We start from the raw sequence: 57,671 nt of genomic DNA on the forward strand, positions 1-57,671 counted from the left end.
AAAACCAGCTAAACCTTCATTGTTATTGTCAAGAGTACCATAATTAGTTAAATCAGTATGAAAACCAATGCTAGCATTAGTATGCATTTTTACATTACCAAAATTGTGAAATGCAGTTTGAGCACCTACAGAATATGTAAATAATAATACGGCTATTTTAGTTATTGTTTTCATAATTATTGATTTAAAATGGTTGTTGTTATGTAAATGTTTCTTTGTATTTACACTTCAAAGATGCTTCAAATCAATAAGGATTAATGGAGGTTTTAGTTGAACTGTGTTTTTCTACCGATTAGCGAATTTGGCTAGAAAAATCATGGTCAAAAAAATACCATTTAACGTACGTTAAATGGCATTCATATAAGTTTTAAATATTTTAAAATTATGTTGAAGTTGTTCTATCTCTGAATATAAACCCAACCTTTTTGTTTTTTACTTAATTTATCTTGGCCAAACTTTAAAGTATAGAAATAAGTTCCAACTGGTAAATCATCATTAGAGTTTATTGTTGCTCTTCCCGAAGACTTTCCATTCCAATCGTTTTTATAATCAGATGTTTTATAAACAAGGTTTCCCCATCTGTTATAAATCTCTAATTCGTTTCTATTGTATTGTTCTAATCCTTCAAATACTAAAGTTTCGTTAGTGCTATCTCCATTAGGAGAAAAGATAATATTTACGTCGTCTAATTCACCGTCAGGAACACCAGCACCTATAGTGATGATTTCATAATCATTAGGGATAAACTCGTTTGAAGTTACTTGACCAGAAGTTAAGTCTCCAGACACATTACTACTTCCAAGATCCATCCATTTGTTTTCAGTCTTGCTCCAACCAACAACTTTTAATTCTGCAACATTGTTAGCTATAGCAGGAATATCACTTTGGTTATCCCAAGTTAATGTAACTGTTGTTTTATTTGCTCCATTTAAATCCCAAAACTCAAGTTGACTAATGTTTTCTATAAAAACTTGCTTTTGGTTTGTTAAAAAGGTTTGAGTAAATGTAGTTGGTGAATTAGGGTCTTCGTTAAAATAAGCTCCTTTAAAGGTAGAATTTTGATTTTGAGTAGGAATAATCATTGGTCTTAGTCTATTGTCATCACCAATAGGGAAAACAAATTCTTCAGTTCCAGAAACAGAAGCATAACCATCAACATGTCTGTTGTCATCTTCACCAGCATAAAAATCATGTTGAATAAAATCTAAGGATATACTAGTATCCGATTTTGGAGTGATAACTTTTCCATTTATAAAGCTTAACTCATTAGTTATTCCTAAAGAGTTTCTAAGCTCTAAATCATTATTAGTATCTATTTCTACGTTATAAAAGATAGCTTTATTATTTCCAGATACTATTCTTGTTTCATTATTACTATAAAAACCAACTAATCCAACATTGTCATCATCAAGAGTACCATCATTAATTAAATTAGTATGAAACCCAATACTAGCATTAGTATGCATTTTTACATTACCAAAATTGTGAAATGCAGTTTGAGCACCTACAGAATATGTAAATAATAATATTGTTATTTTAATTATCGTCTTCATAATACCACTGTATTAAATCTTCATTTAGTTAAAAACCACATGGTTGTCGTTTTATAACTGTCCTCATTACACTGTGATGCATAATTCCTACTTACACTTCAAAATTGCCATGAATCAATTAAGTTTGATACATAGATTAGTTGAAGTATATCTTTCTTCTGGCTAGTGGATTCGTCTTTTGAATAAGGTTTTACTGTTTTTTAACGTATGTTAAAAGATGTTTCAGTTAGATTTCAACTGAATTTAAGTTAACACAAAGCATATAAAATAATTATGATAACACCCGCATATTATTATAGTTGTTCTATATACTTTCAGACGAAAATATTTTAATAGTTAGATAAACTATTATTGAAGTAGTAGTAGGTTTCTGTGCATTAAATGTTATAATTTTTTTAAGAGGATTAAACTTTTAATTTTGAAGCTGCAAAAGTAATGTGTTTTTTTGAGACTCTTACGCTTTTATTTGTTAAAATTTTGTTTAACTAATAGATTATTAATTAGTTAAGTTTGTGTATTGTGTAATTGATGCTAAAAAATATGTTTATTTGTAAGCTGTATAAATCACTAATAAACTTTCGTTTAAAACATCATTTCTCCTTGCAGTAGATCCTATTGTTCCCAAAGAATAGGCTACATTAAGTCTGAATCCATTAGATAAAAAAGTATTTAAAGAAGCAGTAATCTTCCCTAAATCATCACCGTTTTGACTTCCATATCTAATTCCTATACAATTTGAATTAGAAGCATAACGAGAAATGTCATTTATCGAATTTCCGTGTCCCCCAACATAGATAACTTGTTGTGTAAAAGGCGCCCCAGTGTCTCTTACAAAACCATTCATTGTCCCGAATGAATTATTAATCCATGCATTGTTGTTTCCAACCCCATTATCATTATCAATATTAGCTGACTCAATATTTGCGTGAGCTGTAAATGTTATTTGTGAAGGTTGAAAAGGTAGTCCTGTTATATCTTGTGTAAATGTAGCTGAACCTCCGCCAGGACCGTTAATAATAAATGAACCGACAAAAACAGTAGGGCCTAAATAAACACCTCCGTTTGCTCCTGTGGTTATTTGATTATCGGTTTCAGCTGCAATTAATTCTTTCTTTTCAACAACACCAGTTGCTGTTGCTGTTAAAATATTATTATTAGTGGTAACTGTAGAGATGTCCCTTACTCTAAGTTTACCATTAACATCTAAACGCTCAGTAGGTGCGTCAGTATTTAAACCAACATGTCCGTTGTTGTTTAAAATGTTGAATGTTTCATCATGCCATGTACCATCATTTCTAGTGATGTAAAAGGCATCAGTATTTCTTCTACCAAAGGCAAATTTTGCTACTCCGGCGTTTTCAAAAGTAAAGGTGTTAAACCCACCATCTGTATCATTGAAATTAATATCGGGTTCTGTCCCTTGAACACGAATAATTCCAACACCATCAGCTAAGTCTCTACTAATATGAAGAGGGCTAGTTGCTCCTGCTATTCCTAAGCCGACATATTGGTTTGTTTGGTTTATTCTCATAGCCTCTATATTATTTGTTCTAAGTGCTAAATCTTGTGTATCACTGGTTCCTAGGAAGTTAGTCGTAGAATTTGTTCCAGCATTACCAGTTAATGACCAAAAATTATTAGCTAATGATAACCAAGTTGTTCCATCCCATACTTTTATGGTGTTTGGTGTTGTGCTTGTATCGAACCAAATATCATTTTCTACTGCAACTGGTGTAGGGGTGTTTGGGTCTGTTGCAGAGGTATAAACATTATTGTTATTTACTGTGTTTATTGTTCCTTTTTTATCAACTACATTGATTTCTTGAGATTGTGTTGAAATGGTAAATGTTAACAATAAAATTGTAACTATAAACTTTAGTATGTTACTAGAGTGGATCATAAATTTTTAAACAATGTTTACTTTAATGATTATATTAATTTAAATGCCCCAAAATGTAATTGCATTTTGTTCTATTTCTTGTATTTGAGTTGTTGAAATGTCTCTATTGTACATTATAAATTCTGTAAAACTAGTTCTTGCATGATTTCCTGTTTGATTACCATTGGCCCATCCAATTGTAAAATCTTCTGTCCGGGTACATCTACCATTATTGTAAACTCCATTAAATCGCTGTGTTCCCCCAGAACGAGCAATTGTATTGGTATTTGTTTTCATAAAAGTATATATTTCCCAAACATTATTGTTTGAATTATTGATAAAAGAACGTGTGGCATTACAACAAACACCAGGATCAAAATAAAGCCTTCCATTACCCCAATTTATGTGAGTGGCCCATCTATTGGCGTTAGTTAATACACCAAAAGAGTGTTGATAATTATTTGTAGCCCTTGCTATTGTAATTACAGTTCCTTCATCTCCAGCATTGGTAACATCTTGAATTCCGTTTGGTGTATCAATGACTAAGTGATCATTAGAACCATCTCCTTGAAAATAAGGATTATTTGTGTCTGGGTAAAATCGAGGCTGTCGATTTCTTGTTGTTTGAATAGCGTCTCTGCCTAATCCACTTTGATCGTACCATGTGTGGATAAAAACATTGCTTCCGCCTCGCCAAGCATTTATGGCTGCTATGTCTACAATATCATTATCTCCCCATGTAAAGTCTTGCTCAGCATTATCTCCAGCTCTTCTTAGTCTAACTAAAGGACCATTATAGTCGCTTTCAATAACTCTCATTGAAAAAGCAAAACTGATATTTCCTAAATTTTCATCAAGTATATGATGAGGCTTCATTGTAGGAAAGTTATTGTATTTTACTATTTGGCTGTAAGTAAAGGAGTAAATACAACAAAAAAACAATAAAATAATTTTTTGTTTAATCATAATATTTGATTTATCTCCTTAGGTCTCCTGTTAAATGAAAAGTATTGGTACTTGTTGCTACTAATCCAGCACCTGCATCTCTGCCAGCTGTAATAAACCTTGAAAGTCTATTTAAAATGGTAACTCCTCCAGCTCCACTTATAGTAACTCTTCCATTACCAGTTTGATAGATGCTTATGTTGTATCCAATAGGTAAACCTGTAGGTACTGTAAGTGTAACGTTTGAAGCACTATTAAAAGTAATTACTTTTCCGTTGTCTGAAGCAACTAATGTGTAATTTGAGGTTTTATTGTCTACTGAAGCTAAATTTAAATCTACCCAGTCTGTTGCAGTACCTGTAGAAGATAAAACTTGACCAGATGTTCCTTCATCTCCATCTTTATCTTTAAAAGTTCCATCTAATTGCATGTTGTTAGTAATATGCAAACTCTCATTGGGTGTATTGTTGCCAATTCCTAATCGGTTGTTGGTATTGTCCCAAAATAGATTAGTATTGTTTTCAGTAAGTTTATTATCTGTTCCCGCAAAAAATATAGAACCTGTTGTGCCGGTATGTGCTATGTCTACCCAAGTTGTCCCGTTCCATATATTTATTGAATTTGGACTAGTACTAGTGTTAATCCAAATATCATTTTCTACGGCTACAACTGTAGGTGTATTAGGGTCTGTTGTAGCTGTAAATACATTGTTGTTGTTAATAGTTTTTATAGTTCCTTTATTGTCAACTACACTAACTTCTTGAGCATTGATTTTTAAAGAGAAAAAAATCAATGCTAAAGTTAGAGTCAATTTTAGAAAACTACTATTAACCATTAAAAATTATTATTTAATGTATTGTATTTCAATAACATCTCCGTTGTACATAGGTAATTCGGTAGCGCTGAAGTTTATTGTAACAATACCAGCAGCAACTGAAAAGTCAGTTCCAAATCTTAATTTCACACCATTTCTATATACAAATAATTTAGCAGCAGTAGTTGCAGCTGTTAAAGTTGGTAAACCAGTAACTGCAACGTCAACATTAGCAGTAGCATTTCCAGCTCCATCAGGAGTACCAGAACCAGCAGCACTCTGAGTGTACTCAACTCTAATACCGTCAACTTTTAATAAGTCAGATAATTGCATTTTTTGAACTGCACCTGAAGCTTCATCTCTAATTAACACAGTAAAACCTGTACCAATATTACCATGAGCCTCACGATCTACAGCATTAGTAGAAGCTGTAGCAGCATTAGTGACTAACTGTAAACCATCTAAAGCAAATTCTTTAGCAGCGTCAGCAGTAATATAAGTGTTATCAGTTAACACACCTCCTAATTGCCAAGTAGTAACTACACCACCAGAAGGAGTTGTATTTGTAAATGAAGTTAAACCATTTACAGCTTGTAAATACTTAATAGTACCTTTATTGTCTACTAATTTTACCGCAGTATTTGATGAGTTTAACGTAGCATTAGCTTGCTTAGTGATATCACCTGTAGTTGTCTGTGCATTCACAGTACCAATAGCTAATAAACCAATGGCGGCTAATGCTAATTTAAATTTGTTTGTAATTGTCTTCATAATTGTTTTAAGATTTATATATAGGGTTTAATAAAATTGAACTATTCTTATTTGATCACCCTGATAGCAAACTGCTTCAGGTTCTATTTCTATAGTTGTATTGTTTACAACAGTAAAATCTATTCTTACACCGTTTCTATAAACATTTACTTTTTTAGAATCACTTATAAGTATAGAAGGGGTAAATTGCAATTGTCCGTCTGTGGCAACTATTTCAGTAACTTCTTCTCTAAAGAAACCTGAAGAAGGTACTTTTCTTAATTGCCCTGTGGTTTTATTAACAGTTACTATGTCATCTTGAGTTGTGTCACCGTCTTGTAAACCTATGATTGAAAGTGTATTTACAGCAGATGCTTCTATAATTGTTGGTTTGATTAAAACGCCACCTAGTTCTATTGTTGTACCAGAACCATTTGTTGTAGCAGCTAATCCGTTATTTGCATTAATATTTAAACTTGTACCAGAACCACTACCTGCCGCTACCCAATTAGTTCCATTGTATGCATAAATTCTACCATTACTTTGGTCTACGTATACATCACCTGCTATAGGTGTTAAAGAAGGATTGAAAAGAGGAGGTCCATTACCTCTTGTTGGGTTAGAATCTATTCTAATCCATGTGGTTCCATTCCAGATACTAACCGCATTGTTTTTTGAACTGTCAATCCAAAAGTCACCTGTGTTATTACTAGTAGGAGCTGTTCCAGAAGTTGTTACATTTATTCCAGTACTAGTTCCGTTATTACACAAGTTTTCCCAAGTAGTTCCATTGAAAAAGAAAACACACTTCACATCGGTATTATATACTAATGCACCTTCAAGTGGCGTTATGCTATTCATAACAGAAGTACTAACTCTACTAATTACTAAAACTTTATCTGGACTTTCTAATTCTAATACAGAACTTGGATGTATAACTGAAGGATTGTCCCCAATTTTTACTTGAGCGTAAAAAGGGATTTGAATGATAAGGAGAAGTATTAAAGAGATTTTTACCTTCATACTTTTGGGGGTTAGTATTACAATAATAACTAAATTTTTTGTTAAAAAAAAATAAATTTAACCAGAAAAACCTTGTTTTATTCTTTTGACACAGAGTTTTTTAAAAGGTCACAAAGGTACATTAACTTTTGTTTAATTTAGCAATATATTTAGTATAATTGACTAGTTTTTTAACGTCTTTAAGTAAACCTATTGTTGTTCTGTATGGTACGTTTTTTTGATCGTGATTATATCTTGCTATTTTGTTTAATTCTGTCCAATGTTTTCTAATTTCTTTTAATGCTTGAAAGTAATTAATGTTCTCTGAATCATAGATATGAGTGGGTTCTGCTAAAATTCCATTTAGTTCAAGGATTTTAAATTTTCCATTTTCTACATCACTAAAAGAATTGTATTTAAGGTCTAACCTTCCATAAAACCAATCGTTAGATTGATTATTTAATTTATTGAAAGTAGCCTCAAGTTTTTCTGAAATAAGATGATTTCCGTTGATAAAACGAGTTCCTTTCGAATGATTTCCAATAGATGATAATTTTATCTTTTCACCTTTTGAAATGATTTTTTGTAAATCTATATTCTTTGAATTTTCTTTAACTAATTCTAAATAAATTTTAGCTCTATTATCTTTTTTTATGAGTTCTTCGATAGTAGATGTTCCATCACCAATAACATGTAAAAATTCTTTTAAAGTAATAGAGGTAATTTTACCTTTTTTCTCATTAGGTAATCGGTGATAAAAGATTCCACATTCATTTTCTTCAGTTAAAAATTCTTGAATTAAAATGTCTATTGGGTACTTTTCTAAATAGCTAATTAAATTGTCTTTATTCTCAATTTTCTTAACTAATAAGCCTCTAAAACCAATATCTGGTTTAGCTATTAAAGGATATGTTATTTTGCTATTATTAACTGCTTTTAAAGTGTCTTCTATATTTGAATTAGCCTTATGAAATATCGTTTTTGGTAAATATTCCTGAGGTAATAATTGAAGTGTTTTGTATTTAGATTCTGTTCCAATTCCAGAATTTTCAATACCAGGGTTGGTTGCTGTGTAGAAAACTAAACTACCAGCTTTTACTCCATGATAAAAAGCAAAAGGGATGTTGGGAATATAGAACATGTAAGAAGGCCAATGTTCCCAATTTAAGAGCTTTGTTAATTTGATATTTGACTTCAATTTATTTTTGAAATAGATTGTCTAAGAAAGCTTTTATAGTTTTAAATCCATAGTAAACAGTAAATAAAATTAAAAAAGCACCTAGTGTTAGTAGTGTGTAGGCTATATAATTTTTAGGGCTCTCAGTAAAAATCCGTAAAGCTTTGAATCCAATACTTAAAACTATTGGAGATACAATTAATAATCCAAGTAGAATTAAGAATCGTTTTACTACTTTATCAAAAGTTGTAGTTTTAGTCATTGTCAAAATTTTTAATAGCTTCTTTTACACTTCCGTATTTTTCTAGTAACTGACTTGCTGTTTTTTTGTCGATGTTTAGTTCAGAAACTAACATGTTTTCTCCACGATTTACAAGTTTGTTGTTAGACAATTGCATGTTAACCATTTTATTGCCTTTTACTTTTCCAAGTTGAATCATGGTAGCAGTTGAAAGCATGTTTAAAACTAATTTTTGAGCTGTTCCTGCTTTCATTCTAGAGCTTCCGGTAACAAATTCTGGTCCTACAACAACTTCTACAGGAAATTTAACTGTTAATGCTAAAGGGCTTTTTTCGTTACAAGTAATACAGCCTGTTACTATATTGTTTTTATTACATTTTTCTAAGGCAGAAATTACATAAGGAGTGGTTCCAGAAGCAGCGATACCAATTACGATATCTTTTTCTGAAATGTTGTAATCAACTAAATCTAACCATCCTTGTTTTGTAGAATCTTCTGCAAACTCTACAGCTTTTCTAATAGCTGTATCTCCACCAGCAATTAAACCAACTACTAAATCATGAGATACACCAAAAGTTGGAGGACACTCGCTAGCATCAACAATTCCTAAACGACCACTAGTCCCAGCACCTATATAAAATAATCGTCCACCTTCTTTTAACTTTAAAACTACTTGTTCAGTTAGTTTTTCAATTTGTGGTAATGATTTTTCTACAGCTAAAGGTACGGTTTGGTCTTCCTTATTTATGTTGAATAATAATTCAGAAATATTCATTTTTTCTAAATCATTATAATTAGAATCTTGTTCTGTTGTTTTGGTGAATTTCATAATTCAAATTTACTAATTATAAACTTTTGAAAGCTATAAATGTAAAGCTATTTATAGATGTTTAAATAGAAGATAGGATAGAAGGTTAGAAGTATTGTGTTTAAATAAAAAAAGCAGATGAAATCTCATCTGCTTTTTAAATTTGTTTATTGCTGTGTTATTAAATACTAGCTAAAATAGTATTTAATGTTTCACTTGGACGCATAACATCGTCAGCTAAATTATCAGTAGGCTCGTAGTATCCACCAATATTAACTTCTTTACCTTGAACTGAGTTTAATTCATTTACAATTGTATCTACATTTGCAGCTAATTTTTCTGCTACAGGGGTAAATTGAGCTTTCAATTCGGCATCTTTATCTTGAGCAGCTAATGCTTGTGCCCAGTACATACCTAAATAAAAATGAGAACCTCTATTATCTAGTTCACCAGTTCTTCTTGAAGGTCCTTTTTTATTGTCAAGTAATTTATCAGTAGCGTCATCTAGCGCTTCTGCTAATACTTTTGCTTTACTATTATTGTTTGTCTCTCCTAAGTGTTCTAAAGAAACAGCTAAAGCTAAAAATTCACCTAAAGAATCCCAACGTAAGTGGTTTTCTTCAACTAATTGTTGAACGTGTTTAGGAGCAGATCCTCCAGCACCAGTTTCAAATAAACCTCCACCATTCATTAAAGGAACAATAGAAAGCATTTTAGCAGATGTACCTAATTCTAAAATAGGGAATAAATCTGTTAAGTAATCACGTAATACGTTACCAGTAACAGAAATAGTGTCCTTTCCTTCTTTTACTCTTTCTAAAGTATATTTAGTAGCTTCTACTGGAGATAATATTTTTATTTCTAAACCAGTTGTATCGTGGTTTGGTAAATATTTTTCTACTTTTTTAATAATTTCAGCATCATGTGCTCTGTTTTTTCCTAACCAGAAAACAGCAGGTGTTTGAGTAGCTTTAGCTCTTGTTACAGCTAACTTTACCCAATCCTGAATTGGAGCGTCTTTAGTTTGACACATTCTCCAGATATCACCTTCTTCTACATTATGCTCTAATAAAACACCTCCGCTAGCATCAATTACTTGAACCTTACCGTTAGAAGCAATTTGGAAAGTTTTATCGTGAGAACCGTATTCTTCAGCTTTTTGAGCCATTAAACCAACATTAGGAACAGTTCCCATTGTTGTTGGATCAAAAGCACCATTTTTTATGCAGAAGTCGATAGTTTCTTGGTATAATCCAGCATAAGAACTATCAGGGATTACAGCTTTAGTATCTTGTTGTTTACCTTCTTTGTTCCACATTTGTCCTGAAGTACGAATCATAGCTGGCATAGAAGCATCAATAATAACATCAGACGGAACATGTAAGTTAGTAATTCCTTTATCAGAATTAACCATAGCTACATCTGGGTTGTTTGCGTAAACAGCGTCGATGTCAGCTAAGATTTCTGCTTTTTTATCTGCAGGTAATTCTTCAAGATTGCTTAATAGGTTTCCAAATCCATTATTTACATCTACACCAATTTCTTCAAAAGTTTGTCCATGTTTAGCAAATAAATCTTTAAAGAAAACGCGAACAGCGTGACCAAAAATGATAGGATCTGAAACCTTCATCATTGTAGCTTTCATGTGTAAAGAAAATAATAATCCTTTTTCTTTAGTATCTTTTACTTGTTCTTCTAAGAAAGTTAGTAAAGCTTTTTTACTCATTACTGAAGCGTCAATTACTTCTTCTGCTAATAATGAAACTTTCTCTTTTAAAACAGTTTTGTTTCCGTTAGCATCTGTATGAACAATTTGTACATCAGTAGCTGCTGGAACTGTTGTTGATTTTTCACTGTGAGCAAAATCTCCATCAGACATAGTTGCTACGTGAGTTTTAGAGTCTGAGCTCCATGCTCCCATTGAGTGAGGATTCTTTTTTGCGTAATTTTTTACGGCTTTTGGAGCTCTACGGTCAGAGTTTCCTTCACGTAAAACTGGGTTTACAGCAGATCCTTTAACTTTGTTGTAACGTGCTAAAATTGCTTTTTCTTCTTCTGTATTGGCCTCTTCTGGGAAGTCAGGTAAAGCATATCCTAAAGCTTGTAATTCTTTGATAGCAGCTTTTAACTGAGGTACAGAAGCAGAAATATTAGGTAATTTTATAATGTTAGCTTCAGGTTTCTTAGCTAAATCTCCTAAAAAGGCTAAAGCATCTTCTACTTTTTGTTCTTCTGTTAGATAATCTGAAAAGTTAGCAAGAATCCTTCCTGCTAAAGAAATATCTTTAGTTTCTATCTCTATGTTAGATGATTTTGTAAATGCCTTTACAATTGGTAAAAACGAACGTGTAGCTAACGCTGGAGCTTCATCCGTTTTTGTGTACATAATTTTAGCAGTCTTGTTCATATTTATAGATAAAAAATTAAATTAATTTTGAAGTGATGCAAATTTAAGAATTCGCAATGAGTTTTTTGATGCTAAAATGTTATTAATTAGTTTGTTTTATTGCGAATATGATAAAATAAAAAAGAAAGAAGCTGTTTTTGTTATTAAAAACAAAAGCCATATCAAACAATTTCTTGTCTAACATGGCTTTCTTTTGAAATAGTATTTGCACTGACCTGTATTGCTACATCGTCAAATAAAACAGTGTTTATGTTATTTCCTTAGAAATTACTGCTTAACTATATTCAAATCGAAACATAATTTTATAAATATTCATTTATAAATTTTAATGTTTCTTTTGCTTTTAACGAACTCTAAAGTTAAATGTATTAATAATTACTTATAACCAATAATTATAAATTATGAAATAACTTATAATTATTTTCAATTGATATTCTCTACTATATTTAAAGTTTTTAAAAGCTTTATATAAAGAACGTTACTTTATAAGTTTATTTTAAATTATATATAGTAGTAACTATTTGTATTTAAGAATAAACTCTGTTCAAAGATATGATACGATTTTCTTGAAATAAAATATTTAACGTTTTAAATATCAACAAGATATGAACGTGGTTTATTAACATTTGTGAATAAAAAAAAGCACTCTGTTTAAACAGGGTGCTTTTAATTTCTTTTGGAAAGAGAAATTCTTAGTTTCTTCTTTCTTTAATTCTTGCTTTCTTACCAGTAAGACCTCTAAAGTAGTAGATACGAGCTCTACGAACTTTACCTCTCTTATTAACTTCAATTTTTTGAATAGCAGGTAAGTTTACAGGGAAAATACGTTCAACACCTATAGTACCAGACATTTTTCTGATAGTAAATGTTTCAGAAGTACCTGAACCTCTTTTTTGAATTACAACTCCTCTAAAGAACTGAGTACGTACTTTTTCTCCTTCTCTAATTTCGTAATACACCGTAATAGTGTCTCCAGCTGAAAATTCTGGTAATTCGTTTTTTGTTACAAATTCTTCTTGAACAAATTTTACTAAATCCATTTTAATAAATATTTATATGGTTGTATAAAAGCAACATTCACGATTTTCGTCAGAGGTTGATTTTGTGGCTGCAAATTTAAGACTTATTTTCTAATAATTAAGCCCTATTGGTTAATTATTTTTTTGTTAGCATTTTTCAAAGCTGTTTTAATAAAGGGTTGACATAATGTGAATTATGTAATAAATGTTTAAAAATACTTAAAGTTAATTTGATGTTTTACGAATGTCGTAAAGATAGTTTTATATCGATAAGAATAAAGAATTGTTGTAAAGTTTAAATAGAATCAATTTTATTTTGTGATAAGAAAATATAAAAAGGGAATTATTGTGTTTTACCCTAAAATTTTAACCATAAAATAAGTCCGGATTTATGTAGAATAAGTCCTAAAAACCGAAATGACTCCTAAAACATGTTATGGGATTCCTTTGTAAATAAATGCTTTACTGCGCTTTATACTTTTGTTGGTCAATTGTTAAAATAATTTTAGTAAAAGTATTTAGTTTATGAACTACAGTAGTGCTATTTCTTCTAGTGTTGAGTTAAAAAAACAAAAGCATGTCCTAACGGATTTATTCTTATCGGTAAAAAGACAAGTGTTTTTTATTTATGGAGTGTTTTTTTTAAGCTCACTTTTTTTAGTATGCTTGTTTAATAAACTCTCACTTCACTTATATATAAATCAATTTCATACTCCTTTTTTCGATTTCTTTTTTAAATATACAACACATTTAGGTGACGGGGTTATGTTTGGTGTTTTGATCTTAATTTTCCTTTTTATAAAGAAAAGAATGTCTTTGATTTTTTTAACCAGTGGAGTTTTAACACTTGTTGTAACTCACTTTTTTAAAAAAATAATTTTTAAAGGGGTACCAAGACCAGTTGGAGCTTTAGGGGAAGAAAGTTTATATTTGATTAAAGGTGTAAAAATGGCGTATTGGAATACTTTTCCTTCTGGTCATACAATTACTGCCTTTGCTATCTTTACTGTTCTATGTTTATACTTCAAAAAAAGTGTTTTACAATATTTATGGTTAGGACTAGCGCTGATAGCTGGTATATCTAGAGTATATCTTTCTCAGCATTTTTGGATTGATGTTTTTGTAGGGTCAATTATAGGTATATTTATAGGTTTTGTAAGTATGAGATTGTTTTGTTCTAAAAGAAATAAGTTAAGTTAATGAAATGGTCATATAAAAAAGCGACAATAGCGCTTATAGTTTTAGGAACTTTATTAAGGCTTTTTTTAGGAGGAGTTTTGGAGTTTGGAAACGATGAAGTTTATTATTGGTTATATGCAAAATTTCCAGATTTAAGCCATTTTGATCATCCTCCAATGGTTGGTTTTTTTATACAATTTTTTACTGGAAATTTATATTTCGACTCAGAACTCTTCATTCGACTGGCGGCGATTATACCTACAAGTATAAATATGTATGTTGTTTTTTTAATAGGAAGTTATATTAAAAATGAAAAAGTAGGTTTTATCGCTGTACTATTATATCACTTACATATTTATGGTTTTATAATTGCTGGAACATTTATACTTCCTGATTCTCCATTAGTTTTCTTTTGGTTATTGAGTTTCTACTTTTTTATTCAGGTTTTACCTCAAAAATCAAGTAAAGAATTAAATATTAAATTGCTTATAGCATTTTTCTTTGCAGCGTGTGCTATTTATTCTAAATATCAAGCTGTTTTTTTATTGTTTGGTATAGTTTTATATATAATTTTCTTTTCAAGATCTTGGTTGAAAAATATATGGCTGTATGTAGGAATTATTTTTCCTTTGATAGCTGTTGGACTAATCTTTTATTGGAATTATGAGAATGACTTTATTAGTTATAAGTTTCATAATAAAAGAGTTTCATTGTTTAGTTTAGATTTTAATTTCAATTCCTTTATAAGGGAAGTATCTGGACAGCTTGTATATAATAATCCATACATAGTTATTACTTTTATATTGGTGTTGATTTCTTTTTTTAAGAAAAAGTTTGTGTTCAATAAACCGATACAATACTTTTTTTATTTATGTAGTATTCCGTTAATTTTAACTACAATCTATCTTTCACTATATAGAAGTACATTACCGCATTGGTCAGGGGTTGCTTATGTAACATTATTACCAATTATTGCATTGTTTGTAGTAGAAAAAAAGAATATTATAAAGAAATTATCAGTTGGTATCATTGGAATTTCAGTATTGTTAATTGTAGCTTCACAAGTAATAAATAGCGGGATAATGTTACCTATCGATACTACCATGCAAAAGGAAGAGCTAGGAAAAAATGATGTTCTGTTAGACATGTATGGTTGGGAACAAGTTTCTGAAAAATTATCAGTAATTTTTAAAGAGCATGATTTGAACCAAATTCCTATTGTATCGAATAATTGGTATCCAGCCGCACATATAGATTATTATATAGCTAGACCAAATCATATGAGAGTATATGGACTAGGGACTTTAGATAGAATACATAAGTATTATTGGATTAATAAAGAGAATCCAAAATTAGGAAAAGAAGCTTTGTATATAACTGATGGTAGGAATTTCAAAGACCCTAAGGATTTATATGGAGATAAATACCAAAATATTTCAATGATAAAAGCTGTTCCAATAAAGAGGAGAGGAGTAGTTGTTAAGTATCTTTTTTTGTATAAGATGTCTAGGGTTTAGTTTGGTAATTGGTACAGTAGTAGACCCAGAATTTGCGAACCTCCTTGTTATTATAATGAAGTATTATAGGTTTTAGTTCGGTAACAGTATTAAAATATGGGAGGAGTTTTTTAGGTATGTCTCCTTTCATATTTTTATTTTTAAATCGTTTGTCAGAATCTAGAAAAATAGCATTTTTATTATTTAACAATGATAAGTTGTCTCCTAGATAGTCAAAGTGTAAAGCAGGTAAACCAATAATATTTTGGGCATAAACTTTTTCTTCCATAAAAAAGTTCAAAGCAGCTGAGGTCTTATAGCCGTCATCAGCAAAGATAAAAGTATCAGTAGTATAAGCTTTTTGTATATCTTTTGTTTTACTTGCTAATTCACACCAGCCAACCCAAGTATCATCACTTTTAATAGGAACTAAATAAAATAAAACTTGAAGACTTAGTAGTAAGTGTAATCCTATTGAAGAAATTAGTTGGTATTTAACGAGTTTCTTGGAAATAAACATTCCAGCTAAAATAATTCCAGTGATGTATGAAGGCATCATCCAGTTTAATTTAACCCAATAAATTGGTGAGATAGCAAAAAATCCAATAAACGTAGGTATGAAAAAGGCTAGTAAAAATAATATTTCGCTACTAGGTAGTTTGAATTTAATAAATGCTCTTTTTATGTATTTGATAGTAAAAAGAACAATAATTCCAAAAAGAATAGGTAATAGCAATAAAGTTTGATGGCAAATAGCTCCTAAAAAATATTCAGGAGATAAGTTAAATTCGGAAATATCTCCAGTTCTATTAGAGGATTGAAAAACAAATGAAGCAAAATCATGTTGATAATTCCACCACCAAATAGGGAAGGTTATTAATACTGAGATAATTAAGCTAATCCATAGCCAAGGTGTTAAAAATAATTTTCTGTATTTATTAGAAAACAAAACAAAGGCAATCAATCCAAATTGTAATAATAAAGCGGTGTATTTACTATTAAAGCTCAGTCCCATAGCAATACCAGCGTAAACCCAATATAATTTTTGATTCTCAAAAATAGCTTTAAATAAGCATAAAAGACTTAGTGTCCAAAACAACAAAAGAGGAACATCTGGTGTTGAGTTAAAAGATAGTATTGAAATAAACAGCGTAGATGTTATAAGAATTATTGCGTTGTTTAATTTTTGTTTAGAAAGAAATTTAGAAGCAAGTTTATAAAAACAAATAAGAGTAAGTGCTGTAATGGTAAAATCGGCTAATTTTACTACAAAAACAGATTTTCCAAAAAGAAAAGTAAAGCCTCTTAAAATATAGCCTATCATACCAGGGTGATCGAAGTATGATAGGGATAAGTTTTCACCATAAAAATGATAATAAGCATCTTGTGGCATCAATCCCATAAAAGGGAGAAGGATTAGTCGGAATAACTGAAATCCAAGGATAATACTTATTATCGGATATTTTTTGGTGAAATTGATAAGTTTAGTCATCTAAAAGATCTGGTCTAATTAGTTGTGTCCGCTCATATGCTTTTTCGTTTCGCCATTCTTCTATTTTAGGAAAATTACCTGATAATAATATATCTGGAACTTTCATGCCTTCATATTCAGAAGGTCTTGTATACACAGGAGGTGATAGTAAGTTGTCTTGAAAACTATCAGTTAAGGCAGATTGTTCATCTCCAAGTACTCCTGGGATTAATCGAATAACAGCATCACATAAAATTGCAGCAGCTAATTCGCCTCCGGTTAAAACATAATCACCAATAGAAATTTCTTTAGTGATGTATTTATCGCGAACTCGCTGATCTACACCTTTATAGTGTCCTGTTAAGATAATGATATTTTCTTTTAATGACAAAGAATTTGCGGTAGCTTGGTTTAAAGTCTTGGCATCTGGAGTCATGTAGATGATTTCATCGTACGTTCTCTCTGCTTGAAGTTTCTCAATACATTTAGCTATAGGTTCAATCATTAAAACCATACCGGCGCCACCACCAAATTGCATGTCGTCTAGTTTTTTATAGGAACCAATCCCATAATCTCTTAAGTTATGAAAATGTACTTCGGCTAAACCTTTGTCTATTGCTCGTTTCATCATTGAATGTTCAAACGGGCTTCTAAGTAGTTCTGGAGCTACGGTAATAATATCTATGCGCATAGCTGCAAATGTACAAGAATTATAATTTCTTTTTTAAGAAATCATTTATAGAAAGTTTAAATTTTCTCCTTAAAAGGAATCTCTTTTTTAAGCGCCTTCTTTTTAGTATTCCCAGGGAAAGTTAATGTAGTACTTGAGTATAATGTGCCAAAAGTTATGTTAGCATAATATACTTGAGAAATTGCATCTTCAATTTGTTGCGGTGTTAATTCTTTTAATGGATGTGTAAAAACTGACCATAAAATTTCATCTGAAAGTGCATACTTTACATCTAAAGCAGTATGAAAGTTTGCAACTAAAGAATTTAAAATTAATTCTTCAGTAAGTTGTTCTTTTTTGGCTATGGGAGAAATAATTCTCATTCGATTTGCTTTTTTATCAGCAACGCAAATTAATATTCTGTTTTTATAAATAAATCTCCATGTATTATTTTGAGTTAAGAGACTATCAGAGTTTTTAGTTATAATCTCATCTAGTTTTTCTATATTCATATTTTGAGCAGTGATTGTGTAACTAAAGAAAACTAAAAAAAAGTATACTAACTTCATATGAGAACAGTTTTCAATACAGTCGGAAAAAGATTAAAAAACTAACAATTTAGCTTAGAATTTTGGAAATATTTTTTTAAACTTTTTAGGAAGTTCTTTTTTTATATTTATTAACTCATTTGTAAATGGATGTATAAATTCTAATGATGAGGCATGTAAGTACAATCCTTTACCCTTTAAAACCAATTCTTCTATACAATGTTCCTTATCGCCTAGTATAGGGTTTCCTAAGGAAAGTAGGTGTTTTCTTAGTTGATGTTTTCTTCCTGTGGCTGGCTTCAATTCTACTAAATTTAAGTATGTAAAACGTGGTGAAGAAACTGTTTGTATTGTTTTATAATGAGTAAGAGCGTTTTTAGAATCGATAGGAGAATTGATTTCGCCGATAGATTCCATCTTTCCTATACTAATTGCGTGATATGTCTTTTGAATATTCTTTTTTTCAAATAACTGATTTAGTAAAGTAATACTTGAAGTTGTTTTGCCTATCAAAAGAAGTCCGCTGGTAGGATAATCTAAACGGTGAACAGGTCTCGGACGTACAGCATCAAATAAAGTGCTTTTTGTTAGGTTTTGTTCTAAAGAATTATCGATGGTAGCAAAAGAATTTCCACTGACTAAAATCCCTGAAGGTTTATGTATAATGGCTAAATGTTCGTCTTCAAATAAGACTTCTATAGAAAAAATGAATTTCTTAACTGTAGAATTTTGTTCTATTTTAAATAGCTCTATAGTTTCATTGCCTCTAATAAATAAAGCGGTAGAAGCTAGTTTTCCATCAACAAAAACCAACTCTTTTTTTATGGCCTTTTTTATACCAGATTTTGTTGGAATTGTTTTAAATATTCCAACGATGTATTCTTGTAACCGAATTGGAGTTTCCAATAAAGGTACTTTATGAGTTTCTGATAAAGTCATTAAAACCCAACAGCTTTATCATCACCTCTAGGATCTGCTCCTCCTTCTAGTTTTCCGTTATTTAAAACTAAGATTCCTTCAACCTTACCTATAACTGGAGCATCTTCTTCATTTAACGTATATCCAATTTTTTGTAAATCTTGTTTTACTGTAGTATCAAATTTATTGGGTTCCATCATTATTACATCTGGTAACCATTGATGATGAAATCGTGGTTGATTCACTGCTTCTTGCATTCCCATTTTAAATTCATGTACATTTAAAATAGTTTGTAAAACAGAAGTGATAATAGTTGATCCTCCTGGTGTTCCAACAACCATCCATAACTTACCGTTTTTTTCAACAATGGTAGGAGTCATAGAACTTAACATTCTTTTTTCTGGTGCTATTTCATTTGCTTTTGCTCCAATTAAACCAAACATATTAGGAACTCCAGGTTTGCTGCTAAAATCATCCATTTCATTATTTAAAAAGAACCCTAAATCTGAACAGTATAGTTTAGAACCATAAGCTCCATTAATTGTTGTGGTAACCGATACAGCGTTTCCAAATGAATCTACAATTGAGTAGTGTGTTGTTTCGTTACTCTCAACCATTTCAATGCTTCCGTGTGATACATCTTTTGATGATGTTGGTTTTTCAAAAGAAAAATCATTCATTCTATCTTTTGTGTATTCTTTACTAATTAATGTTTTTAAAGGAATTTTTACAAAGTCTGGATCTCCTAAGAAATGACTTCTGTCTGCATAAGCTCTTCTCTCTGCTTCTGTGATTACTTGAATGGTTTTTTTAGAGTTATGTCCATACTTATCTAAATCATAAGGTTCAATAGCATTCATAATTTGTGCTAAACAAATTCCCCCACTTGATGGTGGAGACATTGATATTACTCTTAAATCATCGTATGAAAAAGTGATTGGTGTACGCCATTTAGCTTCGTATTTAGCTAAATCTTCTTCGGTCATAATTCCACCGTTGTCTTGCATAAATTTTACGAGACGTTTAGCAGTTTCTCCTTTGTAAAATTCATCACGTCCATTTTTTAAAATACGTTCAAAAGTTTCTGCTAAAGCTGGATATTTAATAGTGTCGTTCTTTTTCCAGTTTTTATCAAAAATGATTGGTTCTTTGTTAGCCTTTGAAAAATAAGACTGATATTTTTTTATTCTTTTTTCCTGTTTTTCAGTAACAATAACCCCTCGTTTAGCTAAAGCAATTACTGGAGTTAATATTTTAGACATTGGTAAGCTTCCAAATTTTTTATGAGCTTCAAAAACTCCTGCTACTGTACCAGGAATTCCAACTGCCATAGCTCCTAAAGTACTTTTGTTTTTAATAATGTTACCTTCTTCATCTAAAAACATGTCTTTTGATGATGCTAAAGGTGCTTTTTCTCTATAATCTAAAGCGCCAATTTCTCCATCATTTTTACGATACACCATAAAACCACCACCGCCAATGTTTCCCGCATATGGATAAGCTACCGCTAGAGCTAATTCAGTTGCAGCCATTGCGTCGAAAGCATTACCTCCTTGTTTAAGAATGTCTGAACCAATTTTAGAAGCTTCTTCACGAGCAGAAACAACCATAGCTTTGTCGGTAATTAAACCTGTGATTTTTTCTTTTTCTTTAGGTGTTGTTTTACAACTAACAATACTAATTATTGAAAGAGCGATTAGAAATGTTTTTTTCATATGTTTAAGCAGTCTGATTTAGTTTTGAGTTGCAAAAATTGCGTAGTTCTTCAAAAAATAAGGTAAAGTCTTCTTCTAATGTTTGATAATGGATTAATAGGTCTTCAGTAGCTAAATTCATTTTTGATTTACCTTGAGTTCGTCTATTCATTCCGTTTAATACTTCTTGAATTCCTTTGGCAAACTGGTAATTGTACAACCAGTTGTACTTTATCATATAAGGAAGTAGTTCTTGTGTTTTTTCAGGGAGTATGTCAATGTTTTCTTCTAGTAATTTATATACTGAATTAGTATATACATCAAGTGGTATTTCTGAGTACTTTTTCCAGTTTCTAGCTAAAAAGTGGTCGTAAAAAATATCAATAATAACTCCACTGTAATGTCTGTAGCGTTCATGTAATCTCCTTTTACTCTTTCTAACAATTTCGTGATTGTCAGTAAAAGTATCAATTTCTCTATGTAAAATAATGCCTTTTTTTATGCCTTCGGGAAAATGTGAAAATTTATTTCCTTTAATATGATCGGCAATAAAATTTCCAATCATCAACTCAGTATCACTTCCAGATAAGTATAGATGGGCTAAAAAATTCATTTGATAAATGTAAACAAAAAAAATAACTAGAAAATAGCCCTTCTTATTTATTGTACAGAAAAATAACTTTCAATATGTATAGGAGTTCCTTTGTTGTCAAATCCTTGAATTTCAACTTTATAATTTCCAATTATATCTGAGGTGTAAAAAGAAATCTCTTGGTTGTTTAGTTTTACGTTAGGATTCCAAAAAAGTTGTGTTCTGTAATCTGGTATTTTGTTTTGTCTTTTATTATTGCTTTTATATGTTTGAAAGAAATATTTTTTTAAACTTTCTGGTTTTAATATGTTGACTGTTAGTACATTTTTAGATTGTTGAAAATAATCTTTATCAAAAGTTTTAACTTCTATTATGCCTTGGTATAGTTTACCACCATAAACATATTTTTCTTTAGCTATGGAGATTTGTTTTATTTTATTTGTATTAAAGTCAATTAAATCATTATGATTAAAAACAATATAGCCATCAACAATTAAAAGTGTAGGTAGTTCTTTATTCGTTTTTAAGTTTTGATCTCTTACATGAAAGGTGTAATTATTCTTTTCTTTACTTAACCAAACATCATTTAAAATTTCAACAGTAGTTTCTTTTACTGTTTTAAAACGTTTGTAGTCGTCAAGTACATATACCTTTTTTTTAAGTGATGATATAAATTCCTTTTTTTTATTAAAGTAAATAGAGTCTCGTTTTATGACACTATATGAGTTTTCTATTTGCATATAAACTGTTCTTTCGTTTATAGTTTTAACTAAACTATCTGTTAATGATATTTTAGAGTCAAATTTTAAATCTTTATAATTAAAAGGCTTTTTATTAATTTTTATGGTATAGGCTCCCCTGTCTTTGTCAAGAATTTGAAGTAATAACTTGGAATTGTTATTGTTTTTTAAATTAAAATAAAACTCACCATTTTTATTGGTGGTTGTAATTTTAGTAAAAGGATATTCTTCAATAGTAGAAAGGGCTATTTTTTTTCCATGCTTGTTTTGGTTTTTAAAACTTTCTATAGTTCCAGATATAAGGTTCCCTCTTAACTCTGGAATGTAGTTGTAATTATCGTTGACTTTTTCGAAATCATATTTTTGAGAAAAAGTTTTTATACTAGTTTTAGAAGGAATATCGTTAGTGATTTTTCTAACTGAAATAGAATAATTACCTTTTTGTTTAGGATATTTTAGAGTAACTTTTTCTCTCTTAGCATAACTTTTTCTTGTTGAATTATCTAATAAGTTTAGATTTTTAGTTGAAGTTTTTTTGGCTTTTAGTCTGTTGATAAAAGGGTTTACAATGTAAATGAAATCTTCATAGAAAGAATTGTTGTTTCTCATCCAATTTGTATAAGATATTAATTTGTAGGTTCCCGTTTTTAAATTACTTGGAAAGAATATATCTCCATAACCAGTTCCTTTTTCTAATTGTATTTTCTGTTTAAATACACTGTTCTTTTTTTCGTTAATAACTTCAATATAGGCTATCTTACTTAGTTTTGATGGTTGGTTGTTTTCTGTTAGGTTGTATATTTTATAATATAACTTTTCTCCAGATAAAAGAAAGTTAGAGTTATAATGAAGATATATTTTTTCCTGTGGTAATGTATAAGTGTTAGTGTTTTTTTCTTGAGATATACATTTTATTGAAAGTAGTATTAATAGATATATGTTTTTCATAGCTTTAAGTTTAGTCAATCCAAAAAGGAGGTTTTATGTTTGTCCCTAATTCATTACAGTCTCCACAAATTTTCTTTACCAATAAATAAGGTCCTTCTAAATCTTTAATTCCCAAGTCGTTTTCAGCATAATATAGATATCCTTCTTTTAAAGCATTGATTAAGTGTGACTCACCAGACATTGGGTCGATTAATTTAGGTGCAATAAACCTACACTCTTCTACAAAGTTGGGTTCATTATTAGTTATATCTTTACGGTTTATGAATAATCTTTTACTGCTAACAGATGAAACTTCAAAAAAGCCGATTACTTTTTTGTTAGGGTCTGATTCAGAACTTAAATTTCCTTCTAAAAAACCTGTTTGTATTTGAGAAAAAAAGCTTTGATTACTAGTGAAGCTTTTTAACGTATTGTAATAATTGTAAGAATAAAAATTTTGTACATATTGTTTTACTAATATGCTATATCTTTGAGATATTATAAAGTTGGTGTTGGCTATGAACCTTATTGGGAAATTATCTACTCTATCTTCAGATAAGGAAGCGGTTTCAGTGGTTATAACTCCTTTTGAGTATTGGGTTTTATAACAAGTTTTCTTTTTTAAAGAATTAGCAACAGTTTGTACTTCATATGGAGGAGTATCTGAGATTATTTTTAAAGCTAATTCAGACCAGCGCGGAGGGATTATTTTATAGGTTTCTTCATATTCATAACGATAGTACTTGGCATCATTTTTAGGGTTGAAACTATTAACGTTAAAGGTAACTCCCTTTTCTCCAAGTTTATTTTCTTCTAAAATATATGAAATGTTATCAATTTTAGTTTCTGAAGTTAGCTTTTCAGGTGTTGAAGTATATGTCTCGTTATTGGTAGTTTTTATTTTTAAAATATATTCTTTGTTTTTTTCTGCAGCAAAAGCTATTTCAGATTCATATACTCCGTCATTAATTTCTTTAAAATTATAAATCACTTGATTATTGTCTACAATATGAACTGAAGCATTCGTTTCTAATTTAGGTACAGAAGAATCTATTTTAAAAGTTCTTGATAGTTTAATTTGATGTTTCTTAAATTCATTTGTAATAGTTGATTCTATGACTAAATAATCTTGATAGTTAAGAGATTTTACTTGAAAAGGTTCTGTACAAGAAGAAAATAATAAGTAAATAAAAAAAAGATAATATATGTTTTTTGAATAATCCATAAATTAAAATTTAAAGTTATAGGTAATTGTAGGAACTGGAACAGAGAATACAGAGCTTTTATATGCTGATACCCTACCATTTCTTGTTTCGAAAAAAACAGAATAAGGGTTGTTTCTTCCTAAGACATTGTAAATCGAGATATTCCAAAAGCTATGAGCAAACTTTTTTATTTTATGGTTCCCTTCTACATTGAATCCTATATCTAGTCTATAATAGTCTGGTATTCTAAATGTGTTTCGATCACTATATAGTAGATATTCAGTTCCATTTAAAATGTATTTTCCAGATGGATAGGTGACAGGTCTACCTGACTGATAGGAAAAGTTTGAAGACAAGCTAAATCTTTTGGTTAGTTTGTAGTTTAGAATAATGTTAAGATCATGAGGTTTGTCAAAGTTTGTAGGAAAAAAGAGACCGTTATTAACTCTTTCTTCGGGGTGTTTACTATCGAGTTTAATTAAAGATCTTGAGTAGCTATAACTTAACCAACCGTTTAGTTTTCCTGCATTTTTTCTCAATAAAAATTCTATACCATACGATTTTCCTTCTCCTTGTAAGATTTCGGTTTCTATATTTTTATTTAATAGCAAACTAGCACCAACCTTATAGTCAACAATATTATTATACTTTTTATAATATCCATCAAGACTTATTTCGTAGTTGTTTTTTAAATCTTGAAAAAGACCTAAAGATACCTGTGTTCCATCTTGTGGTTTTATATTGAGGTTAGATAGTCTCCATGTGTCAATAGGTGAGGCAGATGTATTGTTACTTAATCGATGAATAAATTGAAATAGTTTGCTAAAACTACCTTTTAATGCTAAGTTTTTATTTAGAAGATATCTTCCTGATAATCGATAGCTTAATCCTTGATAGTTTTTATATATTTCATTGTTTTCATAATTTTTAACAGATTCTAAAGTAGCACCATTTTTAGGAGAGTTTTCCTTGTAGATATTTTGAGTTGAAGCCCCTAAAGCTGAGTATAAAGTATATCTTAAACCGAGGTTTAAAGAAAGTTTCTTTGATATATTGTATTTGTCGGAAAGGAATACAGAGTTCTCCATAGCTTTTTCCTTAGGAATTAAAACTGGTATTACAGAAGAACTGTTTCCTTTTGGGGTTAAGTTTCCAGGAGATATATTATAAAGTTTGGAGGATAATCCATAGTTGAAGCTATGTTTTTTAGAGTGTACGTATTTAAACTTTAGTTTTAAATTAGTTTCGTTTAATTTATAATCTAAATTAAAATTATTGTTGCCGTTACTTTCATAATCTGAGTTAAAACTGTAGGTGCTGTTGGAAAGAATAAGGTTACCAGTGTTTTTATCATTAAATGAATGCTTCCAATTTAAAGAAACAATTGTGTTTTGATAAGAGTTTATAGTGTCAGAAGCTATTTGGTATTTATCTTTACTATGATAACCTGTTATAAATAGCGAGTTTTTTTTATTAAAAAGATGGTCATATTTGGTTATAAAGTCAAAAAAAGAAGCGCTACTTTTAGCAAGTTTTTCTTCTTTTAAACTTTTTAAAACCCAGTCTGAATAGGTGCTCCTAATTCCTACTAGTACACCCGATTTATCTTTTATGATAGGTGTTTGGATGCTTACATTTCCTGTAACAGGGCCAATTGAAACTTCTCCTTTTAGTTTTTGCTTATCTACAACTTTTGTTTGTATATCAAAAACAGAAGAAATCCTTCCTCCAAATTCAGATGGGATATTTCCTTTGTATATTTTAATATTATTTGTAGTAAATGGATTTATAGCGGAGAACAATCCAAGAAAATGAGTAGGGTTGTAGATAACACCATTGTCTAACAAAAATAAATTTTGATCTATTTTACCACCTCTTACATTAATTCCTTCAGCACCTTCGCCTAACGATTTTATTCCTGGCATGGTGGTAGCTACTTTTAAAATGTCTCGTTCCCCTAAAACCAAAGGAATAGTTTTTATCTCTTCCGATTTTAGTTCAGTTATTCCAGAAATTACCTGTTTGGTGTTTTTATTTTTATTCGTGTTTATTGTTACTTCATCTAGTTGTTCACTATTTTCTGATAACTTAAAATTTAAGTTTCCGTTGTTATAAATAATTAATTTTTTCTTTATGTTATTGTACCCAATTAAGAGTGCTTCAATTTTATTTTCTCCATATGGAAGTTTTAAATTGTAAACACCATTTTTATTTGTTGTTGTAGAAATATTTTTGGCTCTCTCAATTAAGATAACACCCTCAATAGGTTTTTTACTTTTCTGATCAACTATGATACCTGTTAGGTTATATGTTGATTGAGGATTTTTTCTTTGTTCTTTTCCAATTTTAATTGGTTTAGTATTTTTGTAAGTATTAGAATTAATTATTACAGGTTCAACAACGTTCTCAGTGGTAATATTAGAATTTTGAGCAATTTGTTCAACTTCATAAATACTTTTTCTAATTAAATTACCTTGTGTTAGTATTATTTTATTGTTATCGTGTATGTAATAGTTTAAGGTTGAGTCTGTGAATATGAAGTCTAAAATTTCATTAATAGTAACATTGTTAAATTTTTTAGATTTTCTAGAATTATCTAGCCAATTATCTAAGTAAAAAAAAGTATAGTTAGTATTATTTTGAATGTGTTCAAGGGCTTCTTTTTTGTTTAGGTTCTTAAAATCAATTGAAATTTTGGTTTCTTTTACTTGAGCATTTACCTTAATGCTCAATAAAAGGAGTATAAAGAGGATTTGCTTTTTCATTTTTACAATTTAGGTGATGCTATAAGTCTAGCTAATTTTATGAAGAATAGATCTTTATTATCTCTGTATATATGAGAGTTCTGTTTATAAAAATGTTTGATTTTTTCTTTAGTGAAGCTTTTGTAGAGTTTCTTTTTGCTTTTAAGATCTATAAATTCTTTTTCATAATAAAAAAATAAATTTTCGTGTTTTTGAAATTTATAATATCGATGAGTGTTGGTTAATCTTTTGTGTTTTTCTTTTGTATGTTTTTTTAAAAGTTTGATTTTATCAGAATCGAATAATATTTCTAAGAATCCATATTTAGAATCATTAATAAATTTATGTTCACCTAATTTGAATTCTTTAATTAAGGAATTACTTAATATGGTAGGATAGTATTTGTATGTTTTTTTGATTTTAACAATCAAATGTTCGTCAGCTAAATCATATTTTAAAAGAACATTAAAAAAATCTTCATTTTGATAATTTACACTGCCTTTTTGAAATTGATTTCTTTTAAAAAAATGATGGTTTCCTTTTTTAGTTTTGTATTTTTCTTCATAAAGAATACCATAATTTAAGTTTGTGTTTTCTTGTCCAATAATGGAATCGAAAGTTATGAGATGCTTTTTGCTTCCTTGTAAATTTTGAGAAAATATGCATATAGGTGCATACAACAATAGCAGAGAGGTAGAGAAGAATTTTTTCAATTAAATAGCGTTTTTTGGTTGGTTAATTTTTTCTTTTTCAGTTTTTTACTGTAAATATATGTGTTTTTTTTAAAAATGATGATTTTGTTTTTAAACTGTATTTTAAGGCAAAAAAAAACTACCCTTAAGGGTAGTTTTTTAATATTTAAATAAATCATTGACTATTTTATAGGAGTGTTCTTTAAAATTTCCAATAAAAACTTCCAATACTTTTGAGTCGAAGAAATTTGAGCACGCTCATCAGGAGAATGTGCTCCTTTAATATTAGGTCCGAAAGAAACCATATCCATGTTAGGATAGTTTTGACCTAATATTCCGCATTCTAATCCAGCATGACAAGCGGCTACATTAGGTTTTTCTCCATGTAAATCTTCATATAATTTTGTAACCGTTTGTAATATTTCTGAATTTACATTTGGCAACCAACCTGGATAAGATCCAGAAAACTCTACGTTAAATCCTGCTAATTCAAAAGCAGCACGCAATGAATTCGCTAAATCCCATTTGTTTGTTTCAGAAGAAGAACGTGTTAAACATCCTATTTTAATGTTTCCTTCTTTAACAATAACACGTGCAATATTGTTAGATGTCTCTACTAATCCTTCAATATCTGGACTCATACGATATACTCCGTTTAAAGCTGTGTATAAAGATTTGATTAAACCTTCTTGAACTCCTAAATCCATTACTTTATTTGGAGTTTCTGTAGGTGTTAATTCAATAGCTAAATTAGGTTCTAAAGTTGCAAATTCAGCTTTAATACTATTGATTAATTCGTGAATTTCAAATAAGAAAGGTTCTTTAGAAATAGAGTCGATTACTACAGTAGCAAAGCTTTCACGTGGAATAGCGTTGCGTAAGCTTCCTCCGTTTATTTCAGAAACACGTAAGCCAAAATTGGTAAAACCATCAAATAATAAACGGTTCATTATTTTGTTGGCATTTCCTAAACCTTTAATGATGTCCATTCCTGAATGACCACCGTTTAATCCAGTAATTGAAATTTGAAAAGCAGTGGTGTTTTCTGGAGTATCTTCTTCGTTGTAAGTTCTAGTAGCTGTAATATCTACACCACCAGCACACCCCATACCAATTTCATCATCTTCTTCGGTGTCTAAATTTAATAAGATTTCACCTCGTAAAATTCCACCTTCAAGTCCCATAGCGCCAGTCATACCAGTTTCTTCATCAATGGTAAATAAAGCTTCAATAGCTGGGTGTACAATATCAGTTGATTCTAAAACCGCCATAATAGAAGCAACTCCTAATCCGTTATCGGCTCCTAAAGTAGTTCCGTCAGCTTTAACCCAATCACCATCTACAAACATTTTGATTCCCTCAGTGTCGAAATCAAAATCAGTATCGGCATTTTTTTGGTGAACCATGTCTAAATGACTTTGCATTACTATCATTTTACGGTCTTCCATACCTGCTGAAGCTGGTTTGCGGATAATTACATTTCCAACTTTGTCAACCATGGTTTCTAAATTTAAGTTATTACCAAAATCAACCATAAATTGAATTACTCTTTCTTCTTTTTTAGAAGGACGAGGTACAGCATTTAAGTCAGCAAAATTTTTCCAAACTGCCTTAGGTTCTAAGTTTTTTATTTCAGAATTCATTGTGAATTGTTAGTTTAGTTTTAAAGTACGAAGATACTTTTTTTAGATGAAATATATTGGTCGTTTCTTAGTTGAAAAATTGTAAATTCGCAGCATGGATTTTTCATCAAAATTATTAGAAAATGCAGTGAATGAAGTAAGTCGATTACCAGGTATTGGTAAGCGAACAGCGCTTCGTTTGGTGTTACATTTATTAAAGCAACCTAAAGAAAATACAAAGTATTTAGCAGAGGCTTTAACCAACTTACGTAATGAGGTGAATTCATGTAAGAAATGTCATAATATTTCAGATACTATTTTATGTGACATTTGCAGTAATCCAAACAGAAATGAAGAAATTGTTTGTGTGGTTGAAGATATCCGTGATGTAATGGCTATTGAAAGTACTGCACAATTTAAAGGTTTGTATCATGTATTGGGAGGTAAAATCTCACCTATTGAAGGTATTGGACCTCAAAATTTAAAAATAGAATCGTTAGTTGAAAAAGTTAAAGAAGGTGAAATTAAAGAGTTGATTTTTGCTTTAAGTTCTACTATGGAAGGTGATACCACAAATTTCTACATATATAAGCAGATTGAAAAATACAATATAACTACTTCTACCATTGCAAGAGGTATTGCTGTAGGAGGGGAATTAGAGTATGCTGATGAGGTTACCTTGGGAAGAAGTATTGTTAATAGGATTCCATTCGAGCAATCAATTAAAGGTAGTTAGTTTTTTTTTAAAGACTGTTATTCATTTTTCATTAATTCCAATCCAAAGTTTTCTATTTGCTCAAGTATTGGTAATACTTTTAATCCTTTATCAGTAAGAGAATATTCAACTCTTGGTGGAATTTCTGGGTAGGCTTTTCTATTTAAGATGTTAGAGGAGGTCATTTTTTTTAATTCTTGAATTAGCATTTTCTCACTAATCTCAGGAATTAATCTTTTTAACTCTCCAAATCTTCGTTTTTCATTTCCTATTTCATATACTATTTGTAAAGTCCATTTTCCACCTAATATTTTTAAAGCAGTGGCTACAGGGCATTTATTTTCATTTTTTTTCATGAGATAAATGTTTGATTATCAGTTTTACATACTTTTTTGTATGTACCGTACTTATTTGTATGTACTTGTCTATTAGTTTGTTAAGGTATAGTTTTGTAGGCGAAAATCAAAAGATTATGAATAGAATAGTAATAGTATTAATTACGAGTTTAGCTTTCACAGCTTGTGTAAAAACAGAAAAAATGAATAATAGAAATGAAATAGCAAAACAGTATTATCAAATTTTAGATAATGGAATAGCGGAAAATATGAATAATCTCCTAAGTGATACTTTGATTGATCATGATGGACATGGAGGAAATGCGGTTAAAGAGATTAAAGGATTGACTTTAGCTTTAAAAAATGGTTTTTCAAATTCTAAACATGAATTTGGGGTTATAGAATTAGTAGGTGATGATAAAGTTTTTGTTCGTTGGCGAATGACAGGAAAACATACTGGAGAATTTTTTGGAGTTCCTGCTACTAACAAAGAAGTGAATTTTGTTGGGCATGATTTAATGAAAATTAAAAATGATAAAATTGTTGAGATATGGCACGTTGAAAATCTTTTGGCTATGTTTGATCAAATGAAATCAGAGTAATAATAAAAAACCTCTCTATGTGTTGTAATAGAGAGGTTTTTATTGTTAAAGCAAGGTAAGTTTTTTTACATAAATGAGTTAGCATCACTATCGAAACCTACAAATAAAATATCACCAAAAGCTTCTCTTAATTCCTTACGTTTTTCAATAGAAAACTTATTAGGTATTACTCTTACTTCTCTCAGTTTTGGAAGAGAAAGTAGTTCTTTGGGTAAATCTTCTAAAGGATTTCCGCCTAGTTCAATGCTTTCAAGTGATGTTAGTTGTAGAAGTTCTTTAGGAACTGAATGGAATGAATTGTTAGAGATTACTAAAGTTTTTAAGTTTTTTAAGTTGGTAATAGATTTTGGGAGTTGTTCTAACTCATTCGAGTTTAAATTAAGCCAAGTAAGACTTTGTGGTAATTCTGAAAATTCTTCTATATTGTTGTTATGAGCGCTTAAAGAGTCTAATTTTGGGAGTTTTTCTAAAGGAGGGAGTTTTGTTAGTTGATTATACTCAATATTTAATCGTTTTAACTCTGCTAACTCAGCTAATTCGTTTGGTAAATGACTTAAATGATTGTTTGATATGTCAAATACGTTTAGGTTTTGTAGTTTGGTAATGTTTTGACTTATACTTTTTAATTTATTATGTGATAGGTCTAAATCTTTTAGTTTGGATAAAGAGAATAATGTATCAGGAAGGTCTTTTAGGTATTCGTTTTTTGCTTTAATTTCCTCTGCATTTTGAAAGAGTCCAATTTCTTCTGGTATAACTCCTTCTTTAGAACCATTGCTTCTAATCCATTTTGTTGAAATGTTATGTTTTTCACCAAAAAAAGCATAATACCCTTTTTCTAGAGCTTCAGGTATTGTTTTTTTGTATTCTTCACGGAGAGATAATTTGTAAACAACAGGCTCTTTAGAATTAAATATCATGTCGTATTCTGAGTCATGCCATAAAGCACTAGATATTAAATAAGTGTCATGTTTTTTAAGTTGTTTAAATTCTTTGGTTTTTATAGAATGAATGGCTGCCGTTTCAACAAGTCCTAAAAACAATTCTTTAAAAAGATCTAATTCAATCTCCATTTCATTGTACCATTTGTCAATACCTCCAAATATTTGGTTTATTATATCTGTTAAATCAATTTCCCAATCTAGCCAATCATCATCGCCCCATTCTTGGTATTCGCTTTCAGAACCAAAATAAAGAGTTACTCCGTTGTTGTAATAATCATCCCAATTTATGGCAATGGTACCTATGTTTTCTTCGAAAAGAATTTTTTTATATGCTGATTGCAAGCGTTGTTCAATTTTTATTAGATCGGTTTTCCAATCCCAGTTTTCAAGTCGCTCAATAATTTCTGGATGGTCTTCTTTTATCCATAAATTTTTAGTTTTTTTTAAATAAATTAAGGCTTCGTGTATATAGCTGCTAATATTTTCTTTGTAATTACTCATTTTCTGTTTTCATATTTAAAAATTCTAACACTCGTAATGCTTTTCAGTTCTATATTTGTTAAGACTCTGTCCTGAAATATTGAATGGAGTTAATGGAAGAATAAGGATTTTAGATTCTTTTTTTAAGCTTTTCTTAGGATGTAGCTAATATACTTAAAAGTAAATTTATTTTTAAAGTGTGTTAGTGTCAAATATCCATTAAAAAATGTATTTAGTTGTGTTTTTTTGTATGATAATTAGGATATAGTTTTTATTATATTCGGCCCCCTGAATAAAATAAACTATAGAAGTTTTTGGTATCTATTTTACTTTTTAAGAGTAAAAAAATCAAAGTATTAAAACTTTATCGAAACATTTTATGGATAGATATGGATTCCCCTTAAGTAATTGATGTTTCTTAGAGTTGTTCTATTATCATAAACTTTCTGAAAACATCAGTAAACTGTTCTCCAGCATATTTGGCTAATTCAGGACTTTTAAAACAAAGATGAGAACCTACGTCTGAAAATGTAACCCAACGACCATGGTCATCATAGCGAAATCCAGAAGAGCTCATTTTAAACCAAGGATAGTATTTGTGTTCATCAGGATTACTCCAATCAGGAACCCATTCTTCATTTAAAGATTTGCATAATAATTCAATGATGTACTGATACTTTAAATGTTTTGGGGTGTTTTCAAACATTTTGTCAAGTCTTTCTTGTGTAATGTTATTATCATCCAAAACATCCTGAATAGTTTTGATGGCTTCCGTTATTTTTTTAGGTATAGCCTCAAGTTCAATTTCACCTGTTTCTTTGTCGAAATTTTTTACGATAAATCCTTTAGGGATTTCAATTTTTAATGTTTCCATAATTTTTGTTTTTAATTAATAATTACTCCTTAGGGAGTTTTTTATGTTCTATTAATTATAATAAAATTGATGTTATGAAGAATTTTAAAAAAAGAAAGCTCTTTGAGTTAGTAGTTAATTGTAGTATTAAGAAGAAGTATGAAAGACAGATTATTAACTAAAGATTGGTTTTGAAAAAGCTTTTGTTGCTTTTTTAATTAATAATACTAACTGCACATGGGAAATTGAGGGAAATCATTATTAGTGCAGTTAGTTGTTGTCTAAGATTGTTTGTTTAATTATTTCTGTAAATGTATAGCAAGTAGAATGTTGTTTTTGTAACAAATGTTACAAATTAAAAGAAAATATTAGTTTAAGATGTTGTTAGTTTTAAAATTAAATTATAATTGTTTTATTGTAGTCGTCCCATTTTTGTAAGAGAAAAGATTCAATACTTGTGATTTCACTTTTTGTTAATAGTTTTTCAAAATGTTGTACATAAGAAATGATGTATTTTTTATAATATTCAAATGAGCCATCTTTTAATCTAAAATGAAAAGACTTCCATTCTTGAAATTCGTTTAAAATACTTTCTAGAAAAATATCTCTACTTCTTTTGTTGTTAAGTGATTTTTCAAGGCCATTTTCTATAAAACGATCAAACTGTTCTTTACCGGCTTGTCCACAGCAGCTAATGTTTCTTGCAATTGCTAGTTTATGGGTCTCAACACACCAACCGTATTTTTTTAAGATAGCTTCGATATCCCATATTTGTTCAATTTCATGTTCTAAATCATTGGTTCTTAAAAATTGAATATAATACGGAATCCATTTTTTATTTTGGTGAACTAATGAAAGTATGGCATGAGTTCCAGCTGGAGGTCCTTGGTCATATTCGTTTCTTATTATTAATCGATTGCCATCTTCACCATTATCGGTGGTTTTGCAATATTCTATAATTAGTGAGGTTAAACTTTCGTGTTTAGCAGCTAATTCAAAAAAAGATGGTTCTTCTAATGTGATAGAAGTGTTAGTATTATCGATAAATTTTATCTCAAATTTTATGCTATCTAATCTATTGCAGTTGTGAGGAGTTATGTTAGTTTGTTCGTCGGGATATAATAGTTTTATTTCTTTAATAGAAGTAATTATGGTTTCAAGTATTTGCTTTAAATCTGTTTCGTTTAAATGATTATCTGAAAGATCTTTAGTTAAAATTTTTTCATGTAGAACTTCTTTTTCTTCATAGTTATCACCGATTAAACCAAAAGCATTTATAAAAATATTTATCTCGTTCATAGATGTAATGGAAGTTAGTATGTAGCGAATATACTTAAAAGAGAATGATGTTTTGTGGTTGGGAAGAATTAAAAAGCTCTCTGAAAAGAGAGCTAGTTTAGTAAATATTTTATCTTTCGTTGAAAGAAAAATTAGTTGGGCTACCATGTCCATGATGTAAACACCAGAAAGTACCACCTTGAACTACTGAGTTCATTGATTCTGCAGTAGCTTCAAATACAGTTCCATCTCCACAAGTAACTGAACCATATCCTCCTCCTTTAATTGATTGTAGTTCTTCTTTGTTTAAAGTTGTACCTAAGTTTGAAATGTTGTTTATCATAATATAAAAATTTAAGTTTCTCAAATAAAGGTAATTAAGACGTGTGATTTAAGGTAACTTCATAAACGTAAGTAAGAAATGTATATGCGATTGATTGTGAGTAAGAAATCAATTTGTATAGTTTTCTTAGGAGAGAAGCAATTTTTTTTGAAATAAAAAAGAAAAGAAGCTGTCCCCCCGGATACTTCTTTTCTAAATTAACTAATCAATCAAACTATTAAAAAAACTTTTAGTTTATACTTCAAAGATAGTAGGAGATGGTAGTTGTTTTATTGAAAATTAGATGAATAGAGTGAAAGTGTAGTTGAGGTGTGGTAATGTGTAATTAAAAGAAAAAAAGATGTTAGTTTACTTAGTTGAATGGTGTTGTAAATGTATTTGTTATGATTTTTTATGTATAAAAATATCTCCAAATTTAGTTGGATAAGATAAAAAATAGAGGATGTAAGAAAAGAGAGGGGATAGGGTTATTTTCTAATTAGAAAAACTTTATGAGTGTCAGCCAGTTTAGAGAAAGAGTTGATAGATTTAAAATACCCCAATCGATTATGTCCTTCAATTAAATGATGATTTTTTTTAGTTTTTATATTGGTGTTGTCTAATTCGGGGAAATCTATAGGTTTTATAATTATTGGAGGTGTAGCCCAGGTTTTATTATTTTTCCAATGATTAAGATCTCTAGGGTTTAAATATGAAAAACTCTCAAAACTTTTGTGTTTTGATTTCATATCTACGTAAGAACTGAATTTGTTAAGTATGGTAAGTTTGTTGATTTGGTTTGTTGTGAGTTCAACTAGACTAAACTTTACCTCATAAAAATTAATCGATGAATAATTTTTAATAGTAAAAGATTGATTAAAATGAGGGTACATCCATTGTTCTAGTACTTCGTCAGGAATATGATTAAAAGCATTGTTTTTTCTAATTCTGATAAGATAGTCTTGAAAAGACTCATTGGTTAAGCGTTTTAGTTCTAAAAAGGAATTTGACATCTCATTCTAATTTAAAAATTTGGGGTAAAATTAGTTTTAGGAATTGACCAAATTGAAAAAATTAGATAAGATGATTGAATCTATAGGTGAATAGAAGGTTTTGTTTATTTGAATAGATGTCAGATTAGGGTTAGAAAATTGATAATTCTGATTTTGTGGTGAATTCTTCAAGAAACTTCATTCCTTTGTAGGAGTTTCCTTTAGCGTTTAATTTAGGGCTCCAAACAGCAATACTGTATTTTCCTGGGTGGATTGCTAAAATTCCACCGCCAACACCACTTTTACCAGGTAATCCCACTTTAAAAGAAAACTCACCAGACTCATCATAAAATCCACAAGTTTGCATTAAAGCATTGATTCTTTTTGATTGACTCTTGGTTAAAACTTGAGAGTTCGTTGTTGTCTTTCCTTCGTTTGCTAAGAATAAAAATACTTCGGAAAGTTCTTTACAGTTCATTTCTAAAGAGCAAAGATCGAAATAGAAATCAAGAACATCATCAGGATTGTTTTTTATATTTCCAAAAGATTTAATAAAGTTGCATAAGGCAATGTTTCTAAACCCAACTTCTTTCTCAGAAGTAGCAATTTTACTAGAATAGTTTAATTTGGGATTGTTGCTTATGTTTCTTACAAAATCTAAAAAGTCATTTTTAGGGTTGTCTAATATGCTTATAAGAATGTCTGAAATAACAATAGCACCAGCATTTATAAATGGATTTCGCGGAATTCCATTGTCAGTTTCAAGTTGAATTAAAGAATTAAAGGCGTTACCAGAGGGTTCAACGCCAAGTCGGTTCCAAATATCTTCTCCAAGAGTTCGGTAAGCTAAACTTAAAGATAAAACTTTGGAAATACTTTGAATAGAAAACTTTTCAGAGTAATCTCCAATACCGAAGCTCAAATTGTCCAATGTAGATATATGAATCCCAAACTTTTTTGAGTCTACTTTTGCTAATTGAGGTATGTAGGTGGCTAATTCACCTTTGTTCTCAATGTTACTAGTTTTTTTGAATACTTCTTTTATTACTTCTGTAAAATCCATTAATGAAGATAATTGAAAGGGTAGTTGAGTTTTAAGAGTTGGAGTTGAAACTTAACTCTTAGTTATTTTAACTGTTTAATTTTTGTCTTCGTCAATAAGTTCTTGTTCGTATTTGTCCCAAGATTTTTTAGCTCTAATTTTTTTGTATAAACGAATTCCCATCATTAGTAAAACGCCAAAAAGAATAATACCTACAACTCCCCATATCCAATTAATAGTATCTTTTAAAACAACTAAAAAAACAACAGCAAATAAAATTATGGTTGGAGCTTCATTGAAAATACGAAGCTTGGTAGAAGTATAACGTATTTTATCATTTTGTAATTCACTATATATTTTATGACAAAAGCCATGGTAAAAATATAAGGCTAAAACAAAAGAAAGTTTAACGTGCATCCATGGCATTTCTAAATAATAAGGATTTTTCCAAAGCATCCAAAAAGCAAAAAAACTAGCTAAAAATAAGGACGGCCAAGTAATTATATACCATAAGCGCTTAGACATTAATTTGTATTGAGTTTGTAAGATAGATTTGGCAGGTTCGTCTTTTTTTTCAGCTTCTACATGGTAAATAAATAAACGGCCAATATAGAATAATCCTGCAAACCAAGTTACTACAAAAATAATGTGTAAAGCTTTTACATAAAAAAAATCCATAATTAGTTTTTGTTAAAATCGTTAATCCATCCAGCTAAAACATTAACCCATTCGTCATTATCATTAATACAAGGAACAGTATAGAATTCTTCACCGCCAGCTTCTAAAAACTCTTCTTTACCTTCCATGGCAATTTCTTCTAGAGTTTCTAAACAATCAGAAACAAAGGCAGGAGTAACAATTGCAAGTTTTTTAATACCGTCTTTTTCGGCTTTATTCACAATAGTTCTATCAGTATATGGTTGTAGCCAAGGGTCTACTCCTAAACGTGATTGGAATGAGGTTGAAACTTTGTTTTCATCTAAATCTAATTCTGATATTACGTTCTTAGTAGTTTGTAAGCACTGATGGCGGTAACAGAATTTATGAGCTTTAGATGGAGTGTTGCAACAACTACCATCTATTTTACAATGACTTTTTGTGATGTCAGATTTGTATATATGACGCTCTGGAACTCCATGGTAAGAGAATAATATATGATCGTAATCTTTGTCAGATAAGTAATCTTTAATACTGTTTGATAAAGCTTTGATATATTCTGGTTTGTTATAAAAAGCAGGCACATCAGTAATCTTCATTTGAGGGAAAAACTCTTTGCGTAATTCCTCAGCTAACACAACGATTGTTTCAGTAGTTGCCATAGCAAATTGAGGGTAGAGTGGGACTAGCATAACTTCGGTAACACCTTTGTCGTGCAATTCTTGTAATCCAGTCTTTAAAGATGGGTTTCCATATCGCATAGCTAATGCTACAGGAAGTTCAGTTTTTGCTTGAACTTTGCTTTGTAGTCTTTCAGATAAAACAATTAGTGGTGAACCTTCTTTCCACCATATTTTTTTATAAGCAGCTGCTGATTTTTTTGGACGAGTATTTAAAATAATACCTTTTACGATAAAAGTGCGTAGCCATAATGGAACATCAATAACGCGTTCATCCATTAAAAATTCACCTAAATATTCTTTTACGTCCTTAGGGTCAGTACTTTTTGGTGAGCCTAAGTTTACAAGTAAAACTCCTTTCATTATATACTTTTCAGTTGGTTTGTGGTTTCATATAGAGCAATAGCTAAACTATGAATTACATTCATAGAAGAGTTGCGCCCAAACATTGGAATAGCAACAGTTGCATCTACTAAATTTATATTTTCAATTCCGTTTCTTTCGCTACCTAATAGCAATACTATTTTTTCTTTAGAAGAAAAATCAAAATCTTGAATGTTTACACTTTCGTCCGTGATTTCAATACCTACAATGGTATTTCCTTCTTCTTTTAATTTATTAATAGTTTCTTCAAAGTTGGTATAGTATTCATAGTCAATTTGATTTAGTGTATTTCTAGCAGTTTTCTTAACAATTCTGTTTTCAACTGTTGGAGAATTTTCATGCAGAAATATTTTTTTGACACCAAAACTTTCAGAAATACGGAAACACATCCCAATATTTTCAGGTGTTCTTATAGCATCACAAACTATGGTGATGGGAAAACTTTTTTGAGTGTTTTGTATGTCGTAATGTGTTAGTTGTTTCATTTATTCTTTTTGTAAGCTCATTACATATTGCTTTGGAGTAGTACCGAACTTCTTTTTAAAAGCAGCTATAAAATGGCTAGAAGTACTATATCCAACTTGAATACCAACTTCATTTACATTAAATTGATTACTTTCTAAAAGTTTACGAGCATGTTCCATTTTATAATCAAATAAAAAACTGTAAACAGTATCTCCATAAATTTGTTTAAAGCCTTCTTTTAACTTCTTTAAGTTTAAACCTACTTCATTAGCTAGTTCTTGTAGGCTAGGAGGTTCACTCATTTTTGAAATAATAATATCCTTTGCTTTTCTAATCTTTAAAACATCTCTATCATCAACTAAAAAAGGGCAGTATTCATCATTGGTGTTTTCACCATTATCAAAATGAAGACTTAAAAGTTCGTATGTTTTACCTTTTATATAGAGGTTACGCATAGAGCTTTGGTTTTTTGCCGTTAGAATTTGTTGAAGCACTATTAAAGCATTTGCTTTTATCTCGGTATTATCGTAATATTTTTTGTTTTTGTTGTCATCACTTAAAAAAGGAATATAACTAGCCTCGTTAGAAAACAACGCGTGAAATTTTTCAATAGATATAATTATTGAAACCAAAGATGTTTTTGGTAGAATTTCTAAATTGATAGGTAAGTTCTGTTGAGGGTTGTATAAGAAAATTGAATGCTTGTCAAGTACATTAAAAGTGTAACTATTGTTGTTAAAATGAAATTTGCAATTTCCTTTAACACAGTAATGTAGTTGAATATAAGAGCTGTCAATATCTCTTTTATATACTTCTGTTTTGTTAGAATTGTTTTGGAATTTTAATACAAAAAAACCTTTTTCTAAAGAAACTTCTCTAAATGTACTTTCTGCGATGTTTTTTGACATAGATCAAAAGATAAATTAAAAATTTTTATTTAGAATGATTCTAATGTAATCCATCCTTAATAGTTGATTTTATTGCAAAAATACACTTTATCTGTGTTTTAGCATTAATTTTACGATAAAAAACAAATAACGACATTAAAAGTTCTTTTAGCGATACTTTTTTATGAGGAAACTTTATATTTTTGACCCACTTTTTATTGACGAAGACTTAATGGTAGAAGAAAAACATAACAAGAATTTATATAACATAGGAGTTAGCTATAAAAAAGCTGACGCAACTATTAGGGGGAAGTTTAGTGTTTCTAAAGAAAACCAAGTAGCACTTTTAGAGGAAGCTAAGAGTAAAGGTATGAAAGGTATTTTTGTACTGTCAACTTGTAATAGAACAGAAATAACTGGTTTTGCAGATCATCCATTTCAATTAATAGGAATGCTTTGTAAGTATTCAAATGGATCTGTAGAAGAATTTGCTCAAGTATCAAATGTATATAAAAACAAAGAGGCGATTAACCACTTGTTTCGAATGGGAACAGGATTGGATAGTCAAATTTTAGGAGATTATGAAATTGTAGGTCAGTTAAGACAAGCTTTTAAATTAGCTAAAGAAGCTGGGACTACCAATGCATATTTTGAGCGATTGCTAAATCATGTAATGCAAGCAAGTAAGCGTGTTAAAAATGAAACTAGGTTAAGTTCAGGAACAACATCCGTTTCTTACGCAGCTGTTCAATACATGATTAAAAACCTAGAAGACTATAATTCAAAAAATGTTTTAGTTTTTGGATTAGGTAAAATGGGAAAACATACTTGTAAAAACTTAGCGGAATACACGCAAAATAAAACAGTAAGTTTAATTAATAGAACAGAAGAAAAAACAATAGCCTTTGTAAAAGAAAATACTTCGATTAGAAATGCGAAGTATGAAAACTTAAATAAGGAGATTGCAAATACAGATGTTTTAATAGTTTCTACTGGAGCTTCAGAAGCAACCATTAAGAAAGAACATATTTTAACAAACAAAGAATTGTTAATTTTAGATTTGTCTATGCCAGCAAACGTTTCTAAAGAAGTAGCTGAATTAGATAATGTAACATTGGTAAATGTAGATGAATTATCTAAAATAACTGATGAAACTCTAGCAATTCGTCAACAAGAAATTCCTGTTGCAGAAGCAATTATTGAAACACATAATGAAGAGTTTCAAGAGTGGTTAAATCATAGAAGGTTTACACCAGCAATTAACGCATTAAAACAATCGTTAAAAACAATTCAACAAGGAGAAATAGCTTTCCACAAGAAAAAAATAAAAGATTTTGATGAAACTCAAGCAGAAGTTATAACATCAAGATTTATCCAAAAAATAACTACACAGTTTGTAAAACACTTAAAAGATGAAGAAACTTCTGTAAACAAAAGTATAGAAGTGATGGCTAAAGTGTTTGGAGCAAATTTAGAAACTATCCATGCAGAAGATAATTAGAATAGGTACACGAGATAGCCAATTGGCTATGTGGCAAGCAAACAAAGTTCGCAAGCAATTAGAAGAGTTAGAGTATAAATGTGAAATAGTTCCAATTAAATCTACTGGAGATTTAGTTTTAGACAAACCTTTATACGAACTAGGAATTACAGGAATATTTACTAAAAATTTAGATATCGCTATGTTAAATGGCGATATTGATATAGCAGTACATTCATTAAAAGATGTTCCAACAGTATTACCACAAGGAATTGTGCAAGCAGCTGTATTGAAAAGAGCAAACTATGCTGATATTTTGGTGTTAAAAGACAATGAAGAATTTTTTGGACAGCCAAAAGGAATTATAGCAACAGGTAGTTTACGTAGAAAAGCACAATGGTTAAATCGTTACCCAACACATGAGGTCGTTGATTTAAGAGGAAACGTAAATACGCGTTTAGAGAAGTTAGCAAGCAACGATTGGAATGGAGCTGTTTTTGCAGCGGCAGGATTAGAAAGAATAGGTATAAGACCAAAGGGAGCAATTAGTCTTTCATGGATGATACCAGCACCAGCACAAGGAGCAATTATGATTACAGCTTTAGAAAATGATGATTTCTCTAAAGATGCATGTGAGCAATTGAATCACTATGAAACGCAAGTTTGTGTTGGGATAGAAAGAGAGTTTCTAAATAGACTTGAAGGAGGATGTACAGCACCAATTGGAGCATTAGCTTATATTGACGACAAGACTGAAGAGATTAATTTTAAAGGTATTTTGTTAAGTAGAGACGGAAAGAAAAAGATTTCTGTAAATAAGAAAGGAAAGCTTGGACGTCATAAATTCTTAGCAAAAGATTGTGCAGACTATGTAATTAATAAAGGAGGAAAAGAATTAATGATGGAAGATATGGGACTTGAAAAAGAGTTTGCCATATTTTCAACAAAGAAATTATCAGAAATTCAAAAGAAGTTATTGCCAACCTCTATAGCAGTTGAGGATAGTGATTTTATTAAAATTCGTTTTAATAGAATAGCACCTAAAGTTGTTAAAAATGAAATTGAAAACGTAATCATTACAAGTAAAAATGGAGTAGAAGCAATAGCGAATTCATTTACTTCTGATGAATTGAAGTTTAAAAATATTTATTGTGTTGGTAGAAGAACAAAAAAGTTAATCGAGCAAAAAATAGGTAAGGTTACACATTCAGAAAGAAATGCTGAGAAGTTAGCAGCGTATCTTGTAAAAGAAATAAAAGGTCAGGAAGTAACATATTTTTGTAGCGACTTAAGATTAGATACATTACCAAGTGTTTTAGCAGAAAACGGAATTAGAGTAAATGAAGTAGAAGCTTATAAAACGATGTATAGCCCAGCTAAAGTAGGTGAGAAAGTAAACGGAGTTTTATTTTATAGTCCATCTACAGTAGAAAGCTACATGAAAGAAAATGCAGCAGATAAAGTGGCTTTTTGTATAGGAGAAAGCACAGCTAAAGAGGCAAGAAAACATTTTGAAAAGGTAGAAGTTGCAAAATTACCTACAGTAGAAAGTGTAATAGAATTGGTGAATTTACACTTTGTAAAAAAATAGATTAAAATGTCATACGAGCGCAGTATAGAGATATTTGTAAAAAAAAATCTCAACTGCGCTCTGTTTGAAAATATGATAAACTATGTTTAGAACACGCAGACTAAGAAAAACAGATGGAATCAGAAGGTTAGTAAGAGAAAATCAATTATCGGTAAACGATTTTATTTATCCTTTATTTATTGAAGAAGGAGAAGGAATAGAAAAAGAGATTGTTTCTATGCCAGGAATAAAACGTTGGTCTTTAGATACTGTTTCAAAAGAATTAGATGAAGTAGTTGCTTTAAACATACCAGCGGTTATTTTATTTGGCATTCCAACTGAAAAAGATGAGGTAGGAACAGAAACATGGAATGATAACGGAATTATGCAACAAGCTGTTCGTTATATTAAAAAGAATTATCCAAGTTTATACGTAATCACAGATGTGTGTTTTTGTGAATATACTTCTCATGGACATTGCGGTGTTTTGTGCGACAATGATGTTGATAATGACGCTACTTTAGTAAACTTAGCAAAGCAAGTAATATCACATGCAAAAGCTGGAGTAGACATGGTAGCGCCTTCAGGAATGATGGACGGAACAATAGCTATGATTAGAGAGAGCTTAGATCAGGCAGGGTATCCGAATTTACCAATTATGGGATATTCAGTAAAATATGCATCAGCATTTTATGGACCATTTAGAGACGCGGCAGATTCTGCACCAAGCTTTGGAGATAGAAGAACTTACCAAATGGATCCAGCAAATAGAGATGAAGGATTACGTGAAGCTACGTTTGATGACGAAGAAGGAGCAGATATTTTAATGGTAAAACCAGCATTATCGTATTTAGATATTATTAGAGACTTAAAAGAAAATTTTGATCGTCCAATAGCTTGTTATAATGTAAGTGGGGAATATGCAATGGTAAAAGCAGCTGCAGAAAAAGGATGGATAGATGGAGAAAGAGTAATGATGGAGAGCTTATTATCTATGAAAAGGGCAGGAGCTGATATTATCATTACCTATTTTGCTAAAGAAGCAGCAAGAGCTTTGTTAAATAAATAGGTAATATAATTTTATTAATAAAATGAATTTTGAAAAAATAAAGACTAAGCTTGAAAGTAAATTTCCAGAATATAAATATAGTATAGGGAATAGAAAATTAGCTGGAGATTGTATAATTGTGAAAAATACAAAATATAGTGGAGTTGATATTTTTATTAAAAAAGATAAAATATTAATAGAGGCTGCTATTCCAGAAATGAAAACAAGGCTTATGATTGGCACTGGAGTTTTATTCTTGAAGCTTTTTAGTAAAAAATTTAAAGAACCTTCAAATAGAATTCATAGCTATTTAAAAGAAGAGGGGATGAATGTAGGTTATAGAATTTAAAACAAAACAAATAATAATAGAGTTATGTTTAAAAAATCACAAGAATTATATCAACAAGGATTAGTAAATCTAGTAGGAGCAGTAAACTCACCAGTAAGAGCATTTGCTTCAGTAGGAGGGAATCCATTGTTTATTAAAAAAGCAAAAGGAAGTAAAATTATCGATGTAGATGGTAATTCTTATATAGATTTAGTATTGTCTTACGGGCCTATGATATTAGGTCATCGCCATAAAAAAGTACAAAAGGCAATTACAAAAGCTTTAAAAAATGGATATTCATTTGGGGCATCAACAAAAAACGAAATTAAATTAGCAAAAATAGTTTGTGATGCATTTCCAGGTATGGATAAAGTTCGTTTTGTAAACTCAGGAACTGAAGCTGTTTTAAGCGGAATACGTTTAGCAAGGGCTTTTACAGGAAAGGACAAAATTATTAAGTTTTCAGGATGTTACCATGGACACCAAGATGCATTATTGGTAGCAGCAGGATCTGGATTAGCGACTTTAAGTTTACCTGGTTCAAAAGGAGTGCCAGAAGGAGCTGTAAAGAATACTTTAATTGCTAATTATAATGATTTGGAAAGTGTAAAAGCGCACTTTGAAGAACATGATGATATTGCAGGGGTTATTTTAGAACCAGTAGCGGGTAATATGGGAGTTGTAACTCCACAAAATAACTTTTTAAAGGAGTTAAAAGAGTATTTAAAATCAAAAGGAGCCTTATTAATAGTAGATGAGGTAATGACTGGGTTTAGATCTAAATTTGGAGGAGCACAAGAATTATTTGATGTAGAAGCTGATATTACTTGTTTAGGAAAAGTAATAGGAGGAGGTTTCCCAGTAGGAGCTTACGGAGCACGTAATGAAATTATGGAAATGGTAGCGCCTTTAGGAGGAATGTACCAAGCAGGGACATTAAGTGGTAATCCAATTGCTATGGCAGGAGGAATAGCTACTTTAACTGAGTTGAAAAAACAAAATCCATACGAGAAGTTTAACGAGATAGCTCAAATTATAGAGGTGTTTTTGTTAGAATCAGCAAAAAAATATGGAATAGAAATTACAGTGAATAGGTTTGGATCTATGATCAATCCTTTCTTTACTAATAAAAAAGTAACGAATTTTGATGAAGCACAAACATGTGATACAGAGAAGTTTGCTGTGTTTTTCTGGGAAATGATGAAAAATGGAGTATTTTTACCTCCATCACAGTTTGAAGCATGGTTTTTATCATCAGCTTTATCAGAAAAAGATATAGAAAAGATAGCGAAAGCGATTGATAAATCTATGGAAGCTGTTTCTAAGATGTAAATTAAAATATAGGAGTTTATGAAAACAATGTTCGCAATTTTTTTTAGTATACTATTAGCATCATGCCCTAATAACAATAAAGAAAATCAAGAAACAATGATAAACTCTTTATATAAAGGAACATTATCAGGAGATAGTTTAGGAAAGTTTGAAAAAGAAAATCTTGTAATTAAAACCGAAAAAGATTGGAAATCATTTTTGAAAAAAGCTGAAGTAGTTAATCAAATGGATGATTTAATAGACTTTTCAAAGAGTATTATAGTGGTAGCTATAGATTCTCAAAAAAACACAGGAGGATTTTCAGTAGAAATTTCAAAAATAAAGGAAGAAAAAAGTAAGTTATTGGTAACAATAGAGTCTAAAGGTCCAAAGCCAACGGATATGGTTACTATGGTACTTACACAACCAATACATATAGTAAAAATACCAAAAACAAAGAAAGACATAGTCTTTGTAACAGAATAAAATGATAAAAAACGATTTATTTTTAAGAGCCTTAAAAGGAGAAACTGTTGATCGTCCACCAGTGTGGATGATGCGTCAAGCTGGAAGATATTTGCCAGAGTTTATGGAGATTAGAAAAAAGTATGATTTCTTTACACGTTGTAGAACTCCAGAATTAGCATCAGAGATTACAGTGCAACCTATTCGTAGATATGGAATGGATGCTGCAATTTTATTCTCAGATATTTTGGTAATACCACAAGCAATGAATATTGAAGTGGAAATGAAGCCAGATTTTGGTCCTTATTTACCAAATCCAGTAAGAGACAAAAAAGGTTTAGATAGCGTAATAATTCCAGATGTTCATGAAGAATTAGGATACGTTATGGATGCAATTAAGGCAACCAAAGAAAAATTAAATGACGAAATTCCTTTAATAGGTTTTGCAGGTTCACCATGGACTATTTTGTGTTATGTAGTACAAGGTCAAGGGTCTAAGAATTTTGATAAAGCAAAGGAGTTTTGTTACACGCAACCAATTTTGGCACACCAATTGCTACAGAAGATAACAGATACCACAATTGCTTATTTAAAAGCTAAGGTACAGGCAGGTGTAAATGCTGTTCAGGTTTTTGATTCTTGGGGAGGAATGTTATCTCCAACAGATTATCAAGAATTTTCATGGCAATACATTAATCAAATAATAGAGGCATTAAAAGATGATGCTCCAGTAATCGCTTTCGGAAAAGGATGTTGGTTTGCGTTAGGAGAAATGGCCAAGTCTAACGCATCAGCATTAGGAGTAGATTGGACATGTTCGGCAAGAAATGCACGTTATTTATCAGGAGGAAATATTACATTACAAGGTAATTTTGATCCATCTAGATTACTATCTCCACCTGCTGAAATTAAAAAAATGGTACACCAAATGATAAATGAGTTTGGTAAAGACAAATATATTGTTAACTTGGGGCACGGAATTTTACCTAATATTCCGCTAGATAATGCAAAGGCATTTATTGATGCGGTAAAGGAGTATAATATTTAAAATTTAATCCCCTTAAATTATTAAAAATGAAGAGATTATTACTGGTTTTAGCGTTGATAGCTGTCTCGAATACTTTTGCACAAAAGAAGATTTATTATAAAGATATCGTAGACGATTGTATTGCAACTTCAAGCAATGATGCTGCGTTGTTAGACGATATTGTGTACAATTGTATAAGAGATAAGTATATTTCTAACTATGATTTTACTTCTATCGATGGAAAAACAATTAGTACAGATGCAATAAAAAAACCAATTGTATTATTAACAGCAGCTACTTGGTGTGCTCCTTGTTGGGGAGAAATACCAGCCTTAAATAAATTAGTTGAAAAGTACAGTGATAAAGTTGAGTTTATCATGCTTTTTTGGGATAAAGAAGACGGAGTAAAAAGAATGGCAAAAAAGTTAGACAAAAGAATCTTTCTAGTGCCTTCTAAAGAAAAATTATCAGATAGATCAAGTATTAGAGTTGCTGGATTTATTCATAAATTAGATTATCCATCTGCATATCTAATAACAGGTAAGAAAAGAATTTTAGACTTTAAAAGAGGTGCATTATCTCCAACCAAAGATATGGGATGGGATGAAGTAAACGCAGCGAACGAAGAAGAATTAGAAGCTTTTATTAAACCAGTAATTAAATAAAAGTTATTTAAATAATAGTATTAAAAAAACTCTTTCTTTACAGAAAGAGTTTTTTTATGTATAATATTTTTTACAATAAAGAGATTAATTAATTAATTAATTAATCTCTTTATTACTCTAAGTTTATGTGTGTGTTGATGAGTATCTACATTGTAAATACCACTGTGATCTAATTTATCAATACGAACTTTACCATGAGCATGGATAATATTATAATCGTTCATAATAATACCAACATGTGTAATAATACCTTCTTCGTTATCAAAAAAGGCAAGGTCTCCAGGTTCACTTTCTTCAATAAAACTTAATACATCTCCTTGTGTTGCTTGTTGTTTAGCATCACGTAAAAGATTATAACCACATAATTTATATACTGTTTGTGTAAAACCCGAACAATCAATTCCAAAAGGAGATTTACCTCCCCATAAATACGGAACATTTAAAAACAAATATGCTGTTTCTATAATAGCAGCTTTTGTTAATTGTTTATTACACACCTTTCCTTCATAAAAATAGGAAGTAGTATTAATGGTTATTTTGTTGTTATTAAACAAAGGAAGTCTAGCTCCCATTGGTATGGTAGTTAAGTTATGACTATCATCAGTAATAAAGTCTATTAATTCACCTGCAAAATGCTTTTTTTCTTGGCATAATAGACTATAGTCTTCATTAGAAATTTCTTCGTATTGTTTGTTATCGATATACCCTTCATAATTATCAAAGGCTAAACGAATTTTACTCCACTTTTTAGTTTTTTCTAAAACTTCAAAATGTTCACCAAAAACAACCTGATTCACCATTTCTGAAACATCAGTAGGCTCTAGTCGAAGAGGAACAACACTTAAATTACAAATTCCGAAAGACATTAACAGCTTTTATTAAAATTATACTCTTTCAATTACCATTGCACTAGCACCACCACCACCGTTACATATACCAGCAGCACCAATTTTAGCGTTGTTTTGTTTTAATATAGATGTTAAAGCAATTATGATTCTAGCTCCAGAAACACCTAATGGATGACCTAATGATACAGCTCCACCGTTTACATTTACTTTATCTGCAGATAATCCTAAAATTTTCATATTAGCTAATCCTACTACAGAAAATGCTTCGTTAAGCTCAAAATAATCTACATCATCAATAGAAACTCCAGCTTTAGCTAAAGCTTTAGGTAATGCTTTTGCAGGTGCAGTAGTAAACCATTTAGGCTCATGAGCAGCATCAGCATATCCTTTAATTTTTGCTAAAGGAGTTAATCCTAATTCAGCAGCTTTTTCTGCAGACATTAATACTAAAGCAGCCCCACCATCATTAATTGTTGAAGCGTTAGCAGCTGTTACAGTTCCTTCTTTGGTGAAAGCAGCACGTAAAGCAGGAATTTTTTCCATTTTTACGTTTTTGTATTCCTCGTCTTCAGAGAAAATAATTGGTTCTCCTCTACGTTGAGGAATCTCTACAGGAACAACTTCGTCTGCAAACTTACCTTCACTCCAAGCTTTAGCAGAACGGTTGTATGATTCAATAGCAAAAGCATCTTGATCTTCTCTAGAAAATTCATATTCAGTAGCACATTCATCAGCACATACCCCCATTGCTACTTGCTCATATGCATCAACTAAACCGTCTTTTTGCATACCATCTTCCATTTTTACAGGACCAAATTTAGTAGCACTACGAGCGTGTTGATAATGAGGTATCATACTCATGTTTTCCATACCACCAGCAACAACAATCTCTGCATCACCTAAGGCAATTGTTTGCGCTGCTAACATGATAGATTTCATACCAGAAGAACAAACTTTGTTAACTGTTGTACAAGGAACAGTATCAGGAATTCCAGCAAAAATAGCTGCTTGACGTGCAGGTGCCTGACCTAAACCAGCAGAAACTACATTTCCCATAAAAACTTCTTCAACCATTTCTGGTTTTAAGTTTATTTTATCTAAAGCTCCTTTAATTGCTACCGCTCCTAATTTTGGAGCTGGTGTAGTTGATAAAGTTCCTAAAAAACTACCTATTGGAGTTCTTGCAACCGATACGATAACTACTTCTTTCATATATTGAGTATGTTGTATTAAGATTAGTTCTGCGAAAATAACCATTTTATAACAAGTACTCAAATAATAGAGAAAGGTTATATTTACATTTTTAAAAGCTAAAAATGAACGATTTTATCAATAAATTGTATAAGAACAATGCAATAATTTACAAAGTATTGTTATTCTTAATAACCGTTACAGCAATTGTTTACTTATTTCCTAAAGGAGGACAGTTTAAATACGATTTTCCTCAAGGTAAGCCATGGCAGTATGATAATTTATATTCACCCTTTGATTTTGCAATTCAAAAAACGGATAAAGAAAAAGAAGAGGAGATTAAAAATATAGAGGCAAATGCTAAAAAATATTTTGTTGTAGATACTGGTATTAAAACAAAAGTATTGGAAGAGTTTGAGGGTAAAATTATACCATCAGATTCTTTATCAATTAAAGAAGTTCAGTTTCTGAAAAAAATAGGGAAAAGTATTATTAATTCTATATACAGATATGGTTTATTAGATGCTATTAGTAATGCAAAAGCTAATAAAAGAGACATTGTTATTTTAAGAAAAGGAAATTCTATAGAAGATGTACCCTTTTCTAGATTGATTCAATCCAATGAAGTTTTAAGTTATGTTAATCAGAAAGTAAAAGATTTAAATGCAAATCAACAACAACTAATTTTAAGATACATATCGGAGACTTTAAGGTCAAATGTAAGTTACGATGTAAAATATAGCGAAAGAGAGCTACAAGAGGCTTTAAATAGTATTTCACTAGCCAAAGGTAAAGTATCGAAAGGAGAGTTGATTATTTTAAAAGGAGATATTGTTGAAGGAAAAAAGTTTAATGTATTAAAATCATATGAGTTAGCTTCTAGCTCTCAAATTTGGACAGAATCGAATTATAATTGGATTGTTTTTGGATATACAATTTTAGTATCGCTGGCCTTGCTAATGTTATTACTTTTCTTAGAGAAATACAGACTGGAGATTTATAAAAACAATAATAAAGTAACTTTTATATTCTTCAATATATTCTTAATGATTTTTGTACAAACAATGGTTGTTAAGTATAATTCAGAATATTTATACGTTGTGCCTCTAAGTATTTTACCAATTGTTTTAAAGGCGTTTTTTGATGCACGGTTAGGATTATTTACTCATGTACTAACAGTATTATTATTAGGCTTTATTGTACCCAATAGTTTCGAATTTATTTATTTACACATTATTGCAGGAATTGTAACTATTTTAACGGTTTCGGAATTGTATAAAAGAGCTAGTTTATTTGTTTCAATAGGACAAATCACACTAATTTATATGATTACTTATTTTGCATTTTCAATTTTAAAAGAAGGAAACGCAGATAAAATTAATTGGCTGTACTTTGGGTTGTTTGCAGCAAATGGATTGTTATCGTTTTTAGCAGTTTTCTTTATCTACTTCTATGAAAAACTATTTGGGTTGGTTTCCGATGTTACCTTATTAGAGTTATCAAACACAAATTCGAAGCTTTTAAGAGATTTAAATGAAAAAGCACCAGGAACATTCCAACATTCTATGCAAGTAGCTAATTTGGCCGAAGCAGCAGCAAATGAGATAGGGGCGAACTCAATGTTAGTAAGAACGGGAGCTTTGTATCATGATATAGGAAAGATGGTACAACCTATGTACTTTACCGAAAACCAATCAACAGGAGTTAATCCGCATAACGATTTGTTGCCTAAAGATAGTGCTCGAATTATTTTAGATCATGTAATTAACGGAATTGAAATAGCTAAGAAGAATAAATTACCTGATAGAATTATTGATTTTATAAGAACACATCACGGAACAAGTGTAACTTATTATTTTTATAAAAAAGAGCAGGAGAATAATCCAGACGAAGAAATAGATATAAAGAAGTTCCAATATCAAGGACCAATTCCATTTTCTAAAGAAACGGCAATTTTAATGATGTGTGATGCAGCAGAAGCAGCTTCTAAGAGTTTGAAAAATCCAACAGCACAATCCATCGATGAATTAATAGATAAGATTATAAACAAGCAAAAAAACGATAATCAGTTCCGAAATTCGGATATTACGTTTAGAGAAATAGAAAAAATAAAAAAAATTATTAAGAATAAGTTGATGAATATCTACCACTTACGTGTTGAGTATCCAGATTAGTGATTTTTTTCTTCAAAAAAACTTGCGTGAATGTTTAATCGGTTATATATTTGCACTCGCAATTTTTAATTCAAAGTTTCAAACGCTTTGAAAGCCTCCGGAGAGGTGGCAGAGTGGTAATGCAGCAGATTGCTAATCTGTCGACCTTATTGGTCGCCAGGGTTCGAGTCCCTGTCTCTCCGCTAAGAATTGCACTCGGGGCGTAGCGTAGCCCGGTTATCGCGCCGCGTTTGGGACGCGGAGGTCGCAGGTTCGAATCCTGCCGCCCCGACAAAATAAGAGTTACTGGTCGCGTAGCTCAGCTGGATAGAGCATCTGCCTTCTAAGCAGACGGTCACAGGTTCGAATCCTGTCGCGATCACAATAAGCCTTACTAGAAATAGTAAGGCTTTTTTGTTTTCTAGAGTTTAGGGTATCTACAGTGTGTTTACTCAAATAGTGTTTTACTATTCATTTCTAAAATTATTATCTAGATAAAAGTATTTAAGGTGTCCTTTTGGGTGTCCCATTTTTTACTAACATAATAGAGTAAGATGTTATGAGTATGAAATTAAGTGTCCTGTTTATATGTAATAGGAGTAAGATAAATAAGAAAGGATTTTGCCCTATGAAGTGTAGAATTACTTATAACAAGAAAAGAAGGGAGTTTACTACAGGGGTATTCATTAATCCTAATCATTGGGGTAGTAAGAAACAAATGCTTTTAAAGAAAGTAGAAAATTCTAAAATTGTAAATTCAAAACTTAGCCTTACTATTCAATTAATAGTAAAAGCTATTTACTTGTTAAGAGAGTTAATTAATGATCAAAAAAACAGTTAACATACAAGAACTCTACGATGCAGTTGATTTAAAACAGGTCTATTTTAAGAAAATTAATATATTAGATGTTATCAAAATAGTAAACATTGCAACATTTTAAAACAATCTCGGAATACTATAAAGCTATTGGTTTACCTGAACCAAAGCATCCTCATTTTGATATAAAAAGTTTTGAAGAAAATATGGGTACTGTAGTTTCAAAAATGGAACCTTTTCGTCATGAGTTTTATTTTATCGCTCTTAAAATTGAAGGAAAGGGAAAAACTCTTCTTGGACACAACACAGACCTTCCTGATGGAGTTAATATTTTCTTCAATTCTCCTTTTCAAATTATATCATGGGATCATTCTCAAGATTGGTCTGGTTATTATATTATTTTCTCTCAAGATTTCATAGCTTCTTCCTTTCATTTTGATAGGTTATTAGACGAATACCCATTTTTAAAAATAGACGAATCTATTCCTCTCCAAATTGATAAAAACGATTTACCAGAGGTTATGAATATATACAAAAGAATAAAAGAAGAGTATATAAGTGAAGACAAAGACAAATTTGATTTTATTCAAGTGTATGTATTACAGTTACTAAATCAAGTTAAACGATTGTTCAATAAAAAAATAGAGGTTGATAGAATTAATGAACGAATCCATAAAACAGATTTAAAATTATTATCACAATTTCAAAAGCATATAAAAGAACGTTTTTACCCAGATGCTAGTGTAAATGGTAAAGTGAATTTTCATTCACCTTCGTATTATGCAAGTCTATTAAATATTCATCCAAATCATTTAAATGCAGTAGTTAAATCTATTACAGGGCAAACAGCTTTAAATACTATACATAATCATATTCTTAAATTAGCTAAAGCAGAATTGTCGCAAACAGGTAATAGTGTTAAAGAAATTGCGTATAAACTTCATTTTGATTCACCAAGTCACTTTGGTGCTTTTTTTAAAAAGCATACTGGTATTACTCCAATAACATATAGGAAAAATAAGTAATCTTTGAAATTTGATATTCTCAATTTGAAATCAAAGATTTAGCACATTATAAGTCAATTAATTTTGCTCATGAAAATAGAGTAGAAAATTAAAACACTTTTATGATTATGGATAATTTATTTCTTCCCTTTTCTTTTAATGGGTTAAAAACTAACAATAGAATAGCCATGGCTCCTATGACTAGAGCTAGGTCTAATGAGAATGATGTTATTACAGATTTAGCCCCTTTATATTATTCTCAAAGAGCAAGTGCTGGACTTATTATTACTGAAGGTGTACCAGTTTCTAAAGAAGCTAGAGGATATAGTATGACACCAGGAATCTATACAGAAGAACAAATAGAAGGATGGAAAAAAGTCACAGAAGCAGTTCATGAAAAAGAGGGGAAAATTTTCGTTCAGTTATGGCATGTAGGTAGAAGAGCTACTAAAGGCACAACAAAAGGTACTACACCTCTTGCTCCTTCTGCGGTAAAGATTTCCGATAAAGTTTATGGACCTTTACAAGATGGAACACTAGGCATGGTTGAAACAGATGTGCCCAAAGCTATGACTTTAGAAGATATAGAACGTACTAAACAAAATTTTGTTCAAGCAGCAAAAAATGCCATAAAAGCAGGTTTTGATGGAGTAGAAATTCATGGTGCTCACGGTTATTTGTTCGACCAATTTATGAGAACTGATGTAAATCAAAGAACGGATGACTACGGAGGTAGTATTAAAAACAGAATTCGTTTTACAATTGAAACAGTAGAAAAAGTTATAGAAGCTATAGGGGCAGATAAAGTTGCAATTCGATTATCCCCCTTTGTATCAGAAGCTCCTGAGCTTGACTCTCAAATGCCCGAAACAGTTATTGCCTTGTTAAAAGAGCTGAATGAACATAGATTAGCATTTGTTCACCTGTCTGAAAATGTAGCTACATTTAAACCAGTACCAACTTCATTTAGAGAAAGAGTAAAAGAAGTATATCAGAATCCAATAATGGTATGTGGACAATTAACAAAAGAAGTAGCTAGTGAACTTATAGAAAAGAAATATGCTGATTTGGTAGCTTTTGGTAGACCATTTATTGTAAATCCAGATTTAGTAGAGCGTATGAAGTACAATTATCCATTAACTGAAGTTTCTACAGATAATGCTCAAACATTTTATGGTGGAGGCGCTAAGGGTTATACTAATTATTCAAATTACAATTAACAAATTACATCAAGCTAATGTCAAAATACTTATATATATCACTTTTTATTATAGCTATGATTAATAAATCTTTTTCTCAAGACAATTTAGAATTATCAAAAATAAAACCTTATTCAATTACTTTTTCTGTAGAAAATATAGAAAAAATGACAGATTGGTATAGTAATAATTTAGGGTTTAAAAAAGTTAAAGAAAAGGAGTATTCTGAATTTAACACGTACTTGATATTTTTAGAATTAAACGGTTACAGAGTGGAGCTGATTAAAGATTATGATGCTGTACCTAAAATTACAAATCCTAAATCACCTCAAAGGCATACTGGAGTTTGGGGACAAACACAATTTTGTTTTTATACAGAAGACTTAGAAAAAGTAAAACAAGAATTAATTAATAAAAATGTATCGGTTGATTGGGAATATGAAAATAAAGATTTAGGAGTAAAATTTTTCTTTATTAAAGATCCTGAAGGAAACATGATACAGTTTTTACAGGAAATGAATACAACAAAAAATAATGATCAGACCAAAAAAACAATGAATACAACAAAAAGTACAATAGGAAAACAGTTTTTAAACGAATATGCAACAGGGTTAATAAATGCTGATGCTCAAAAAATGGCAAGTTTATTTCATAGCGGACTTTCGTATATTGTTAACGATGAAGTCAGAGAAGGGGCTGCAGATTTATGCAAAGAAGAAACATGGAATTTTATTTTTAGTAAAGTCAAGTTTTTAAAAGCTGAAGCTGGCCATGTAATCGAAGTTCATCCAGGACATATTTTTTATCATGAATATCTTCAGGTTAAAAATAAAAAGACAGGAGAGATTAAAGAAGGGCATTTTGGTGATGAATCTATAATAAACAAAAATGGAAAGATGTTATTGGTGAATAGAATAGCAGATAATGCTTATTTTAAATGGTTTGGAGAGACACTATCTAACTAAAAAACGAAAATTCACCTTTAGATAAAGGAAACTTAGAGCTTTTCTATGAAAATGCAGATAGTGTAGATGATTTAGAACAAGCTATTAATGATATAGACACTGTCTTTTGTAACACCGATTTTTGGACTAATATGAATAATCCAGAAAATTAAAGAATACTCTGGAAATGAAATTGCTCAAAAATTTGAAAAGCTACACTCTGAGTTGTTGAGTTTTGATACTTGGTTACAGAAAGCACAATGGAAAGATGAACAAAGAATCCTTCGGAAAAAATTAGCCGAATAAAAACACAATAATAGAATCCACTTTTTAAGTGGATTTTTTTTACTAAAGCCCCAAAATGAAAAAGAAAATAGACACTTTACTAAAAAGGTTTGTCTCTAAAATTAATAATATCGATCAAATAACCTAACCAGTTTCTCTAATGTAGAAAAAGGCATTAAAATCTCTAGAAAGGACATTCAAGAGTTAAAGTTAAAAAATTTAATAATCATGTTTTTGAATACAGAGTAGAGAATAAAAAATTGGTAATGTATCAGAATGGCAAAAAAAGGTGTTTTAAAAGCTGAAACTGAAAATACTTTTTTTGAGAACCTGAAGAAGAAGATTATTTTGAATTTAGAAAAATAAATGATGGTTATAAACTAATTTTCCACTATAGGAAAATAGAGATATAAGGGGAAAAGAAGAAGAGTAATTATACAATGATTAGAAATTAATATTATAAAATAATTAGAAGAGCCTTACTGGAAACAGTAAGGCTTTTTTGTTTTCTAGAGTTTCAAAAGTTTAATAAAAATAGAGTATTTACCATAGAAATACTTTTAATGGTAAAAGAATGAAAATCTGTTTAAAACTCTACAACAAGAATAGTTAAATATTCTCCTTTTTTAACACGACATTTTTTATGTTAAAATTTAATGTTTAATTACTGGAAAGAATATTTTTGTTTGCACCTTAACCAACCTCTAATAAATTATTATGAAAAAAAGTAAAAAGTACAAAAAACGCTTTGATGCCAATTTAATTATAGCATTTGGAGTATTGTTAGCTAGTATTGGTGCGCTTATGATTTCTACAAGACAAGCTTCTATTATGAATGAGCAAACCAAGATTTTTTTAGAGCAATCTAAATCTAGTGCCTGGCCAAGTTTGAGTATTGGTATGAGTCGTAGTTTTGATAATGATACTTTAAATAAATACTCACTTATAATTTCTAATAGAGGTATTGGTCCTGCCATTGTAACAGAAACTAAAATTACTTTTGATGGAAAGCCTATATCAAATTGGGAAGAGTTTTATAAAGTAGCTAAAATTCCAGATACTATTGTAAAACGACACGGAAACGATATTCTTTTAAATAGAGTTATTAAACCAGGTGAAGATTTTTTATTAATAGATTGGTCTTTAAATCCGTTATTGATGAATTATATTTATAAATATTCCGACAAAATTTCTATACGTATCTGTTATAAGTCTGTATTCGGAGATTATTGGGAAGTAGTTAGAAAAGGATTTAAAAATAATTTAGAAAAAAGCATAACTACAGAAGTTTCTAATTATAAAGCTTCTGAAGATATTCTGTTTTTAGAATAAGATATAAACACAACATTACATACAATTTAAAACAACATGATGAAACAGTACTTCTTTTTTATACTATTTATAACAACTTTCAATGTATTTTCTCAAAAGTGTGATTGTACAGCTAATTTTAAGTGGGTGCAAAAGACTATAGAAGAAAATGATGCAGGTTTTGCTTTTGCAATCAATAATAAAGGAAAAGAGGCTTATAATAACCATACCGTTATTTATAAAAAGAAAGTTGCAACAATAAAAACATTAGATGCTTGTACACAAGCAATTTCTGA

54 protein-coding genes and 3 tRNA genes (1 of these 57 running past the window's edge) are annotated in these 57,671 nt (G+C 30.2%); 22 read left to right on the forward strand and 35 right to left on the reverse strand.

What is annotated here, in order from left to right:
- Nucleotides 1-398 precede the first annotated feature (398 nt).
- The 11 genes from F7018_RS08845 to rplS form a co-directional block, all read right to left on the reverse strand.
- The gene (locus F7018_RS08845) at nt 399-1,553 is read right to left on the reverse strand and encodes a gliding motility-associated C-terminal domain-containing protein (RefSeq protein ID WP_150899690.1); all 1,155 of its coding nucleotides are present in this window, start codon (nt 1,551-1,553) and stop codon (nt 399-401) included.
- 544 nt (nt 1,554-2,097) lie between these two features.
- On the reverse strand, nt 2,098-3,453 hold the full coding sequence (locus F7018_RS08850) for a hypothetical protein (RefSeq protein WP_150899691.1): 1,356 nt from the start codon (nt 3,451-3,453) through the stop codon (nt 2,098-2,100).
- 39 nt (nt 3,454-3,492) lie between these two features.
- Complete coding sequence (locus F7018_RS08855; protein WP_150899692.1) at nt 3,493-4,308, reverse strand: hypothetical protein; 816 nt, start codon at nt 4,306-4,308, stop codon at nt 3,493-3,495.
- A gap of 100 nt (nt 4,309-4,408) precedes the next feature.
- The gene (locus F7018_RS08860) at nt 4,409-5,188 is read right to left on the reverse strand and encodes a hypothetical protein (protein ID WP_150899693.1); all 780 of its coding nucleotides are present in this window, start codon (nt 5,186-5,188) and stop codon (nt 4,409-4,411) included.
- Nucleotides 5,189-5,221: 33 nt separating this feature from the next.
- A complete protein-coding gene (locus F7018_RS08865; protein WP_150899694.1) occupies nt 5,222-5,962 on the reverse strand; it encodes a hypothetical protein in 741 nt (246 codons plus the stop codon).
- Nucleotides 5,963-5,989: 27 nt separating this feature from the next.
- Entirely contained in the window at nt 5,990-6,964 is a 975-nt protein-coding gene (locus F7018_RS08870) for a hypothetical protein (protein ID WP_150899695.1), read from the reverse strand.
- A gap of 121 nt (nt 6,965-7,085) precedes the next feature.
- Entirely contained in the window at nt 7,086-8,141 is a 1,056-nt protein-coding gene (locus F7018_RS08875; protein ID WP_150899696.1) for an ATP-grasp domain-containing protein, read from the reverse strand.
- A gap of 1 nt (nt 8,142) precedes the next feature.
- On the reverse strand, nt 8,143-8,382 hold the full coding sequence (locus tag F7018_RS08880) for a DUF6095 family protein (RefSeq protein ID WP_150899697.1): 240 nt from the start codon (nt 8,380-8,382) through the stop codon (nt 8,143-8,145).
- Complete coding sequence (murQ, locus tag F7018_RS08885; protein WP_150899698.1) at nt 8,375-9,190, reverse strand: N-acetylmuramic acid 6-phosphate etherase; 816 nt, start codon at nt 9,188-9,190, stop codon at nt 8,375-8,377. Before murQ ends, F7018_RS08880 begins: the two co-directional genes overlap by 8 nt.
- Nucleotides 9,191-9,350: 160 nt before the next feature.
- Entirely contained in the window at nt 9,351-11,576 is a 2,226-nt protein-coding gene (locus F7018_RS08890) for an NADP-dependent isocitrate dehydrogenase (RefSeq protein WP_150899699.1), read from the reverse strand.
- 692 nt (nt 11,577-12,268) lie between these two features.
- On the reverse strand, nt 12,269-12,616 hold the full coding sequence (gene rplS / locus F7018_RS08895) for a 50S ribosomal protein L19 (protein ID WP_150899700.1): 348 nt from the start codon (nt 12,614-12,616) through the stop codon (nt 12,269-12,271).
- Between the two features lie 789 nt (nt 12,617-13,405).
- Here rplS and F7018_RS18765 point away from each other — a divergent pair.
- Both F7018_RS18765 and F7018_RS08905 read left to right on the forward strand, forming a co-directional pair.
- A complete protein-coding gene (locus tag F7018_RS18765; protein ID WP_246175120.1) occupies nt 13,406-13,795 on the forward strand; it encodes a phosphatase PAP2 family protein in 390 nt (129 codons plus the stop codon).
- Nucleotides 13,795-15,291, forward strand: a complete 1,497-nt coding sequence (locus F7018_RS08905) for an ArnT family glycosyltransferase (RefSeq protein ID WP_150899702.1) — start codon at nt 13,795-13,797, stop codon at nt 15,289-15,291. Before F7018_RS18765 ends, F7018_RS08905 begins: the two co-directional genes overlap by 1 nt.
- Here F7018_RS08905 and F7018_RS08910 read toward each other — a convergent pair.
- The 11 genes from F7018_RS08910 to F7018_RS08960 form a co-directional block, all read right to left on the reverse strand.
- Nucleotides 15,281-16,762: a glycosyltransferase family 39 protein gene (locus F7018_RS08910; protein ID WP_150899703.1), complete on the reverse strand. Its 1,482-nt coding sequence runs from the start codon at nt 16,760-16,762 to the stop codon at nt 15,281-15,283. The genes F7018_RS08905 and F7018_RS08910 overlap by 11 nt on opposite strands.
- Entirely contained in the window at nt 16,755-17,432 is a 678-nt protein-coding gene (trmD, locus tag F7018_RS08915) for a tRNA (guanosine(37)-N1)-methyltransferase TrmD (RefSeq protein ID WP_150899704.1), read from the reverse strand. Before trmD ends, F7018_RS08910 begins: the two co-directional genes overlap by 8 nt.
- A 56-nt stretch (nt 17,433-17,488) precedes the next feature.
- Nucleotides 17,489-17,923, reverse strand: coding sequence for a hypothetical protein (locus F7018_RS08920; RefSeq protein ID WP_217701371.1), 435 nt, complete (start codon nt 17,921-17,923; stop codon nt 17,489-17,491).
- Between the two features lie 111 nt (nt 17,924-18,034).
- Nucleotides 18,035-18,898: an RluA family pseudouridine synthase gene (locus tag F7018_RS08925; RefSeq protein WP_150899707.1), complete on the reverse strand. Its 864-nt coding sequence runs from the start codon at nt 18,896-18,898 to the stop codon at nt 18,035-18,037.
- A complete protein-coding gene (gene ggt, locus F7018_RS08930) occupies nt 18,898-20,592 on the reverse strand; it encodes a gamma-glutamyltransferase (RefSeq protein WP_150899709.1) in 1,695 nt (564 codons plus the stop codon). Before ggt ends, F7018_RS08925 begins: the two co-directional genes overlap by 1 nt.
- Nucleotides 20,593-20,596: 4 nt before the next feature.
- The gene (locus tag F7018_RS08935) at nt 20,597-21,184 is read right to left on the reverse strand and encodes an acyl carrier protein phosphodiesterase (protein ID WP_150899710.1); all 588 of its coding nucleotides are present in this window, start codon (nt 21,182-21,184) and stop codon (nt 20,597-20,599) included.
- Nucleotides 21,185-21,231: 47 nt separating this feature from the next.
- Nucleotides 21,232-22,851: a hypothetical protein gene (locus F7018_RS08940; protein WP_150899712.1), complete on the reverse strand. Its 1,620-nt coding sequence runs from the start codon at nt 22,849-22,851 to the stop codon at nt 21,232-21,234.
- Between the two features lie 10 nt (nt 22,852-22,861).
- Entirely contained in the window at nt 22,862-24,055 is a 1,194-nt protein-coding gene (locus tag F7018_RS08945; RefSeq protein WP_150899714.1) for a DUF4249 domain-containing protein, read from the reverse strand.
- A gap of 3 nt (nt 24,056-24,058) precedes the next feature.
- Nucleotides 24,059-26,800 (reverse strand): TonB-dependent receptor, encoded by a 2,742-nt coding sequence (locus tag F7018_RS08950; protein WP_150899715.1) that lies wholly within the window; start codon nt 26,798-26,800, stop codon nt 24,059-24,061.
- A gap of 2 nt (nt 26,801-26,802) precedes the next feature.
- Complete coding sequence (locus F7018_RS08955; RefSeq protein WP_150899717.1) at nt 26,803-27,492, reverse strand: hypothetical protein; 690 nt, start codon at nt 27,490-27,492, stop codon at nt 26,803-26,805.
- A 161-nt stretch (nt 27,493-27,653) separates the two neighbouring features.
- Nucleotides 27,654-29,114 carry an aminoacyl-histidine dipeptidase gene (locus F7018_RS08960; protein ID WP_150899719.1) on the reverse strand — a complete coding sequence of 487 codons (1,461 nt, stop codon included), beginning with the start codon at nt 29,112-29,114 and terminating at the stop codon, nt 27,654-27,656.
- 94 nt (nt 29,115-29,208) lie between these two features.
- On the opposite strand from F7018_RS08960, the gene recR reads away from it, so the two are divergent.
- A complete protein-coding gene (recR, locus tag F7018_RS08965; protein ID WP_150899721.1) occupies nt 29,209-29,829 on the forward strand; it encodes a recombination mediator RecR in 621 nt (206 codons plus the stop codon).
- A gap of 17 nt (nt 29,830-29,846) precedes the next feature.
- Here the strand turns inward: recR and F7018_RS08970 are convergent, their stop codons facing one another.
- Nucleotides 29,847-30,164: a winged helix-turn-helix transcriptional regulator gene (locus tag F7018_RS08970; RefSeq protein WP_150899722.1), complete on the reverse strand. Its 318-nt coding sequence runs from the start codon at nt 30,162-30,164 to the stop codon at nt 29,847-29,849.
- A 116-nt stretch (nt 30,165-30,280) separates the two neighbouring features.
- Between F7018_RS08970 and F7018_RS08975 the strand changes: the two genes are divergently transcribed.
- Entirely contained in the window at nt 30,281-30,745 is a 465-nt protein-coding gene (locus F7018_RS08975; RefSeq protein ID WP_175578695.1) for an ester cyclase, read from the forward strand.
- 65 nt (nt 30,746-30,810) lie between these two features.
- Here the strand turns inward: F7018_RS08975 and F7018_RS08980 are convergent, their stop codons facing one another.
- The 10 genes from F7018_RS08980 to F7018_RS09025 all read right to left on the reverse strand — a co-directional run bounded on the left by F7018_RS08980 (nt 30,811) and on the right by F7018_RS09025 (nt 39,750).
- Nucleotides 30,811-32,190: a leucine-rich repeat domain-containing protein gene (locus tag F7018_RS08980; protein WP_150899724.1), complete on the reverse strand. Its 1,380-nt coding sequence runs from the start codon at nt 32,188-32,190 to the stop codon at nt 30,811-30,813.
- A 397-nt stretch (nt 32,191-32,587) separates the two neighbouring features.
- Complete coding sequence (locus F7018_RS08985) at nt 32,588-33,043, reverse strand: hypothetical protein (RefSeq protein WP_150899726.1); 456 nt, start codon at nt 33,041-33,043, stop codon at nt 32,588-32,590.
- A 375-nt stretch (nt 33,044-33,418) separates the two neighbouring features.
- On the reverse strand, nt 33,419-34,321 hold the full coding sequence (locus F7018_RS08990) for a hypothetical protein (RefSeq protein WP_150899728.1): 903 nt from the start codon (nt 34,319-34,321) through the stop codon (nt 33,419-33,421).
- 109 nt (nt 34,322-34,430) lie between these two features.
- Complete coding sequence (locus F7018_RS08995; protein WP_150899729.1) at nt 34,431-34,643, reverse strand: hypothetical protein; 213 nt, start codon at nt 34,641-34,643, stop codon at nt 34,431-34,433.
- A gap of 467 nt (nt 34,644-35,110) precedes the next feature.
- The gene (locus tag F7018_RS09000; protein WP_150899731.1) at nt 35,111-35,635 is read right to left on the reverse strand and encodes a hypothetical protein; all 525 of its coding nucleotides are present in this window, start codon (nt 35,633-35,635) and stop codon (nt 35,111-35,113) included.
- 130 nt (nt 35,636-35,765) lie between these two features.
- On the reverse strand, nt 35,766-36,677 hold the full coding sequence (locus tag F7018_RS09005; RefSeq protein ID WP_150899732.1) for a glutaminase: 912 nt from the start codon (nt 36,675-36,677) through the stop codon (nt 35,766-35,768).
- Between the two features lie 75 nt (nt 36,678-36,752).
- Complete coding sequence (locus tag F7018_RS09010; protein ID WP_150899733.1) at nt 36,753-37,334, reverse strand: CopD family protein; 582 nt, start codon at nt 37,332-37,334, stop codon at nt 36,753-36,755.
- A 2-nt stretch (nt 37,335-37,336) separates the two neighbouring features.
- Nucleotides 37,337-38,356 (reverse strand): ferrochelatase, encoded by a 1,020-nt coding sequence (gene hemH / locus F7018_RS09015; protein WP_150899734.1) that lies wholly within the window; start codon nt 38,354-38,356, stop codon nt 37,337-37,339.
- Nucleotides 38,356-38,862 carry a TrmH family RNA methyltransferase gene (locus F7018_RS09020; protein WP_150899736.1) on the reverse strand — a complete coding sequence of 169 codons (507 nt, stop codon included), beginning with the start codon at nt 38,860-38,862 and terminating at the stop codon, nt 38,356-38,358. Before F7018_RS09020 ends, hemH begins: the two co-directional genes overlap by 1 nt.
- A complete protein-coding gene (locus F7018_RS09025; protein ID WP_150899738.1) occupies nt 38,863-39,750 on the reverse strand; it encodes a helix-turn-helix transcriptional regulator in 888 nt (295 codons plus the stop codon).
- Nucleotides 39,751-39,961: 211 nt separating this feature from the next.
- On the opposite strand from F7018_RS09025, the gene hemA reads away from it, so the two are divergent.
- From hemA to F7018_RS09065, 8 genes are all read left to right on the forward strand, one after another.
- The gene (gene hemA, locus F7018_RS09030) at nt 39,962-41,230 is read left to right on the forward strand and encodes a glutamyl-tRNA reductase (RefSeq protein ID WP_150899842.1); all 1,269 of its coding nucleotides are present in this window, start codon (nt 39,962-39,964) and stop codon (nt 41,228-41,230) included.
- A complete protein-coding gene (gene hemC, locus F7018_RS09035) occupies nt 41,214-42,800 on the forward strand; it encodes a hydroxymethylbilane synthase (RefSeq protein ID WP_150899739.1) in 1,587 nt (528 codons plus the stop codon). The genes hemA and hemC overlap by 17 nt, the downstream gene beginning before the upstream one ends.
- A gap of 82 nt (nt 42,801-42,882) precedes the next feature.
- A complete protein-coding gene (gene hemB, locus F7018_RS09040; RefSeq protein WP_150899740.1) occupies nt 42,883-43,848 on the forward strand; it encodes a porphobilinogen synthase in 966 nt (321 codons plus the stop codon).
- Nucleotides 43,849-43,870: 22 nt separating this feature from the next.
- Nucleotides 43,871-44,176, forward strand: coding sequence for a hypothetical protein (locus tag F7018_RS09045; RefSeq protein ID WP_150899741.1), 306 nt, complete (start codon nt 43,871-43,873; stop codon nt 44,174-44,176).
- A 24-nt stretch (nt 44,177-44,200) separates the two neighbouring features.
- Nucleotides 44,201-45,487, forward strand: coding sequence for a glutamate-1-semialdehyde 2,1-aminomutase (hemL, locus tag F7018_RS09050; protein WP_150899742.1), 1,287 nt, complete (start codon nt 44,201-44,203; stop codon nt 45,485-45,487).
- 18 nt (nt 45,488-45,505) lie between these two features.
- On the forward strand, nt 45,506-45,952 hold the full coding sequence (locus tag F7018_RS09055; RefSeq protein WP_150899744.1) for a protease complex subunit PrcB family protein: 447 nt from the start codon (nt 45,506-45,508) through the stop codon (nt 45,950-45,952).
- Nucleotide 45,953: 1 nt separating this feature from the next.
- A complete protein-coding gene (gene hemE / locus F7018_RS09060; protein WP_150899746.1) occupies nt 45,954-46,979 on the forward strand; it encodes a uroporphyrinogen decarboxylase in 1,026 nt (341 codons plus the stop codon).
- Nucleotides 46,980-47,005: 26 nt separating this feature from the next.
- Nucleotides 47,006-47,623, forward strand: coding sequence for a TlpA family protein disulfide reductase (locus F7018_RS09065; RefSeq protein ID WP_150899748.1), 618 nt, complete (start codon nt 47,006-47,008; stop codon nt 47,621-47,623).
- A 92-nt stretch (nt 47,624-47,715) separates the two neighbouring features.
- Here the strand turns inward: F7018_RS09065 and F7018_RS09070 are convergent, their stop codons facing one another.
- Complete coding sequence (locus tag F7018_RS09070; RefSeq protein ID WP_150899749.1) at nt 47,716-48,489, reverse strand: C40 family peptidase; 774 nt, start codon at nt 48,487-48,489, stop codon at nt 47,716-47,718.
- 18 nt (nt 48,490-48,507) lie between these two features.
- Nucleotides 48,508-49,683, reverse strand: a complete 1,176-nt coding sequence (locus tag F7018_RS09075; RefSeq protein ID WP_150899751.1) for an acetyl-CoA C-acyltransferase — start codon at nt 49,681-49,683, stop codon at nt 48,508-48,510.
- A gap of 104 nt (nt 49,684-49,787) precedes the next feature.
- On the opposite strand from F7018_RS09075, the gene F7018_RS09080 reads away from it, so the two are divergent.
- The 10 genes from F7018_RS09080 to F7018_RS09125 all read left to right on the forward strand — a co-directional run.
- A complete protein-coding gene (locus F7018_RS09080; RefSeq protein ID WP_150899752.1) occupies nt 49,788-51,836 on the forward strand; it encodes an HD family phosphohydrolase in 2,049 nt (682 codons plus the stop codon).
- Nucleotides 51,837-51,935: 99 nt separating this feature from the next.
- A tRNA-Ser gene (locus F7018_RS09085) sits at nt 51,936-52,018 on the forward strand.
- 14 nt (nt 52,019-52,032) lie between these two features.
- Nucleotides 52,033-52,107: transfer RNA gene (locus F7018_RS09090), tRNA-Pro, on the forward strand.
- 16 nt (nt 52,108-52,123) lie between these two features.
- Nucleotides 52,124-52,197 (forward strand) — tRNA-Arg (locus tag F7018_RS09095).
- Between the two features lie 183 nt (nt 52,198-52,380).
- Nucleotides 52,381-52,656, forward strand: a complete 276-nt coding sequence (locus F7018_RS09100) for an Arm DNA-binding domain-containing protein (protein ID WP_175578696.1) — start codon at nt 52,381-52,383, stop codon at nt 52,654-52,656.
- A gap of 86 nt (nt 52,657-52,742) precedes the next feature.
- Nucleotides 52,743-53,657: an AraC family transcriptional regulator gene (locus F7018_RS09105; protein WP_150899755.1), complete on the forward strand. Its 915-nt coding sequence runs from the start codon at nt 52,743-52,745 to the stop codon at nt 53,655-53,657.
- A gap of 107 nt (nt 53,658-53,764) precedes the next feature.
- Nucleotides 53,765-54,856 carry an alkene reductase gene (locus tag F7018_RS09110; protein ID WP_150899756.1) on the forward strand — a complete coding sequence of 364 codons (1,092 nt, stop codon included), beginning with the start codon at nt 53,765-53,767 and terminating at the stop codon, nt 54,854-54,856.
- A 17-nt stretch (nt 54,857-54,873) separates the two neighbouring features.
- On the forward strand, nt 54,874-55,800 hold the full coding sequence (locus F7018_RS09115) for a VOC family protein (protein WP_150899757.1): 927 nt from the start codon (nt 54,874-54,876) through the stop codon (nt 55,798-55,800).
- A 981-nt stretch (nt 55,801-56,781) separates the two neighbouring features.
- Nucleotides 56,782-57,396 carry a hypothetical protein gene (locus tag F7018_RS09120; protein ID WP_150899758.1) on the forward strand — a complete coding sequence of 205 codons (615 nt, stop codon included), beginning with the start codon at nt 56,782-56,784 and terminating at the stop codon, nt 57,394-57,396.
- Between the two features lie 36 nt (nt 57,397-57,432).
- On the forward strand, nt 57,433-57,671 hold the 5' end (the start) of the coding sequence (locus F7018_RS09125) for a S41 family peptidase (protein ID WP_217701374.1). It continues 1,213 nt past the right edge of the window; the window shows 239 of its 1,452 coding nt (coding positions 1-239); its start codon is at nt 57,433-57,435; its stop codon lies off the right edge, out of view.

It is taken from the genome of Tenacibaculum aiptasiae (genome assembly GCF_008806755.1).
In the GTDB taxonomy this organism is placed as follows: Bacteria; Bacteroidota; Bacteroidia; order Flavobacteriales; family Flavobacteriaceae; genus Polaribacter; species Polaribacter aiptasiae.

Coding starts and splice junctions, on each gene's coding strand:
- F7018_RS08845 (WP_150899690.1), bottom strand. CDS start 1,553: ATGAAGACGATAATTAAAATAACAATATTATTATTTACATATTCTGTA.
- F7018_RS08850 (WP_150899691.1), bottom strand. CDS start 3,453: ATGATCCACTCTAGTAACATACTAAAGTTTATAGTTACAATTTTATTG.
- F7018_RS08855 (WP_150899692.1), bottom strand. CDS start 4,308: ATGAAGCCTCATCATATACTTGATGAAAATTTAGGAAATATCAGTTTT.
- F7018_RS08865 (WP_150899694.1), bottom strand. CDS start 5,962: ATGAAGACAATTACAAACAAATTTAAATTAGCATTAGCCGCCATTGGT.
- F7018_RS08870 (WP_150899695.1), bottom strand. CDS start 6,964: ATGAAGGTAAAAATCTCTTTAATACTTCTCCTTATCATTCAAATCCCT.
- F7018_RS08880 (WP_150899697.1), bottom strand. CDS start 8,382: ATGACTAAAACTACAACTTTTGATAAAGTAGTAAAACGATTCTTAATT.
- murQ (WP_150899698.1), bottom strand. CDS start 9,190: ATGAAATTCACCAAAACAACAGAACAAGATTCTAATTATAATGATTTA.
- F7018_RS08890 (WP_150899699.1), bottom strand. CDS start 11,576: ATGAACAAGACTGCTAAAATTATGTACACAAAAACGGATGAAGCTCCA.
- rplS (WP_150899700.1), bottom strand. CDS start 12,616: ATGGATTTAGTAAAATTTGTTCAAGAAGAATTTGTAACAAAAAACGAA.
- F7018_RS18765 (WP_246175120.1), top strand. CDS start 13,406: ATGTCTTTGATTTTTTTAACCAGTGGAGTTTTAACACTTGTTGTAACT.
- F7018_RS08905 (WP_150899702.1), top strand. CDS start 13,795: ATGAAATGGTCATATAAAAAAGCGACAATAGCGCTTATAGTTTTAGGA.
- F7018_RS08910 (WP_150899703.1), bottom strand. CDS start 16,762: ATGACTAAACTTATCAATTTCACCAAAAAATATCCGATAATAAGTATT.
- trmD (WP_150899704.1), bottom strand. CDS start 17,432: ATGCGCATAGATATTATTACCGTAGCTCCAGAACTACTTAGAAGCCCG.
- F7018_RS08920 (WP_217701371.1), bottom strand. CDS start 17,923: ATGAATATAGAAAAACTAGATGAGATTATAACTAAAAACTCTGATAGT.
- F7018_RS08925 (WP_150899707.1), bottom strand. CDS start 18,898: ATGACTTTATCAGAAACTCATAAAGTACCTTTATTGGAAACTCCAATT.
- ggt (WP_150899709.1), bottom strand. CDS start 20,592: ATGAAAAAAACATTTCTAATCGCTCTTTCAATAATTAGTATTGTTAGT.
- F7018_RS08935 (WP_150899710.1), bottom strand. CDS start 21,184: ATGAATTTTTTAGCCCATCTATACTTATCTGGAAGTGATACTGAGTTG.
- F7018_RS08940 (WP_150899712.1), bottom strand. CDS start 22,851: ATGAAAAACATATATCTATTAATACTACTTTCAATAAAATGTATATCT.
- F7018_RS08945 (WP_150899714.1), bottom strand. CDS start 24,055: ATGGATTATTCAAAAAACATATATTATCTTTTTTTTATTTACTTATTA.
- F7018_RS08950 (WP_150899715.1), bottom strand. CDS start 26,800: ATGAAAAAGCAAATCCTCTTTATACTCCTTTTATTGAGCATTAAGGTA.
- F7018_RS08960 (WP_150899719.1), bottom strand. CDS start 29,114: ATGAATTCTGAAATAAAAAACTTAGAACCTAAGGCAGTTTGGAAAAAT.
- recR (WP_150899721.1), top strand. CDS start 29,209: ATGGATTTTTCATCAAAATTATTAGAAAATGCAGTGAATGAAGTAAGT.
- F7018_RS08970 (WP_150899722.1), bottom strand. CDS start 30,164: ATGAAAAAAAATGAAAATAAATGCCCTGTAGCCACTGCTTTAAAAATA.
- F7018_RS08975 (WP_175578695.1), top strand. CDS start 30,281: ATGAATAGAATAGTAATAGTATTAATTACGAGTTTAGCTTTCACAGCT.
- F7018_RS08980 (WP_150899724.1), bottom strand. CDS start 32,190: ATGAGTAATTACAAAGAAAATATTAGCAGCTATATACACGAAGCCTTA.
- F7018_RS08985 (WP_150899726.1), bottom strand. CDS start 33,043: ATGGAAACATTAAAAATTGAAATCCCTAAAGGATTTATCGTAAAAAAT.
- F7018_RS08990 (WP_150899728.1), bottom strand. CDS start 34,321: ATGAACGAGATAAATATTTTTATAAATGCTTTTGGTTTAATCGGTGAT.
- F7018_RS08995 (WP_150899729.1), bottom strand. CDS start 34,643: ATGATAAACAACATTTCAAACTTAGGTACAACTTTAAACAAAGAAGAA.
- F7018_RS09000 (WP_150899731.1), bottom strand. CDS start 35,635: ATGTCAAATTCCTTTTTAGAACTAAAACGCTTAACCAATGAGTCTTTT.
- F7018_RS09005 (WP_150899732.1), bottom strand. CDS start 36,677: ATGGATTTTACAGAAGTAATAAAAGAAGTATTCAAAAAAACTAGTAAC.
- F7018_RS09010 (WP_150899733.1), bottom strand. CDS start 37,334: ATGGATTTTTTTTATGTAAAAGCTTTACACATTATTTTTGTAGTAACT.
- hemH (WP_150899734.1), bottom strand. CDS start 38,356: ATGAAAGGAGTTTTACTTGTAAACTTAGGCTCACCAAAAAGTACTGAC.
- F7018_RS09020 (WP_150899736.1), bottom strand. CDS start 38,862: ATGAAACAACTAACACATTACGACATACAAAACACTCAAAAAAGTTTT.
- F7018_RS09025 (WP_150899738.1), bottom strand. CDS start 39,750: ATGTCAAAAAACATCGCAGAAAGTACATTTAGAGAAGTTTCTTTAGAA.
- hemA (WP_150899842.1), top strand. CDS start 39,962: ATGGTAGAAGAAAAACATAACAAGAATTTATATAACATAGGAGTTAGC.
- hemC (WP_150899739.1), top strand. CDS start 41,214: ATGCAGAAGATAATTAGAATAGGTACACGAGATAGCCAATTGGCTATG.
- hemB (WP_150899740.1), top strand. CDS start 42,883: ATGTTTAGAACACGCAGACTAAGAAAAACAGATGGAATCAGAAGGTTA.
- F7018_RS09045 (WP_150899741.1), top strand. CDS start 43,871: ATGAATTTTGAAAAAATAAAGACTAAGCTTGAAAGTAAATTTCCAGAA.
- hemL (WP_150899742.1), top strand. CDS start 44,201: ATGTTTAAAAAATCACAAGAATTATATCAACAAGGATTAGTAAATCTA.
- F7018_RS09055 (WP_150899744.1), top strand. CDS start 45,506: ATGAAAACAATGTTCGCAATTTTTTTTAGTATACTATTAGCATCATGC.
- hemE (WP_150899746.1), top strand. CDS start 45,954: ATGATAAAAAACGATTTATTTTTAAGAGCCTTAAAAGGAGAAACTGTT.
- F7018_RS09065 (WP_150899748.1), top strand. CDS start 47,006: ATGAAGAGATTATTACTGGTTTTAGCGTTGATAGCTGTCTCGAATACT.
- F7018_RS09070 (WP_150899749.1), bottom strand. CDS start 48,489: ATGTCTTTCGGAATTTGTAATTTAAGTGTTGTTCCTCTTCGACTAGAG.
- F7018_RS09075 (WP_150899751.1), bottom strand. CDS start 49,683: ATGAAAGAAGTAGTTATCGTATCGGTTGCAAGAACTCCAATAGGTAGT.
- F7018_RS09080 (WP_150899752.1), top strand. CDS start 49,788: ATGAACGATTTTATCAATAAATTGTATAAGAACAATGCAATAATTTAC.
- F7018_RS09100 (WP_175578696.1), top strand. CDS start 52,381: ATGAAATTAAGTGTCCTGTTTATATGTAATAGGAGTAAGATAAATAAG.
- F7018_RS09110 (WP_150899756.1), top strand. CDS start 53,765: ATGGATAATTTATTTCTTCCCTTTTCTTTTAATGGGTTAAAAACTAAC.
- F7018_RS09115 (WP_150899757.1), top strand. CDS start 54,874: ATGTCAAAATACTTATATATATCACTTTTTATTATAGCTATGATTAAT.
- F7018_RS09120 (WP_150899758.1), top strand. CDS start 56,782: ATGAAAAAAAGTAAAAAGTACAAAAAACGCTTTGATGCCAATTTAATT.